The 57,671-nt window shown below is 39.5% G+C and carries 35 protein-coding genes (1 of these 35 running past the window's edge); 20 read left to right on the plus strand and 15 right to left on the minus strand.

Translation table 11 applies throughout. The features are described from left to right. Positions 1–195 precede the first annotated feature (195 nt). The 6 genes from ACTJKC_RS25015 to ACTJKC_RS25040 all read right to left on the minus strand — a co-directional run bounded on the left by ACTJKC_RS25015 (position 196) and on the right by ACTJKC_RS25040 (position 3,580). Complete coding sequence (locus tag ACTJKC_RS25015; RefSeq protein WP_344853579.1) at positions 196–747, minus strand: NifU family protein; 552 nt, start codon at positions 745–747, stop codon at positions 196–198. Between the two features lie 87 nt (positions 748–834). Continuing rightward, positions 835–2,181, minus strand: coding sequence for an adenylosuccinate lyase (purB, locus tag ACTJKC_RS25020; protein WP_440796358.1), 1,347 nt, complete (start codon positions 2,179–2,181; stop codon positions 835–837). Positions 2,182–2,296: 115 nt separating this feature from the next. Continuing rightward, positions 2,297–2,503 (minus strand): hypothetical protein, encoded by a 207-nt coding sequence (locus ACTJKC_RS25025; RefSeq protein ID WP_440796360.1) that lies wholly within the window; start codon positions 2,501–2,503, stop codon positions 2,297–2,299. A 140-nt stretch (positions 2,504–2,643) separates the two neighbouring features. After that, positions 2,644–2,865: a hypothetical protein gene (locus ACTJKC_RS25030; RefSeq protein ID WP_344853576.1), complete on the minus strand. Its 222-nt coding sequence runs from the start codon at positions 2,863–2,865 to the stop codon at positions 2,644–2,646. Between the two features lie 129 nt (positions 2,866–2,994). Then, a complete protein-coding gene (locus ACTJKC_RS25035; RefSeq protein WP_025142864.1) occupies positions 2,995–3,213 on the minus strand; it encodes a hypothetical protein in 219 nt (72 codons plus the stop codon). A gap of 145 nt (positions 3,214–3,358) precedes the next feature. Continuing rightward, entirely contained in the window at positions 3,359–3,580 is a 222-nt protein-coding gene (locus ACTJKC_RS25040; protein WP_055911571.1) for a hypothetical protein, read from the minus strand. 205 nt (positions 3,581–3,785) lie between these two features. On the opposite strand from ACTJKC_RS25040, the gene ACTJKC_RS25045 reads away from it, so the two are divergent. The 4 genes from ACTJKC_RS25045 (at position 3,786) to ACTJKC_RS25060 (ending at position 6,662) form a co-directional block, all read left to right on the plus strand. Beyond that, on the plus strand, positions 3,786–4,352 hold the full coding sequence (locus tag ACTJKC_RS25045; protein ID WP_344853574.1) for an RNA polymerase sigma factor: 567 nt from the start codon (positions 3,786–3,788) through the stop codon (positions 4,350–4,352). A gap of 8 nt (positions 4,353–4,360) precedes the next feature. After that, a complete protein-coding gene (locus ACTJKC_RS25050; protein ID WP_440796363.1) occupies positions 4,361–5,455 on the plus strand; it encodes a trypsin-like peptidase domain-containing protein in 1,095 nt (364 codons plus the stop codon). A 162-nt stretch (positions 5,456–5,617) separates the two neighbouring features. After that, positions 5,618–6,253: a peroxiredoxin gene (locus ACTJKC_RS25055; RefSeq protein WP_440796365.1), complete on the plus strand. Its 636-nt coding sequence runs from the start codon at positions 5,618–5,620 to the stop codon at positions 6,251–6,253. A gap of 211 nt (positions 6,254–6,464) precedes the next feature. Next, on the plus strand, positions 6,465–6,662 hold the full coding sequence (locus tag ACTJKC_RS25060) for a cold-shock protein (protein WP_029276380.1): 198 nt from the start codon (positions 6,465–6,467) through the stop codon (positions 6,660–6,662). Between the two features lie 731 nt (positions 6,663–7,393). Here the strand turns inward: ACTJKC_RS25060 and ACTJKC_RS25065 are convergent. The 4 genes from ACTJKC_RS25065 to ACTJKC_RS25080 all read right to left on the minus strand — a co-directional run bounded on the left by ACTJKC_RS25065 (position 7,394) and on the right by ACTJKC_RS25080 (position 11,141). Continuing rightward, the gene (locus tag ACTJKC_RS25065) at positions 7,394–8,581 is read right to left on the minus strand and encodes a class I SAM-dependent methyltransferase (RefSeq protein ID WP_440796368.1); all 1,188 of its coding nucleotides are present in this window, start codon (positions 8,579–8,581) and stop codon (positions 7,394–7,396) included. Between the two features lie 119 nt (positions 8,582–8,700). Continuing rightward, positions 8,701–9,969, minus strand: coding sequence for an aspartate kinase (locus ACTJKC_RS25070; protein WP_440796370.1), 1,269 nt, complete (start codon positions 9,967–9,969; stop codon positions 8,701–8,703). A 1-nt stretch (position 9,970) separates the two neighbouring features. Next, the gene (locus ACTJKC_RS25075) at positions 9,971–10,438 is read right to left on the minus strand and encodes a GNAT family N-acetyltransferase (RefSeq protein WP_344853568.1); all 468 of its coding nucleotides are present in this window, start codon (positions 10,436–10,438) and stop codon (positions 9,971–9,973) included. A 1-nt stretch (position 10,439) separates the two neighbouring features. Next, on the minus strand, positions 10,440–11,141 hold the full coding sequence (locus ACTJKC_RS25080) for a YggS family pyridoxal phosphate-dependent enzyme (RefSeq protein ID WP_440796372.1): 702 nt from the start codon (positions 11,139–11,141) through the stop codon (positions 10,440–10,442). A 93-nt stretch (positions 11,142–11,234) separates the two neighbouring features. Between ACTJKC_RS25080 and ACTJKC_RS25085 the strand changes: the two genes are divergently transcribed. From ACTJKC_RS25085 to ACTJKC_RS25105, 5 genes are all read left to right on the plus strand, one after another. Then, positions 11,235–11,774: a DUF4296 domain-containing protein gene (locus ACTJKC_RS25085; RefSeq protein ID WP_440796374.1), complete on the plus strand. Its 540-nt coding sequence runs from the start codon at positions 11,235–11,237 to the stop codon at positions 11,772–11,774. Positions 11,775–11,780: 6 nt separating this feature from the next. Further along, positions 11,781–14,159: an endonuclease MutS2 gene (locus tag ACTJKC_RS25090; protein ID WP_440796376.1), complete on the plus strand. Its 2,379-nt coding sequence runs from the start codon at positions 11,781–11,783 to the stop codon at positions 14,157–14,159. 226 nt (positions 14,160–14,385) lie between these two features. Next, positions 14,386–15,474 carry a PQQ-dependent sugar dehydrogenase gene (locus ACTJKC_RS25095; protein WP_440796378.1) on the plus strand — a complete coding sequence of 363 codons (1,089 nt, stop codon included), beginning with the start codon at positions 14,386–14,388 and terminating at the stop codon, positions 15,472–15,474. A 296-nt stretch (positions 15,475–15,770) separates the two neighbouring features. Continuing rightward, positions 15,771–16,475, plus strand: a complete 705-nt coding sequence (locus tag ACTJKC_RS25100) for a CoA transferase subunit A (RefSeq protein ID WP_440796380.1) — start codon at positions 15,771–15,773, stop codon at positions 16,473–16,475. Positions 16,476–16,591: 116 nt separating this feature from the next. After that, complete coding sequence (locus tag ACTJKC_RS25105) at positions 16,592–17,251, plus strand: CoA transferase subunit B (protein ID WP_440796382.1); 660 nt, start codon at positions 16,592–16,594, stop codon at positions 17,249–17,251. A gap of 102 nt (positions 17,252–17,353) precedes the next feature. On the opposite strand, the gene ACTJKC_RS25110 is transcribed toward ACTJKC_RS25105, so the two are convergent. Further along, positions 17,354–18,004 carry a uridine kinase family protein gene (locus tag ACTJKC_RS25110; protein ID WP_025142847.1) on the minus strand — a complete coding sequence of 217 codons (651 nt, stop codon included), beginning with the start codon at positions 18,002–18,004 and terminating at the stop codon, positions 17,354–17,356. Beyond that, positions 18,001–19,530 (minus strand): LysM peptidoglycan-binding domain-containing protein, encoded by a 1,530-nt coding sequence (locus tag ACTJKC_RS25115; RefSeq protein ID WP_440796384.1) that lies wholly within the window; start codon positions 19,528–19,530, stop codon positions 18,001–18,003. The genes ACTJKC_RS25110 and ACTJKC_RS25115 overlap by 4 nt, the downstream gene beginning before the upstream one ends. 285 nt (positions 19,531–19,815) lie before the next feature. Between ACTJKC_RS25115 and ACTJKC_RS25120 the strand changes: the two genes are divergently transcribed. The 3 genes from ACTJKC_RS25120 to ACTJKC_RS25130 all read left to right on the plus strand — a co-directional run bounded on the left by ACTJKC_RS25120 (position 19,816) and on the right by ACTJKC_RS25130 (position 24,746). Next, positions 19,816–20,295 (plus strand): Dps family protein, encoded by a 480-nt coding sequence (locus tag ACTJKC_RS25120; protein WP_344853559.1) that lies wholly within the window; start codon positions 19,816–19,818, stop codon positions 20,293–20,295. Positions 20,296–20,400: 105 nt separating this feature from the next. Continuing rightward, entirely contained in the window at positions 20,401–22,236 is a 1,836-nt protein-coding gene (locus ACTJKC_RS25125) for a UbiD family decarboxylase (RefSeq protein ID WP_440796386.1), read from the plus strand. A gap of 89 nt (positions 22,237–22,325) precedes the next feature. Beyond that, positions 22,326–24,746: a hypothetical protein gene (locus ACTJKC_RS25130; protein WP_440796388.1), complete on the plus strand. Its 2,421-nt coding sequence runs from the start codon at positions 22,326–22,328 to the stop codon at positions 24,744–24,746. Between the two features lie 53 nt (positions 24,747–24,799). On the opposite strand, the gene ACTJKC_RS25135 is transcribed toward ACTJKC_RS25130, so the two are convergent. Both ACTJKC_RS25135 and ACTJKC_RS25140 read right to left on the minus strand, forming a co-directional pair. Beyond that, complete coding sequence (locus tag ACTJKC_RS25135; RefSeq protein ID WP_440796390.1) at positions 24,800–26,335, minus strand: OmpP1/FadL family transporter; 1,536 nt, start codon at positions 26,333–26,335, stop codon at positions 24,800–24,802. Between the two features lie 21 nt (positions 26,336–26,356). Continuing rightward, entirely contained in the window at positions 26,357–27,376 is a 1,020-nt protein-coding gene (locus ACTJKC_RS25140) for a hypothetical protein (protein ID WP_344853555.1), read from the minus strand. A 198-nt stretch (positions 27,377–27,574) separates the two neighbouring features. Between ACTJKC_RS25140 and proS the strand changes: the two genes are divergently transcribed. The 7 genes from proS (at position 27,575) to ACTJKC_RS25175 (ending at position 48,460) form a co-directional block, all read left to right on the plus strand. Then, the gene (gene proS / locus ACTJKC_RS25145) at positions 27,575–29,047 is read left to right on the plus strand and encodes a proline--tRNA ligase (RefSeq protein ID WP_440796393.1); all 1,473 of its coding nucleotides are present in this window, start codon (positions 27,575–27,577) and stop codon (positions 29,045–29,047) included. A 116-nt stretch (positions 29,048–29,163) separates the two neighbouring features. Next, positions 29,164–30,303 (plus strand): cystathionine gamma-synthase, encoded by a 1,140-nt coding sequence (locus ACTJKC_RS25150; protein WP_440796395.1) that lies wholly within the window; start codon positions 29,164–29,166, stop codon positions 30,301–30,303. 216 nt (positions 30,304–30,519) lie between these two features. After that, positions 30,520–31,359, plus strand: coding sequence for a TIGR02757 family protein (locus ACTJKC_RS25155; protein WP_440796397.1), 840 nt, complete (start codon positions 30,520–30,522; stop codon positions 31,357–31,359). Positions 31,360–31,478: 119 nt separating this feature from the next. Then, a complete protein-coding gene (locus ACTJKC_RS25160; RefSeq protein WP_344853551.1) occupies positions 31,479–32,093 on the plus strand; it encodes a Crp/Fnr family transcriptional regulator in 615 nt (204 codons plus the stop codon). Positions 32,094–32,617: 524 nt separating this feature from the next. Next, positions 32,618–46,714, plus strand: a complete 14,097-nt coding sequence (locus tag ACTJKC_RS25165; protein ID WP_440796399.1) for a DUF7507 domain-containing protein — start codon at positions 32,618–32,620, stop codon at positions 46,712–46,714. 11 nt (positions 46,715–46,725) lie between these two features. Then, entirely contained in the window at positions 46,726–47,700 is a 975-nt protein-coding gene (locus ACTJKC_RS25170) for a PorP/SprF family type IX secretion system membrane protein (RefSeq protein WP_440796401.1), read from the plus strand. 112 nt (positions 47,701–47,812) lie between these two features. After that, positions 47,813–48,460: a response regulator gene (locus tag ACTJKC_RS25175; protein WP_025146884.1), complete on the plus strand. Its 648-nt coding sequence runs from the start codon at positions 47,813–47,815 to the stop codon at positions 48,458–48,460. A 28-nt stretch (positions 48,461–48,488) separates the two neighbouring features. On the opposite strand, the gene ACTJKC_RS25180 is transcribed toward ACTJKC_RS25175, so the two are convergent. Next, positions 48,489–48,668, minus strand: coding sequence for a hypothetical protein (locus ACTJKC_RS25180; RefSeq protein WP_440796403.1), 180 nt, complete (start codon positions 48,666–48,668; stop codon positions 48,489–48,491). Between the two features lie 572 nt (positions 48,669–49,240). Between ACTJKC_RS25180 and ACTJKC_RS25185 the strand changes: the two genes are divergently transcribed. Beyond that, positions 49,241–57,671 carry part of the coding region annotated (locus ACTJKC_RS25185; protein WP_440796405.1) for a beta strand repeat-containing protein on the plus strand (this coding region is incomplete at its 3' end). Its footprint extends 11,050 nt past the window's final position, so 8,431 of the 19,481 annotated nt are shown.

The following is a 57,671-nucleotide window of genomic DNA, read 5'->3' on the forward strand; positions in this document are numbered from 1 at the left end:
TTAAAACTAGAGATGACGAAAATTCACCCTGCCTTTTATTTAAACGCTTACTAAGCTTTCTTCTTGTAATAAGATTTGCAACAAAAAAATCAGTTTGATAAACCAAAGGAGATGACGGGAAAGAGGTTCAAATAAAAAAAAGTCCCGGTTTACACCAGGACCTTTTCACTATATATGTACTATGAAAAATGCAATTTAAAGCGCTTCAGAAACCACTTCTGTAACTTCTGGTACCATTCGCTGTAATAAATTCTGGATACCTGATTTAAGCGTAATGGTAGAGGATGGACAGCCACTGCAAGATCCACGCAATTCTACCGTTACCACACCTTCATCAAAAGATTTATAGGTAATTGCACCGCCATCCTGCTCAACAGCCGGACGAACGTAGTCATGTAAAATCTGCTGGATTTTAATTTCAGTTTCCGAACCTTCAAAAGCCGGAGCTTCTTCAGCAGTTGCTTCTTTAATTTTTAATTCAGATTCTACCGCTCCTTTAACAAATTCTTTCAAAATGGCTTCAATATCAGCCCATTCAGCATCATCTGTTTTGGTAACAGTAACAAAGTTACTGGCGAAAAACACACCAGAAACAAAGTTGAACTTAAATAACTCTTTAGCAAACGGAGAATGTTCTGCACTTTCTTTAGTCGCAAAATCTTCACTGCCATTAATTAACAGCTTATTTACCATGAATTTCATGGTAGCTGGGTTTGGAGTCTGTTCTGTATATACGTTAATCGTCATGTCTTAATCAATTTGAATAAACAAAATTAACAATAAGTCATTAATAAAACCTTTAACTGCTGTCTGCTTAACGTCAATTTAATCCGGTTAAAAAACGCCGGTATAATTAAAAGGGCTGATGGTCCTCAATTGTGCTTTTATCTCTTCCGAAATGGCAAGTCCTTCAATAAAATCAGCAATACTGGCTGCGTTGATTTTTGAATTGGTTCTGGTAAGTTCTTTTAAAGCCTCATAGGGATTAGGAAAGTTCTCTCTTCTCAACACCGTTTGGATGGCTTCTGCTACAACTGCCCAGTTATCATCTAAATCAGCATGTAGAGCTGCTTCATTTAATAAAATTTTATTCAGGCCGCGTAAAGTAGAATTAATGGCAATTAAAGTATGACCGAATGGAACCCCAATATTTCTTAAAACAGTAGAATCGGTTAAATCTCTTTGTAAACGCGAAATAGGCAATTTCGCAGCAAAAAACTCGAATAAGGCGTTCGCAATACCTGCATTACCTTCTGCATTTTCAAAATCAATCGGGTTAACTTTATGTGGCATAGCCGACGAACCGATTTCTCCTGCCTTAATTTTCTGTTTGAAATAATTTTTCGAGATATAGGTCCAGATATCCCTGTCCAAATCGATAATGATATTATTGATGCGTTTTAGGGCATCGCATTGTGCCGCAAACTGATCGTAGTGTTCAATTTGTGTAGTATGTTGCGCACGGGTTAAACCCAAAGTGTTGTTTACAAACTCATTTGAAAAGTCAACCCAGTTTACTTGTGGATAGGCAATATGGTGTGCGTTAAAATTTCCGGTTGCGCCACCAAATTTTGCGCTGTTCGGAATGGCTTTTAAACTTTCTACCTGAATACTCAAACGCTCTGCGAAAACCAAAAATTCCTTTCCAAGTTTAGTAGGAGAGGCTGGTTGACCGTGCGTATGTGCCAGCATCGGAATATCTTTCCATTCAGTTGCCAGTGCATTTATTTTTTCGATCAAGGTATCAATCGCCGGATAATAACTTTCATTTAAGGCAAGCTTAATAGAGTATGGTATGGCAGTATTGTTAATATCCTGAGAGGTTAGGCCAAAATGGATAAACTCTTTATAGTTTTGAAGTGCAAGTGCATCGAATTTGCTTTTGATAAAATATTCTACAGCTTTAACGTCATGATTGGTTACTTTTTCAGTCTCTTTTATTTCCAGCGCATCAGCTTCTGAGAAATTTTCGTGTATTTTACGTAATCCGGCGTAAAGATTTTTATCAAAACTTTCCAAGCCAGGCAAGTTGATCTCACAAAGTGCGATAAAATATTCGATTTCTACAAAAACACGATATTTAATCAATGCTTCTTCCGAAAAGTAAGCAGCTAAACTTTCGGTTGTTTTTCTGTAACGACCATCAACAGGTGAAATAGCTTGTAGTGATGTTAAATTCATTATGCGGATTATATTTTTGCCGCAAATTTACTACAATTGATGGATTTTAAGGTCTAGATACCCAAATAAAAAAAAGCCTTAGGTTAACTAAGACTTTTCAAATGCTTTGATAAAACTATTTTTTAACAGCAGTAGTATCAGTTTTAACTGTAGTGTCTTTAACGGTTGTATCTTTTACAGTAGTATCTTTAACGGTAGTATCAACAACTGTAGAGTCAATTGTAGATGAATCGGTTGTGCCATCTTTTTTCTCTGATTTACAAGCTACAACTGATAAAGATAAAGCTAGTGCTAAAAAGCCCATTTTGAATGCATTTTTCATTTTTTTTGATTGGTTTGGTTTTAAAAATTAATTAATTACCAATTAATACCAGAAAAATTAAAAAGTAACCCAGTTTTTCTAAATAAAAAAGGTCGCGATGTAAAAATCGCGACCTTTTTTATAATATTTAGTTAAATTAACTAGTGTTTTACTTCTTCTTTAGTAGTAGTAGCTTTAACAGTAGTGTCTTTTACGGTAGAATCTTTAACTACTGTATCAACTTTAGTGGTATCAGTAACAATTGTAGAAGAATCTGTAACTGTTGTATCAGCGCCATCAGCTTTTTTGTCTGAACCACCACAAGCAGCAACTGTTAAAGATAAAGCCATGGCTAAAAAGCCTAATTTGAATGCATTTTTCATTTTGATATATGTTTTAGGGTTAATATATACTCTTAATACTCAAATACCTGAAAGGTAACCCTCATATGGGGGTTAAAATAAAAAAACCTCCCGATTTGCATCTGGGAGGTTTTTTTTATGTTATTTAAACTAGTGTTTAACTTCAGTTTTTTCAGTAGTAGTTTTTACTGAAGTATCTTTTACTGTAGAATCTTTAACTACTGTATCTTTTTTAGTAGTATCAGTGATAACAGTTGAAGAATCAGTAGCTGTAGTATCAGCACCTTCTGCTTTTTTCTCTGAGTTACAAGCAACAACTGATAAAGATAAAGCTAAAGCTAAGAAGCCTAATTTGAATGCATTTTTCATTTTGAATATTTTTTAAGTAATTAATTAATTTACCTGTTAATACTGATTATTAAAAAAGGTAACCCAAAAAAATAAAAAAAAATGAAATAAAAATAAAAAACGCCTTAAAGCTGGCTTCAAGGCGTTTTCTTATGATAAAGTTAGACTAGTGTTTAACTTCTTCTGTAGTAGTTGTAGTAGCTTTTACAGTAGTATCTTTAACTGTAGAATCTTTAACTGTAGTATCTTTTGCAGTAGTATCAGTAACGATAGTAGAAGAATCAGTTAAAGTAGTATCAGCTCCTTCAGCTTTTTTCTCTGAGTTACAAGCAACAACTGATAAAGATAAAGCTAAAGCTAAAAAGCCTAATTTGAATGCATTTTTCATTTTTGAATTTTTTTAAAGTAATTAATTTCTTATTAATGCCGCAAAGGTAGAAAGGTAACCCGATAAACAGAAAAAAAGTTAAAATATTTTTTATCCGGCCTTTTGGGTTACCGATGGGCTTAAGTTTGTATTAAGCAATTATAGTAGCTATAAATATTTTTTTGTCTAATATTGGGTTACTATTTACCGAAAAATGTATTAACTAGTGAATAACAGTTTAAAAGGTTCAGTTCCAACAGATAGAGAGGTTATTTTAGGTATTCTAAATAACTCCGAAGATGCACTTAACAAGTTATACAAGGCTTATTATGCAATGGTTTTGCAGTTTATCCTGAACAATAATGGTGATGAAGATGATGCAAAAGATGTTTACCAGGAAGCCATTATTATTTTATATAACAAAATTAAGGAAGGCAATTTTGAGCTGAGCAGCAAACTTAAAACCTACATTTATTCGGTTTGTCGGCGTATCTGGTTGAAGAAACTTAACCTGAACAGTAAAAAGGCAGGCAATATTACCGATTATGAAGATGTGTTTGCCGTTGAGGAGGATGTAGAAGAACACGAAGAAAAAGATGCCGCATTTGTAAAAATGCAATCGGCACTCGATCATCTCGGAGAACCTTGTAAAACCATTATTCAGGATTTTTATATCCACAATTTATCCATGCAGGATATTTGCGAAAAGTTTGGTTATACCAATACCGATAATGCAAAAACGCAGAAATATAAATGCCTGCAAAGGTTAAAGAAAATATTTTTTCAACCATAATAATTGAAATGAGAAACGATTTGGAGTTAGATGCAATTATTGAAGATTATCTTTTAGGTAAACTTAATGCACAGGAAACTGAAGCTTTTGAACAGTTACGTCGTAATGATGCCACAGTAGATCATAAAGTAGTTTCGCATAAATTCTTTTTAGAATCTATGGAAACGTTTGCCGGGCAGTTGCGTTTAAAGGAACAATTGAACCAGATCCATGCAGAAATTGATGTAGAAAGCTTGGCCAACGCGCTAAGGCCGCATCCATCGCGTGTGGTGCAGTTATGGCGCAAACATAAATCTGCCATTGCCGTTGCCGCTTCATTTTTAATACTTTCACTGGTTTCTATTTATTCTATCCAGCATAGCAGTAAACAGGAAGAACATTACAGGCAGTTAAGCAATGAGGTAAATAAAGCCATAAAAACGCAAAACAGCCTGATCAGGAAAATCAATAACAATACCACTACATCTGATAAGCCGAGTGTTCAGAATAGTTTTGGCGGTACAGGTTTTGCCATTTCTACCAATGGTTATATTTTAACCAATCTTCACATTATTAATGGAGCCGATTCTTTATATGTACAGAACAGTAAAGGCGAATCGTTTAAAGTAAAATCTGTTTATACCGATCCACAGAATGATATTGCCATCTTAAAAATCAGCGATAAACATTTCAGTAATTTATCATCTATACCTTATACCATTAAAAGAAGCATGAGCAGTATTGGCGAAATGGTTTATACTTTGGGTTATCCAAAAGATGATGCGGTACTTGGAGAAGGTTATGTGAGCTCGAAAAACGGTTTTATTGGCGATACTACTCAATATCAGGTGGCTATTTCGGTTAACCCGGGTAATAGTGGCGGACCGGTTTTAGATAATAACGGAAATTTAGTGGGGATTATCAGTGGTAAACCGGATCAGACTGAAGGTGCTGCATTCGCAATCAAATCAAAATATATTTTAGAAGCCATGAGGGCAATCCCTCAGGATTCTTTAGGAACAAATAAGCTCTCAGCTAATAAAAAGAGCTTGCTTTCAGGATTAAAACGCACCAAGCAGATCGAAAAAATACAGGATTATGTATTTATGATTAAAGCCTACTAGTTAAAACCCCAAACAAATTAATATTCTTAAACCCTGTTGATCTAAAACCTTCAGGGTTTTTTATTGCAATTGTAATTTAGAGGTCTTAAAATAATATAATGCCTATGTATTTACTATACTATTGTTTAGATTTGTTTTAATCAACTTAAAAATTATCATATTATGAGCATAAGACTAGGCGATACCGCACCAAATTTCCAGGCCAATACTTCTATTGGGGAAATCGATTTTTACGAATATTTAGGAGATAGCTGGGGAGTACTGTTTTCTCACCCTGCAGATTATACCCCAGTTTGTACTACAGAATTAGGCAGAACAGCGGCATTAAAAGGTGAATTTGAAAAGAGAAATGTTAAAGTTTTGGCGCTGAGTGTCGATTCTGCCGAATCGCACAAAGGCTGGATCAACGACATTAACGAAACGCAAAATACTTCTGTTGAATTCCCGATTATTGCCGATCCGGATAAAACTGTTGCAAACCTTTATGATATGATCCACCCGAATGCTTCAGAAACATTAACGGTAAGGTCATTGTTCGTCATCAGTCCCGATAAAAAAGTGAAATTGATTATTACTTACCCAGCTTCTACCGGTAGAAACTTTAATGAAGTATTGCGGGTAATCGATTCTTTACAACTTACGGCCAATTATAGCGTAGCTACTCCTGCCGATTGGAAGGATGGAGAAGATGTAATTGTGGTTAACAGCATCAAAACCGAGGATATTCCGGCTAAATTTCCGAAAGGACACCAGGTAATTAAACCTTATTTACGTACAACACCTCAACCGAATAAATAATTTTGCGATTTCCTTTTTTGAAACGCAACATTCTTGTTGAACGGCCAAAAAGGGGTTGCATTATAGGCGTAAATTATTATATTTGATAGTTTTGTTTCAATATTAACGCTCAAACTGATTGTTTATCCCATTTTTAAGAGTCAATTGGTTGAATGAAATGCTGATCAAAGCGTAAAAGGTTTATTTATTTTATACAATTTTTTATTTTTTTATGGCAACCGGAAAAGTTAAGTGGTTTAACACTCAAAAAGGCTTTGGATTTATTGTGCAAGAAGACAATAAAGACTTATTTGTACATTTTAAAGATGTTTTAGGTGGAATCGAAAGCTTGAAAGAAAACGACACAGTAGAATTTGAAGTAGCTGAAGGCAGAAAAGGTTTACAGGCAGTAAACGTTAAGAAAGTTTAAGCAAATCACATAAAGATTATTTCTTCATCCCTGCAAAAGGCCTTTCGAAAGAAGGGCTTTTTGCATTAATAGTATTGTCATTCTGAACCTAGTGATGAATCCCTGACCGATGAAATACGGTATTCCGGACTTTACTTTACATACAGGTCCAGTTCGCATTTAGGTTAGGTTTTCGCTACCTGCAAGTTATTGATTAAGTTCAGGGGCACTTCTAACTAGAGTTATTTAATTTTGTTTTGTTTTTTGAACAGCAGCAGCAGTAGTACTTCGGTTTCGCTAGTCCCGCCATTTGCTTAATCCCTATTGAAATGCGCTAAGGATAAAATATAATACTTAAATCGGGATAACGCTGTCTGTCGGGTTTATTTTACAAACAACAGCTGTAGTAATTAAGCAAGCTAAACCCGATCTTAGCGAGATGCCGATATTTTCATCGGCAGAAGCGGGAGCGGGACTGTGGTATCCCAAAAGCTTCTGAACCTGCTTTCCTAAAAAAGTTAGTTAGCTTAAATTTAATATTTTGTATATTAAAGATTCTTCACAGCGTTCAGAATGACAGTTCAATTAAATGGCCGTCATCTCGACTGGAATGCAATGGAATGCCTGCCCGTACAGGCGGGGAGAGATCTATCTCGGGGTAGATTTAGCTTCGCTGAGCACTTTGTGGTTCTTGGCTGCGTTGCACTCCGCTCGAGATGCGATAATTGAGGTAGTCATACCTAGCATAACAGCTAATAATACTGTATAATCGACGCTTTTAAAATTACATTTTCTCCGTTGGCAACCTTGGTGAAAATCAAAAACTGCTCCTGATCTGCTTTGATTTTATATTTCTTAACCAGCTCTTCGGCTTTTGCAGGGTAATTGCGGACAATCACGTTACCTTTTAAATTCCCTGCTTTTTTGAGTTCAGCGGTGTTCAGTATCGCATCTATTTTAAATATCCTACCCGCAAATACCTTGTTTATCGCATCAGATGTAAATAGCTGCGTTTGAGGATGCAGTTTTAAGAGATTATAAGTTGATCCAATTAAATTAAAAGCGCCTGATTTTAACAGCGCCGCATCTGGCTCGTATAGAAAATCGCCAATATTTAATTTTTCTGCAAACTGAACAGCTCCGTTGGCTGCTGACCGGTAGAAAGAGAAATCTTTTTCAATTCCGTTATTTAAAGTTGCTGCAATAATTTTAGTGTCTTGATCAAAGCCCCTATCAATTACCCATAAAAGCTCTTTACATTCATTTTTCACACTTAAAATGTGGATTTCACTTACTTGCCTTAATTCTGCTAATCCGGCAGAAATATCAAGTAAAGGAGCCGTTTTAATAATAATCCTAGATGATTTTTTTAACAATGCATCCAAATTACCCACTACATCCGGAGTACAGTCTTTCAGCATAAAAACCTTACCTTTTTCGGCTCTACGAGCCGGATCTACATAAATAGTATCGAATGCTTCGTCAATATTTTGAATATAAGCAATGCCATCATCTGCCCTGAATTTGATGTTTTTTGCTTCTAATGCGTCTGCATTATGCTGCGCTATTTCAGATAATTCAGGATTGATTTCGCAATGGATAATTTCTTGTACTTTTTTAGAAAAGTAATAACTATCTATACCAAAACCTCCTGTAATATCGATTAAAGTATTTCCTTTGACCAGCTTTGATTTGTAATTCGCTGTAACTTCGGAAGATGTTTGCTCTATAGAAAGTACGGGCGGGTAGTAAATATTTTCGGTATTGAACCAGGTGGGTAATTTCTTCTCCGATTTCTTTTTTGCGGTAATTTGTGTAGCTAATTCGGCTGAAGTTACGCCTTCGAACGGACTTTTGGCTAAAGCAATCTGATTTACATCTGCACTTAAGTTTGCGTTGATATAATTTTGTACAGATTTAGCTAAAAGTTTGTTGTTCATTTATATTATTAAAAAGGGTCGTCATTTCGACTGAAGCGCAGCGAAATGGAGAAATCTGTTTAGGTAGGTTTCTCCACAGCGGTTGAAATGACGTACGCGTTTAATGTTATTCAATAACGTTATGTTGTTTTATTCTTCATCACCATCTGGCAGGTGTGGCGGCTTTTAACTTCGAGTAAAATATCTTTTTCTACGGTTACACGATCAATCGTTTGCTGATTGTAATAACGGATGGTTACCAGTTCCAGGCCCTTATTGTATTTTACGGTAAATTCATCTGATAGGTCATTGATCAGTTTTTCTATCTGAACCGGATGATCATCAATACTTACCGAGAAACTGATTGCAGAATTGAGCATGGTATTGATTTTAATTTTATGCTTATGAAAAAGTTCAAAAATATTGCTCAGGTTTTCTTCAATAATAAAGGAATAATCTTTCGGGAAAATAGAAATTAGCGCCTGATTCACCTTAAAAATGAAAGAGGGGATTGGCAAGGGATTATTTTCTTTGGTAATGGCTGTTCCTGAACCTTCCGGCTGTATAAACGACCTTACAAAAAGCGGAATGCCTTTGTTTTGAAGCGGTTTTATCGTCTTTGGATGGATTACCGTTGCACCATAATAAGTAAGTTCTATGGCATCGTGGTAAGAGAGCTGGGCAATTTTTTCGGTCTCATCAAACCACTTTGGATCGGCATTCAATACACCTGGAACATCTTTCCATATGGTTAAAGCAGCGGCATCTAAACAGGAAGCAAATATAGCTGCTGAATAATCAGAGCCCTCGCGACCTAAAGTTGTGGTGTAATTTTCACTTGTTCCGCCGATAAATCCTTGTGTTACAATAATATTGTCACTTAAGAGTGGTACTAAATCTTTTTGTATAATCTGATTGGTTTTTGTCCAGTCAACTTTTCCTTCACGATAAGTATTATCAGTCTGGATATAGTTGCGCGCATCTGCCCATAGCGTCTTACTACCCGTTTCATTTAACCAGGCTGCTACAATTTTGGTCGAAACCACTTCTCCGATAGAAACAATCTGGTCGTAAATATAATCCGGATTGTTGTCCGGTTCATCTTCAATCAACCAATCGATTTCTACAAAAGTATTGGCTACATCATCGTAAACCGGATGGTGTTTTCCTTGAAAAAGTTCGTCTATGATGTTGAAATGAAAATGTTTAATTTCTTCAAAAATGGCATGCGCCTCATCATTTTGTGCTAAAAATGCCTGGGTGAGTTTTTCTAATTTATCGGTGATTTTGCCCATCGCCGAGATTACGACCAGCAAGTTTCCTTTTTTGTAATCGCGCACAATATTTGCAAGGTTTTTTACTCCTGCCGCATCTTTTACCGAGGCACCACCAAACTTAAAAATATCCATATTAAAATGCCTTGATTTGTTCTGTAGATAAAGCTGCGTTTAACCAGCCGCTTTCTAAATGTGCTTTGTATTTATTGTAAAAATTAATGGCGGGTTCATTCCAGTCGAGCACCTGCCAAACCATTCCGCTATAATTGCCGTTTTTGGCTTCTGCTATTACTTTTTCAAATAATATTTTGCCCAGGCCTTTTCCACGGAATTCTTCGGTTACGATAAAATCTTCGAGGTATAATCTGCAGCCTTTCCAGGTAGAATAGCGGGTGTAATAAAGGGCAAAGCCGACAATAGTATTATCTACTTCGGCCACGAAAGCCTTCCAAACCGGGTTTTTACCAAAGCCTGCATCAATAAAATGATCTAAAGTAACGGTTACTTCTTCAGGAGCCTTCTCGTAAACGGCTAACTCGTTAATCAGCTCCAGTATTCTTGGGCAATCTTCTGCCGTAGCAAATCTGATATTGAAATCCATATTAATTTGCAGAAATATCGTTTTTGAAATGTTTAATGACCCTTTTGCCGAAAATGCTGCTGCCAATGCGTACCATGGTACTGCCTTCTTCAATCGCGATTTTATAATCGGCGCTCATTCCTGTTGATATTTCTTTAAAAGAATCCTCTTTACGGAAAAAGCTTACTTTTATACCATCAAAAAATACTTTTAATTCGTTAAACTCAACAGTAATCTGTTTTTCGTTTTTTGTATTGGTAGCGATGCCCATTAAACCTACAATACGGATGTTTTTTAATTCGGCGAATGCTTCGTCGCGTAGTAATTCAATCACTTCATCAAAACCAAGTCCGAATTTGGTATCTTCATCGGCAATATAAACCTGTAACAAACAGTCGATTACGCGTTTGTTTTTTGCGGCTTGTTTATCAATTTCCTGCAGCAGTTTTAAACTATCAACTCCATGTATGAGTTTAACAAAAGGGGCAATGTATTTTACTTTGTTGGTTTGCAGGTGGCCGATGAGGTGCCATTCGATATCTTTAGGGAGCTGCGCTTCCTTTTCAACCATTTCCTGTACATGGTTTTCTCCAAAAATGCGCTGTCCGGTGTTATATGCTTCTAAAATTGATTCTATTGGTTGTGTTTTTGAAACTGCAATCAGTTTTACCCCGTCCGATTCAACTTCGCTTTTATATTTTTTAAGATTATCAGCTATGCTCATTTATAACTATTTTTGGTAAAATTAATAACCTTGCTGCAATTTGGGCAAAAAATAATATTTTAATTAAGCATGAAGAGATTAATATGGGTTTTAATGACAGCTATATTATGGTTTGGTTGCAAGCCGGGCATACCTGATGACATTATTAAACCTGATAAGATGGAAAAAATTTTATATGATATGCATATTGTTGATGGCTACATAGCTAACATCTATGTGGCAGACTCTGCTAAAAAGGTGGCAGCAGCATATTATAAAGGTATTTATAAAAAATTCGGAATAGATTCTGCGGCGTATAATAAAAGCCTGGTGTGGTATAATACCAATCCGAAGGAGCTGGAAGTGATGTACAAAAACATACAGAAATCTTTAACCCGGCAGAAAAAAGCGGTAGAAATAGCAGATAAAATGATTCAGAAAAAGAAATTTAAAGCCGATTCGCTGGTGATTGCGAAGAAGTTTAAGGCCGATTCTCTCGCGATCAGAAAAAAAATGAAACCCGATTCTTTATCGAAGGTAAAAGCTGCCGCTGAGATTGCGAAAAAGAAAAAACAGGCCGATTCACTCATTAATATAAAGAAAACCGGAGCAATGCAGGTGGTTTCGGCCACCACTCCGGCCCTGGTACAATAAAATAATATGTTATATCCCGATAATTGTTTAGAACGTTTAGGTTTTGTAGAGATCAGGCAGCTGATCAGCAAGCATTGTTTGAGCCCCATGGGACAAACGATGGTGGGCAAGATGCAGGTGATGAACCGTTTTGATCAGATTGATAAATTTTTACGACAAACAAACGAATTCAAGAGCATCCTGCAAAACCAGGAGCCCTTACAGATTAATACTTTTTTTGATATTAAATCACTGGTTGAAAAAATCAGGGTTGAAGGGACTTATCTTTTAGAAGATGAGTGGTTTCAGGTATATACATCCCTGCAAACTGTTTTTTCGGTATTGCGATTTTTTGAAGAGCGGGCCGAAGTTTACCCCACGCTCGAAGCTTTATTTGAGCATTTACCCATCGAAAAAACAATTCTCCGTAAAATTGAAACGGTAATTGATGCCAAAGGGAAGATTAAACCCAATGCTTCAAAAGAATTGCAGGAGATTACAGGTGCGATTGCAAAAACGGAGCAGGACGTGCGTAAACGGATGGATTCGATTTACAAACAGGCCATTGCCAATAACTGGGTTGCCGATGGTAGCTTAACCATTCGTGATGGCCGGATGTGTATCCCGGTTTTGGCCGAGAATAAGCGTAAGCTTAAAGGTTTTGTGCACGACGAATCGGCCACAGGACAAACTGTTTACATTGAACCGGAAGAGGTTTTTACTTTAAATAATAAACTGCGTGATTTAGAATTTGATAAACGCCGAGAAATCATTAAGATTTTAATCGCATTAACGGATGATCTTCGTCCGTATTCACCATTATTGCTTTCTTATCATGGTTTCCTTACCAAACTCGATTTTGTGCGTGCCAAGGCGCTATTTGCTTTAGATATTGAAGCAGAGATGCCCGGTTTATTAAAAGAGCCTAAAACCAAACTGATCAATGCAAGACATCCTTTGTTATCGATTTCTTTTGCAGCAGAAAAGAAAACCGTTACGCCCTTAAACATTCATATAGATGCCGAAACGCGTGTGGTTTTGGTATCAGGGCCGAATGCCGGAGGTAAATCTGTTTGTATGAAAACCGTTGGTTTACTGCAAATTATGCTGCAAACAGGTTTATTAATTCCTGTTGATGCCAATAGTGAGGTGGGTATTTTTGAGAATATTTTTGCCGATATTGGTGATGATCAATCAATAGAAAGTGATTTGAGTACCTACAGTGCACACCTGAAAAAGATGCGTTATTTTGTAGAACATGCCTCGCCAAAAACAATGGTGCTGATTGATGAGTTTGGTACAGGTACCGATCCGCAATTTGGCGGACCAATGGCAGAAGCTGTTTTAGAAGTATTGAACAATAAAAAAGTAAGAGGAGTAATCACTACACACTATTCTAATTTGAAGCTATTTGCAGGGAATACGCCGGGATTGGAAAATGCATCAATGCTTTTTGATAATGCAAAGATGAAACCACTTTACATTTTAGAAATGGGAAAACCAGGTAGTTCTTACGCTTTCGAAATTGCGCAGAATATTGGTTTGCCAAAAGAGGTAATTCAATTGGCCAGAGAGAAAACAGGTTCCAACCAGAACCGGGTAGACACTATGCTGGTTGATCTGGAACGTGAGAAGAAAAACGTTTATGATGCAAAAGTGAGCCTGGCCAATCAGCAAAATAAAGCTAAAAACCTGGTTGCTGAAAATGAAAAGTTAAAAGCGTTTTTAGAGGAGAACAAAAAGGTACTCATTAAAGAAGCGAAGCAGGAAGCGCAGAATATCATTAAAAATGCCAATAAGCTGGTAGAAAATACCATTGCAGTGATTAAAGAAAAACAGGCCGATAAGGAAGTAACTAAAGAACTGCGCCAGAACCTGCAACGGGAACTGGTTAAAAATACGGTGCCAAAAGAACGTCCAAAGCCGGTGCCTGTGGTGGTTACAGGCGAAATTGAAGTGGGCGATCTGGTAAAATTTACGGATAGTGAAACCATTGGTCAGGTTTTGGAAATTAACCGGAATGAACTGGTTCTGGCTATTGGCGATTTACGGTCGACAGTTAAAAAGAACCGTGTGCAAAAGGTAAGCAACCGCGAAGCAAAAAAAGTGATACAAAGCAGTGCAAATTCATTTGCCGGGCGTATGAACGATGCTGTTTCGGGCTTTAGGGCAGAATTAGACCTCCGAGGAAAACGTACGGAAGATGCCTTGCATGAAGTAGAAAAATATTTGGATAAAGCCATTATGCTTGGCTTCCCGTCTATTAAACTGATTCATGGTAAAGGAGATGGGATATTGAGGAAAATGATTAGGGAGTATCTGCGTAAATATAGTCAGGTAAACAGAATGGAGGATGAACATGCGGATAGAGGGGGAGATGGAATTACTTATGTTTATTTGAATTAGAGGGGTTTTAGACACAGGATTCGAGACGCGAGATGTGAGATAAGCTGTTCAAGAAAGCATTGTCTTCTCGACTGAAGCGTAGCGGAATGGAGAGATCTATCTAAGCAGATTTCAACAAAAAGAGTTGTTATTGCTTCGTCGGCTGAAAAAGCCTTCTCGCCATGACGGTAACACCAAAACTAAAACTTTATAGCCGTAACTGTGTTATTTCTAAAACGTTACGGCTATGAAAAAAATCTTACTCTGCTTTTTTGTGGTATTGGTTGCCACAACTTGCAAAAAGACTGACAATGGTAATGAAGATCCGGAAACACTACCTGATGTAGAATTAAAAGCAAAAGTTGTTGTTTCCGGGTTAAGTCTTCCCTGGGAAATGGTGTACGGACCTGATAATTTCATCTGGTTTACCGAAAAAGCAGGTAAAATCAGCCGTTTAAATCTTTCTACAGGTCAAATTACGCCATTATTAACCATTTCTGAGGTGCGCACCAACGGCGAAGGTGGTTTATTAGGTATGGCATTGCATCCTGATTTCACTGCTAATCCTTATGTTTATGTTATTTACGGCTATGGAAATACCTATAAAGCAAAAGTGGTGCGTTATACTTATGGTGGAGGTAATTTAACCAGTCCACTCATATTGTTAGATCAGATTCCTGCTGCTTCCATTCATAACGGCTCACGTCTGTTAATCAGTGGTGGCAAATTATTCATTAGTACGGGTGACGCTTCCGATACGGCAAATCCTCAGAATATAAATTCATTAGCTGGAAAGATTTTAAGGATCAATCTTGATGGCTCTATTCCTTCAGATAATCCTTATCCGAATAATCCGGTTTGGAGTTTAGGACATCGTAATGCGCAGGGTTTGGTGCAGGTTGGAAATAAAATATTTTCTTCAGAACATGGTCCGGATTCAGATGATGAAATCAATATTATTGAAAAAGGCCGGAATTATGGCTGGCCAAATATTAAAGGTTTTTGTAATGAAAGTGGCGAGCAATCTTTCTGCAGCGCTAATAATGTGGTAGAGCCTTTAATCAACTGGACGCCAACCATTGCGCCAAGTGGCCTGGCTTATTACAATAACAATTATATTCCGCAGTTTAAAAATTCGCTGTTATTGGCGGTATTAAAAGGAACTAAACTAATGCAGCTAAAATTAGATGATGCGCAGACTAAAATTACCGGAACAAAAGATTTTTATGTAAATACTTATGGCCGGATCAGGGCTGTTTGCCAATCGCCTGAAGGTAAAATTTATATCTGTACCAGTAACGGAAGTGATGATAAGATTGTAGAAATAGCGAAATAAGCTTATTTCTTTTTATTGCCGGGGCATTTTTTGCAGCGTTTACCTTTTTTAAATTTCTCACAGCATTTTTTGTGTTCGGCTGTACAGCTGAAAATAAAACCCATTCCTTTCTGAAATTCCGGATCGGTGGGTAATATGAATTGGTTTTCTTCTCTCTCGTAAATCATTGCAGTACAAAGGTAATGGTTATTTAGATTAATTCCAATCGATAAATATTCCCTGTATATTTAAAATTTATAATTGCTGCATTTTTGATGGCAATTTGTAATTTAGCGGACTAACCAAAATTTCATAAAATGATAAATAAAGTGGTATCTGGCGCTGAAGAGGCCATTAAAGATATATCAGATGGGGCAACCATTATGCTTGGCGGTTTCGGTCTTTGTGGTATTCCGGAAAATTGTATTAATGCTTTAGTAAATAAACAGGTCAAAAATTTAACCTGTATCTCCAATAATGCCGGCGTTGATGATTTTGGTATCGGATTGATGCTAAAACAGCGTCAGGTTAAGAAAATGATTTCTTCTTACGTAGGCGAAAATGCAGAATTTGAAAGGCAGTTATTAAGTGGTGAACTGGAAGTAGACCTGATTCCTCAAGGTACTTTAGCCACTCGTTGTCTCGCCGCAGGATATGGTATGCCGGCAATTTTTACCCCCGCAGGTGTAGGTACCGAAGTGGCAGAAGGTAAAGAGGTACGTAATTTTGATGGTAAGGATTATTTGATGGAATATGCTTTTGATGCTGATTTTGCTATTGTAAAAGCCTGGAAGGGTGATACGGCAGGGAATTTAATCTTCAGGTCAACAAGCCGCAACTTTAATCCCGTTATGGCCATGGCAGGTAAAATAACCATTGCAGAGGTAGAAGAACTGCTAGAGGCTGGCGAACTTGATCCTGATTATATTCATACCCCGGGGATTTATGTGCACCGGGTTTTTCAGGGGAAAGATTATGAAAAAAGAATTGAGCAGAGAACGGTGAGAAAGTCTGGAGTCTGAAGTCGATAGTCTGAAGTCGAATAGCAGATTAGAACATTCAATCATTCACCCATTCAATCATTCACTCATTTAATTATCCATTCAATCAATCATTCAAAATTCATTAATTCAATTTTATGTTTTCAAAAGAAGAGATCGCGCAGCGTATCGCTAAAGAAATAAAAGACGGATACTATGTTAACCTTGGCATAGGCATACCTACATTGGTGGCCAACTATATCCCCAAGGGAATTAATGTAGTATTACAATCAGAAAACGGTCTGTTAGGCATGGGGCCATTTCCGTTTGAAGGAGAAGAGGATGCCGATTTAATTAATGCCGGAAAACAAACCATTACAACCTTACCCGGATCATCTATTTTTGATTCTGCCATGAGTTTTGGGATGATTCGTGCACAAAAAGTAGATCTAACCATTCTGGGTGCCATGGAGGTTTCCGAAAACGGGGACATTGCCAACTGGAAAATTCCGGGTAAAATGGTAAAGGGAATGGGCGGGGCAATGGATTTAGTAGCCTCAGCCAAAAATATTATTGTAGCTATGCAGCACATCAATAAGGCAGGCGAAAGTAAATTATTACCAAAATGCACCTTGCCATTAACCGGGGTGAAATGCATAAAAAAAATTGTAACCGAACTGGCAGTTTTAGATATTTTACCTGAAGGTGGTTTTAAACTTTTAGAACGTGCACCGGGTGTGAGTATCGAATTTATTAAGCAATCTACAGCCGGAAGGTTGATTGTGGAAGGAGATATTCCGGAAATGAGATTGGATTAGTGAGTAATGTGGTTTGTGAGGACATAAACCACATCGGTAAAGCGTTACGATTTACTATAAATAAGAAGTCAAGTTTTTTAAAACTTGACTTCTTTGGTGGTTTTATTGTATATCTACTAAAATACTATTTCTTAAATCATTTGAAATATCTTCTGTAATGGCGATAATTTCATCAGGTTCGTTGGTGTTGTTCATCACTACCTTATTACATTGTTCGCGGTAGGGCAGCAGGTATTCTTTATAAGCGGGCACTACGTGGTTGTGCCATTTGTATAATACATCTTCTTCAGGATAACCACGTTCTAAACCATCGCGTTTTATACGACGGTCTAAAGCAACCTGTTCATCTGCATCCACAAAAATGGTATGATCCAACAATGCAGCAATTTCTTTAAAGTGAAGGATAAAAAGGCCCTCTACAATAATAATAGGTGCCGATTTAATTTCCAATATTTTAACCACAGCCAGTGGATTATTAAAGTTGTATTCTTTTTTGTAAACCACTTCTCCACTCATCAATTGCTTAATGTCTCTTAAAAACTGTTCACTATCAATGGTAGATGGAAGATCAAAGTTATACAACTTGTTTTCTTCCTGTGTCATATCACCGGCAGGAATATAATAATCATCCTGCGATACCAGGGTAACTTCATCTTGTTTAAAATGATGAAGAAAGCAGTTTAGGAAAAATGTTTTGCCCGATCCGCTACCGCCGGCAATACCAATTATAAAAGGCTTTTTGTTTGAACTCATTGAGCACTGTATGTTAAATTGCAGAAAAAACGTTTGTCTAAAGCACCTAATGAATCGGCTACAGCTTTAGTCATTACAATGATAACATCTTTTGTAGATTCGTTCTCTGTAAATTTACCAACAACTTTGGCAAAGGTGGTGCGGTTAGTCATCGGGTTGGTAATTTTAATAACCCTGCCCACAGGTGCTGTGCGGTGTAAAACCAGCATTTTTGTACCATCAAGGTCCTGATCTGCAATCCAAACGGCTGTACCTTTTTCTTCAATCTGACTTAAGCCGTAAACACTTGGGTCGCGGCGCAGTTTAGGATCTTTAACCATTGTACTATCAGGCTCATTTCCCTGATCTTCTTTTGAAGCTTCGTTTACCGATTTTGGTTGCGGTGGCTTAGGGATAATCAGTTTCTGGTCTACCTTAATATTGTTGTCGTCCAGTTTATTTGCAGTCCGGATCTGATAAGCAGTTAAATTGTATTTTTTTGCAATTGAAAAAATGTTTTCGCCAGTAGCTACGGTATGGATAAAACTCTCTTCTTTTGCTTCTGCAGGAGTTTCTTTTGTTTTTGTTTCGGCCTGTTTTTCTTTTGGTACCTGTACATCAGCAACAATGCCACCCGGAACTTTTAAAACCTGTCCGATGGTAATCGCATTATCAGGCAGATTGTTCATTGTTCTGATCTGATATGCCGTAACCCCATATTGTTTGGCAATAGTAAAAATCGTTTCGTTTCTCAAAACCGTATGCGTACCCGCTGTATCATTAGATTTATTCTCCTGTGTCGGTTTTTCTTCAACGGCAGCAGTAGAAACTACTTTATTTTCGTCGATATTTTTGGTTGCCGGAATTTTCAGTTTCTGACCGATCCGCAGGTTATTGCCCGAAAGGTTATTGGCTTTTTTCACTTCCTCAACCGTGGTTCCGTATTTCTCAGCAATTTTCCCTAAAAACTCTTTAGGCGCAACGGTGTGCTCAATCATGGTTTGATCTGAGGGTTGCGTATTGGCTGCAGGTACTTCGCTGTTATTTTTTGCTGGTGGAGCATATGGAGTAGCTGTGGCAGTTTGTTCTCCGTTTTTTGCAGGGATTTTTATAACCTGGCCAATGCTAAGGTTGCTGCCCGTTAAATTGTTTAAGGCTTTAAGTTCATTTATGGTAGTGCCATATTTTTCGGCCAGCATGTTTAAGTTTTCCTTTGGCTTAATGGTATGTTCTATCACATTGCCCGCTGATGATGAAGAAACTTCCGTACTTGATGATCCACTGCCTGTAAAAGGAACATTGGTAGGAACTTTAATGATTACGCCAACCTGCAGGTATTTGTTCTCGTTAAAAGCCATAATATCCTTTGGAGAAACATTATACCTTCTCCCAATGGAATAATAAGTGTCTTTTGCTACAGTTTGATGGATGATCAGTTTTTTGCCTTTATTATTTTCTACACCGATAGAGTCTCTTGCTGTGTTGGCTTTGGCATTTGCAATATTTAAGGCAAATAACACTACAGCAGATAAATATATTTTATGCATTTATTTTTATGTAAATTTCTAAGTCAAAGGGAGCAATTATACGAATAATATTGTTAACCATCTTATGTTCTGTAGCTCGTTTTTACGTAAAAATAAGATGACTTTGATCTCGTATTACAGATATAATATTCATTAACAAATGTTTATAAAATTGCTGTCCCCTACAATATTGAATATTAAACGGTCTATTAAATAAGGTATTGTATAAAAGCAATATTTGAGCAAAACTTTTCTAAATTTGGTTTGTTAGGTACACATTAAAAATACATCATAAATTATAATAAAATGGACGCTAAAGAAATAAGCTTAAACGAAAAAGAAGTTAAACCGGTTGTAGATCTGTTAAACGATTATCTGGCTAACTATCATATCCATTATCAAAAATTAAGAGGCTGCCACTGGAATATTAAAGGACAGAACTTTTTTACCCTTCATGTTAAATTTGAAGAACTTTATACCAACGCACAGTTAACCATTGATGAGATTGCTGAGCGTGTTTTAACTTTGGGCAAACCACCGCACAGCCGTTTTGCAGATTATATTAAAGAATCGAAAATTAAAGAAATTGATACCATCGGACTGAAAGACCTTGACATGGTTGATGCCATTTTAGATGATATGGCTACTTTAATCGAATTAGAAAGAGAACTTTTAGAAGCCACTGCTGATGCCGGCGACGATGGTTCTAACGATATGGTGAACCGTTTTATGCAGTTTAAAGAGAAAAATACCTGGATGTTACGCTCTTTTGCCGGTAAAAAATAACAGGTTATTAGTAGGTTAATAGCCCTGTATAAGTAGCTTTATTGTAAAATCTGCTTATATAGGGCTTTTTTGTTTCGTAGAAAATCTAAATATTTATCTTTGGGCATGGCGTACAAAAGTTTAGCAGAATGCGTATCCGATCTCGAAAAGCATGGTCATTTAATCAGGATTAAGGAGGAGGTAGATCCCTATTTAGAAATGGCAGCCATCCATTTGAGGGTGTACGAAAACCAGGGACCAGCGTTATTGTTCGAAAAAGTTAAAGGAAGTCCTTTTCTGGCTGTTTCCAATCTGTTTGGAACGTTGGAACGATCAAAATTCATTTTCAGGGATACTTTGCCAAAAGTACAGCAGCTGGTATCGTTAAGAAACGATCCGATAAAAGCATTAAAAAATCCTTTCAAATATGCGGGTTCTGCCATGTCGGCCTTGTCTGCTTTGCCGCTGAAAACGCCCTCTGCAAAAAATAAATTTTTAAAAACGAGCATCAGCCAGCTGCCGCAGATTGTAAACTGGCCGATGGATGGCGGTCCTTTTGTGACCATGCCGCAGGTGTACACTGAGGACGTTGACAAACCCGGTGTGTTGAACGCCAATCTGGGCATGTATCGTATTCAGTTAGGCGGAAACGATTATATTCAGGATAAAGAAATTGGTTTGCATTACCAGATCCACAGGGGGATAGGCGTGCATCAATCGAAAGCCAACGCTTTAGGACAGCCTTTAAAAGTGAGTATTTTTGTTGGTGGTCCGCCGTCGCATCCTTTAGCTGCTGTAATGCCATTGCCCGAAGGTTTGTCGGAAATGACTTTTGCCGGAGCACTTGGCGACAGGCGCTTCCGTTATTTTTACGATGATGAAGGTTTCTGTATTTCTGCAGATGCTGATTTCATCATTACCGGTACTGTTTACCCCAACGAAAATAAATCCGAAGGGCCTTTTGGCGACCATTTGGGCTATTATAGTTTAACGCATCCCTTTCCTTTAATGAAGGTGCACAATGTGTACCATAAAAAAGATGCAATATGGTCGTTTACTGTGGTTGGTCGTCCGCCGCAGGAAGACACCAGTTTTGGTGCCCTGATACACGAAATTACAGGCTCCGCCATACCGCAGGAAATACATGGCTTAAAAGAAGTTCATGCCGTTGATGCTGCGGGTGTGCACCCTTTACTTTTTGCCATCGGTAGCGAACGTTATACGCCATATTTAAAGGAAAGAAGGCCACAGGAAATTTTGACCATTGCCAATCATATTCTAGGTAAAAACCAGTTGAGCCTGGCGAAATACCTTTTTATAGCCGCTAAAGAAGATGACCAGCAACTCAGTACCCATCATATTGAAGATTTTATCAAACACATATTAGAGCGGATTGATTTAACGAGGGATATCCATTTTTATACCAATACTACCATAGATACGCTGGATTATAGCGGAGACGGCTTAAATAGTGGTTCAAAAGTGGTAATTGCAGCAGCGGGAGATAAAAAACGTAAATTGTGGAATGAAATTCCTGAAGGATTAAAATTGAGTGATGGCTTTTACCAGCCAAAAATTGCTATGCCGGGTGTTTTAGTTTTAGAAGGCAATAAATACCTTAACCCAGAGAAAACAGCTGCCGAAATTGCGATGTTGAATATGTCGCTTATTGATCAGGATTTAGCTGGCTTGCCCTTAATTATATTGGCCGATGATGCAGCGTTTACTGCCGAAACGATTGATAACCTGGTTTGGGTAGCTTTTACAAGAAGTAATCCGGCAGCCGATGTTTATGGTATTAACGATTTTACGATCAATAAACACTGGGGGTGTAAAGGTTCGATGATTATAGATGCCAGAAAAAAGCCTCATCACGCACCCGAATTAATCAGAGATGAAGCGGTAGAGGCTAAAATTAATGAAATGGGTAAAAAAGGGAGAGCGTTATTCGGCGTAATATAATTGATTTTATACCCTATAATTAGTCACTATTTGGCGATAATTTGATAATTCAGGTTAAAATGTAGATTTTTAGGTATATCATTCTAAATATGCCTTCAAAATTTCTCATTATCCTTACCCTGATCTTACTTTTTTTAATAAAGGCGAGGGCACAGGATCCAAAACTGGATAGTATTGCCTTAAATCTCAATCGTTATGGCTTAAAAAGCACTCAATCTAATTTGTTCGTCCATTTTGACAAAACTGTCTACACTAATAACGATCAGGTTTGGTTTAGCGGATACCTGCTAAAAACAATAGCCAACTTAGATGATTACCATACACTTTATTTATCGCTGATCAACAACATAGATAGTAGTGTCGTCATCCAGGATAAATTTCTCATTGATAAAGGATTTGCCTTCGGATCGCTTACATTACCTGATTCGCTGCCGGGAGGTTCGTATCGTTTTGTTGCGAATACCAATATCAAAAAAGGTAACCAGCCAGATGGTGAATTTGTTCAGCCTGTTACCATCAGATCTACAACAATAAATCCTTTAACGGCCAATATTTCTATTTTTAAGGCTTATGATGAGCAGAGCAAAAATGGGACAGCGCTTTTGAAAATTTTATCAGGTGACAACCATTTTGTTGAAAATGCAGAGATCAAATATCAAATTGGTAAGGATAAGCAAAAATTAATTTCAGGTATAGCTAAAAGTAGTGTAATCGGTGAACTGATGATCAACTTTCCTGCGGATAAAATTACCCCCCACAATAACCTGCTACGTATTTCTGTTAAAAAAGGTAAAGATGTCAGGTATGTAACGTTTAACCTTCCGGTTAGAAACCTTTCAAATTATAAAATTCAATTTTACCCGGAAGGAGGCTACCTGGTTGACCGTTTACTATCAAAAGTGGGGTTTGAAATCAAAGACCTGGAAGGGAATGTCGTAAAAGCCAAAGGTATCTTGTATGAAAATGATATCCCAATTGACACCCTTCAAAGCAATTCTACCGGACTTGGCTCATTTTCAATCCGTCCTCAATCATCAAAAAAGTATAATGTTAAACTTTTTGGGCATAAGGAGGAAGATACCAGCTATAATTTACCGGCAATATTAAAAAATGGTGTGGTTTTATCGGCAGGTACTGCAATTGCTGAAAATGATTTCAGAATGCATCTGGAAGCAAACAACAATCAAAAAGTACATGTTTTGGTGCATAATTTCTCTGATATTTTTTTACATACCCGTTTGATGTTAGCGGCTAACAAAAGCCAGAGCATAAGGTTAAAATTAGACTCTGTTCCCATTGGATTAAATGCAGTTACCATCCTGGATAGCAATTACCGGCCCATGGCCGAAAGGATTTTCTTTGCGCATTACGATCAGCTAAATCAAACTGAATTATCGGCAGATAAAAAAGAATATGGAACAAGGGATCAGGTGAACTTAAAACTGAATGTAACCGGTAAAAATAACAGCTCAGTTGTAGCTCTGGTATCCGTATCCTGTACACAAGCCAATAGAATTTCGGTTGGTAATCATCAGAACATTATTGATTACTTTTATTTACAACAATACTTAAAACCACTTCCTAAGCACCCAATAGGGTTAAAATATATTGATCAGGATTATCTGAATGATGTACTATTGGTGAAAGCCTGGAGCAGGTATAAATGGCCTGAAACGTTAGTGGATAATGATAAAACAAAACTTACGAACTTTGAATACCGGGGTGAAATAACCAGAAGAAATAAGCCGTTAGATAAACCGATAGAGTTAACAACCATCGCCGGAGAAAACCTGAATTTTCTGAATACCGATAGCGTAGGGAAATTTAATTTGCCCTTTGCCAATCTAGTTATTAAAGAGCCGAAGTTGCCTGTTTGGTTAGGAATGACAACAGCTAAATACGACCTGTATAAAGTTAAAATCAACAATCCTGAGGATGAGATAAAGAAATATTTAGTAAAGCAAAATTTAGAGCAATTAAACGTAAAAGGTAGTGTGTTGATTGAAGATAACCAAAGCTTAAGTTCAATTACTGGCACCAGGCTAAAAGAAGTAACCATTACGAAAAAAAGGGATGAAAGAATCGAATTTGTTAAAAATTCTTATGTCAACAGATGTGGGGATTATGTTTGTATGAATAATATTTTAAACTGTCCCAATCATATGTCCGATAGTGGAAATAAGATTCCTGTAAAGGGTGAGGTTTATGTTAATGAAATCGGACTTGCAGTGATGTACCATGGATGTGTGGAGCCTGAGTCTAAACCCAATGTGATTCTTTTGAAAGGAATTAATCTCCCGAAAGAATTTTATGTATCTGATATCACCAATAAAAATGAGCCTATCAATTTTTCAACCGTTTATTGGAACTATCAGGTAAAGGTTAATGGGGAAACGCCTATTAGTTTTAATACCGGAGATTTAACGGGTAATTTTAAAATTGTTGTTCAGGGCGTATCTGATGGGGGAGTGGTTTATGGGGAGAAGGAGATTGTGGTGAGGGGTAAATAGAAAACGGCCTCAATTATTAGATTGAAGCCGTTTTTGTATGACGTTTCTAAATTTTAGAATCTTACTCCAAAAGTTAAAAATACATTGTTTCTGTTACTTTTTACATCGGCAACAGGCTCAGTATAATTATCTAATAAATAAGGACTTGAACTGAAATTCGTTTGATAGTTTTGATAAGCTACGTCGAAATAATAGTTGTCGATGCGATAGCCAAGTCCACCAGTATAATACTGGCCCTGGTAAAATTTATTATCGCCGCCTTTAACACCGTTTCCGTTTACACCATAACCGGCACGTAAGCTAAATTCGTTAGTTACTTTAACCTCAGCGCCTACTCTATAGTTAACCGCTTCTTTATATGATGCTTTAATAAAGGCATTATTATCGTTAATAGTTGCACGGTCAGATCCGTTAGAATCAGAAAAACGCATCGAAGAGTAATCTACATAATCCACATCAGCAGATATTAACGCTGTACCAGCAATTACATAACTGATACCAGCAGAAGCTTTTAAAGGTGTACGTAAATTGTAGGTGAATGAATAATATTGAGTAGGGTTATTTGATTTAGTTGGAGAAGTATTCGCATTGCCGGCAGTAGTGGCTTGTAAGGTTTCACTCGTATTATCTTCAATGTTCATCCAGGTTGGTGTCTGGAAATTTAATCCGATCCTTAATTCGCTTACCGGCCTGAAAATAGCACCTAATTTTAAATTGAAACCACCGCCTTTAGTTTCCTGATTTCTGAAATGGGTAAGGTTATAATTTTCATTCCCGTTGTATTTTGGAACATTTGGTAAAGTCGCGTCGTCATCATAAGAATTGAGGATACCTGATTCGGTAAATGTAGCATCACTGGTATATTTTACATTTACAAAACTTGCTGTTGCACCAATATATACTTTGTTTCCAAAATTCAGGGCTCCTGCCACATTAAACTCTGAGGTAGAACCTAAACGTGCCTCATCCCAATTTTGATTAAAGTTGGTGCCTGATGGCTCTGCAGAATACTGATTAGGAAAAGTAGGAGTATTTCTGTTTATTAAATAACTGTTATAAGCATCACCAGCTATACTATTGGAAGTGCCGTAATTGTTGGCTTGCTCGGCGTAAGAATTTCTTATTGAGTTGTTCTTATTAATCCCGCCATAGTTAATGTTATTTAAGAAATCATTGTTGCGCGTATAACTTAAACCGAATACGCTACTTACTAATCCTTTATCTACATCAGCACCTTTCATTTTAGCAGCCGGACTATAAAATACAACACCAATATTGTTCAGATTGAGCTGGCTTTTATTTGCTGAGGTATTATTTCCTAAATATGCACTACCGTTAGATACTGAGTTAAATTCGGGTGTAATACTGAATTCCGATTTGGTAAATAAACCTAACCCGGCAGGGTTGGCATTAATCGAACCGATATCGCCACCAACACCAATTTGGGCACCGCCCATTCCTTTAAACCTTGCCGAGCTGCCATAATTGGTTTGCGAGAAACGGAAGGCATCAGGCGCATAACTTTGGGCGTATGTTGTTCCCATAGCAGCTACTGTAGCTACTAGAGAAGCCAAGATGATTTTTTTCATTTGTGTGTTTAGATTTTAAAATTAACCTCTTCCTGCTCTTGATGGACGTGAACCGCCACCACCGCCGCCGCCTCCAATTGAACCACCGCCGCCGCCATTTGATGGTGGAGGTGAATAACTTGGCCTGCTTTCGGTTCTGGTTGGCTGTTGAGGAGTGTAGTTTTCGTTTCTTGTAGGTCTGCTGCCTTGGGCGCCTTGTGGTGCATAACCATCATTTCTTGTAGGTCTTCCGCTTTGATTACCTTGATTTTGAGTATATCCTCCCTGGTTTCTTGTTGGTCTGCCTGCGTTATTGTTTGGTGCATAAGAAACACCGTTTGGATTACTTATACCGGATCTGCTTGGTCTGCCAACATTTCCTCCATTAGAATTTCCATATCTTGGCACACCTCTGTCGTTACTTCCCGGTCTTGGTCTGTAGCTGCCTCTGTTGGTATAAACGCCACCACCATAGTATCCGCCGCCGATACCCCAGCCACCGCCGTAATATCCGCCTCCGCCCCAACCATAACGGTCGTAGTAAGAGTTAGGTCCCCATGAATTCCAGCCGTATGGATTGTTCCATCCGTAACCGTAATTGCCATAGTAAAAAGGGTTGTTCCAGATGCTTCCATATCCGTAACCATATCCAAAGCCTCCGCCCCAGCCACCTAAGCCGTAACCGTTGCCCCAACCTAATCCAATACCTAAATAGTTGGATGGTCCGTAGCTGCTGCCGTAATAATAATTGTCGAAATATGGATCATAGTAGCCCTGGAAACTGTAACCATTGTAAAAACGGTTAATCCTTGACGAATAATCCATATCGTAATAAGGATTACTGGTACCATAATATTCATCGTATTCTTCCTGACCCTGGGCCTGATATTGCTGGCCTTGTCGGTTTTGAGGTTGAGGTGCAATTTCCACCTCCCTGGCTTTCGCCACAGAATTATAAACATCATCAGCCGGCTTGGTTTGAGCCAGTTTTGATGTAGAGCATGAAGCCACCAACCCAGCAGCAGCAATCATAACAATGGGTAAAAATTTAATTGGTTTCATTGTGTTTATATTAGTTGTGTGTGTTCACGAATATTGATAAACAGGTTTCAAAAGTAATTAATTCTTAACTATTTAGTTAGTCTAAAAACGTTAAATTATAATTGATTTCAATTCTTAATCGTTTGTAGGCATAAATTTATAAATTTGCTATCGAATTTTACACTTTTTAACGTACAAATTACGTTCCAAATACATAACATGAGCAAAGAAATTACAAGTAGAGAAGCAGATTATTCCCAGTGGTATAATGACATCGTGATTAAAGCAGATTTAGCAGAGCATTCTGCAGTGCGTGGTTGTATGGTTATTAAGCCCAATGGCTATGCTATTTGGGAAAAAATGCAGGCTGTTTTAGATAAAATGTTTAAGGATACAGGCCATCAGAATGCCTATTTTCCATTATTCATCCCAAAGTCATTTTTCTCTAAGGAAGCTTCTCACGTTGAGGGCTTTGCAACAGAATGTGCCGTTGTAACACACTATCGTTTAAAAAATGACGGTAATGGTAATATTGTAGTTGATGAAACTGCCAAACTGGAAGAGGAGTTAATTGTTCGTCCGACTTCCGAAACCATTATCTGGAACACTTACAAAGGCTGGATTCAATCATATCGCGACCTGCCAATATTGATTAACCAATGGGCCAATGTGGTGAGGTGGGAAATGCGTACCAGGTTGTTTTTGCGTACTGCAGAATTTTTATGGCAGGAAGGTCATACCGCACATGCTACTGCACAAGAGGCAATTGAAGAAACAGAACGTATGTTGCATATTTATGCCGATTTTGCCGAAAACTGGTTGGCTGTTCCTGTAGTAAGGGGACGCAAATCGCCTAATGAAAGGTTCGCCGGAGCTTTGGATACTTATTGTATTGAAGCTCTGATGCAGGATGGAAAGGCTTTACAGGCGGGTACTTCGCACTTTTTAGGGCAAAATTTTGCTAAAGCTTTTGATGTTAAATTTACAGGTAAAGATGGAAAACTGGATTACGTTTGGGCCAGCTCATGGGGTGTTTCTACCCGCTTAATGGGCGCCTTAATTATGGCACATAGTGATGATTCGGGATTGGTTATTCCGCCAAAACTGGCACCAATCCAGGTTGTTATTGTTCCGATTTATAAAAGCGACGAAGATCTGGCAAAAATTTCTACTTATGTAAACGAATTAACCATGCGTTTAAAAGGTTTAGGTGTTTCTATAAAATATGATGACAGGGATACACAGCGCCCGGGATTTAAATTTGCCGATTACGAATTAAAAGGTGTGCCGATCCGTATTGCCATTGGCGGACGTGATCTTGAAAATAAAACTGTTGAGGTTGCCCGCAGGGATACCAAACTAAAGCAGACTGTACCACAGGAAGGTTTGGATATTTACATTGTAAAACTACTGGAAGATATTCAGCAAAGCATGTTTAACAAAGCATTGGCTTACCGTGATGAGCATATTACAGAAGCAAATTCTTACGAAGAGTTTAAAGAACTGTTGGATACTAAAGCCGGTTTTATAGCTGCACACTGGGATGGAACACCAGAAACAGAACAAAAAATTAAAGAGGAAACTAAAGCAACTATCCGTTGTATTCCTTTAGATAATAAACTGGAAGATGGTGTTTGTATTTATTCTGGCAAACCATCTATTCAGAGAGTACTGTTCGCAAGAGCGTATTAGGTAGATATGAGAAGGGAGATTTGAGATTTGAGACGAGATGTAATCTCTTGTCTCATATCTCGTTTCTCAAATATAATGTCTCAAATCTAGTGTCTAACATCTCAAATCTAAAAAAAATGAAATTCGCAACAAAAGCCATACATGCAGGCCAGGAGCCTGATCCAACAACAGGTGCCGTAATGACACCGATTTATCAAACCTCAACTTATTGGCAAAAATCTCCCGGAGACAATAAGGGATATGAATATTCTAGGGGAACCAACCCAACGCGTAAAGCTTTGGAAGATTGTTTAGCTGCTTTAGAAAATGCCAGATACGGTCTGGCTTTTTCGAGTGGGATGGGTGCTACAGATGCAGTATTGAAGTTATTGCAACCGGGCGATGAAGTAATTACCGGAAATGATCTTTATGGTGGTTCTTACCGCATTTTCACTAAAATTTATACCAAATATGGCATCAAATTCCATTTTCTGGATCTTTCTAAACCAGAAAATATGTTGCCGTACATCAACGATAAAACAAAACTGGTATGGATTGAAACACCCACCAACCCAACCATGCAGATTATCGACATTGAAGGGGTAGCTAAAATTACTAAAGAGAAAAATTTAATCCTTACGGTTGATAATACTTTTGCTTCACCATATTTACAAAACCCGATCGATTTAGGCGCTGATATTGTAATGCATTCGGTAACCAAGTATATTGGCGGTCACTCTGATGTGGTAATGGGTGCTTTGGTAACTAATGATGAGCAATTGTATAAAGACCTTTGGTTTATTTACAATGCCTGTGGTGCAACTCCGGGTCCGCAAGATGCCTTTTTAGTGTTAAGGGGAATTAAAACGCTTCACCTGAGGATGAAAGCCCATTGCGAAAACGGCGAACGTATTGCACATTATTTAAAAACTCATCCTAAGGTTGATAAAATTTATTGGCCGGGTTTTGAAGATCATCCTAACCATGATGTGGCTAAAAAGCAGATGCGTGGTTTTGGGGGTATGATTTCGATTACTTTGAAAGGTGCAGACCTGGAAGAAACCTTTAGAATCTCCTCTAATTTTAAAGTATTTACCCTTGCCGAATCTTTAGGTGGGGTAGAATCACTGATCAATCACCCGGCTACCATGACACACGGCTCTATTCCGAAAGAGGAGAGGGAAAAAGTTGGTGTGACGGATAATTTATTGCGTTTAAGCGTAGGGGTAGAGGATATTGACGATCTTTTGGAAGATCTCGAAAGGGCATTGGCATAAAATTTCAATCGGGCATTATGAATAGCATTTGCCCGGTTTTTTATTTTTTTTGTAAAGCCAGTTCTATTCCAGGGTTAATGTTTGTCCGGCTTTACACTAAATCTTTTTTGTTGAAGTACCTGCTTCATTAAAATCTGCAAACAAAAAAGGATACCGTTTCAATCCGGTTTAGGTGGCTACTGTTGTGCTGCTATTTTCGTTTAAATAATTACTTATATGCAATTTCTGGAGCTGAAAAATTTTCTTGATGGTAAAGTTGAACAATATAATCAGCCTAATTTTATAGCAAACGATCCGGTTTGCATTCCACATCTTTTTGAAAAAAAGCAGGATATAGAAATAGCTGGTTTTTTTGCTGCGGTTTTGGCCTGGGGCCAGCGGAAAACGATTATCAATAAATGCAGGGAATTGCTTAACCGGATGGATAATGCACCTCACGATTTTGTGCTTAACCATACCGATGATGATTTACGGCGTTTGCTGAATTTTAAGCACCGTACTTTTAATGATACCGATCTGCTTTATTTTATTTCATTCTTTAAGCAACATTATCAGAATTTTAAGAGCCTGGAAGATGCTTTTATTCCCCGGCAGGATACTTTCAGAACTGAATATCCGGAGGTTTCGGCAATGGGAAATAACATAGCGGTTTCTTCTGTTGCTGATCTTGATTTTTCGATAGAGCAGGCACTGAACCATTTCAGGGCTTATTTTTTCTCGCTGGAAGATTTTCCGCACCGTACAAAAAAGCATATCTCTTCGCCAAAGCAGAAATCAACCTGTAAGCGTTTAAATATGTTTTTAAGGTGGATGGTAAGGAATGATAACCATGGGGTTGATTTCGGAATCTGGAATACCCTTAAACCGGAAGGACTGATTTGTCCGTGTGATGTACATGTAGATCGGGTAGGGCGTTTATTAGGCTTAATTAGCCGGAAACAAACTGATTGGTTAACTGCAGTTGAGCTAACTGAAAATTTAAGGCAATTTGATCCCAAAGACCCTGTAAGATACGATTTTGCGTTGTTTGGGCTAGGCGTAGAAAAAGTGTTTTAATCATGTTAAAAATTTTATAAATTGAAAAAAAATTCTTTTTTCAGTTCTAATCTTCTTATAATTACCATGTGATTGTACTTTCTACAGTGTAATTGCAGTCTATCCCAATCGTTATCTCTATGCTCACAGTTAATTTATCTGATGAAGATAGGTGGAAAAAATACAATAACTTTTCTCCTCTAGTCTCGATTTTTAAAAAATTTCATCCCCTTAATGCTGAGATTGAAAAACGCATCAATCAGCATACATTTCCGGTTAGTTATAAAAAAAATAAATACCTGGTTTCTCCGGTCGACCGTAATAAATTCCTTTTTTTAATTGTAAAGGGGGTTGTCAGAGGCTTTATTAAGGATGGAAGTAACGAAATTACCACATGGATAGCCAAGGAGAACGAAGTAATCGGCACAATACGCAATTTGTGGATAGAAGGCGATTCGGAAGAGTATCTTCAGGCTTTAGAGGATGTAGATTTAATTGCTATACCACATGTTTTATCAGAGTTCTTATACGAAAATTTTCCGGAGGCAAATATAGTGGGCCGAAAGATGATGGAACTGTATTACCGATCTGCAGAGGAGCGGGCTTACTTGTGCCGGATCTCGTCTGCAGAAAAAAGATATAAACGTTTTCTTGTTTCCTTTCCGGGTTTAATTAACAGGGTTTCACTAAAACATATCGCGTCCTTTTTAGCAATCAGGTTAGAAACGCTGAGCAGGATCAGGGCAAAAATTTAGCCATCCGAATAACAATTATTTTCCTGTTTTCTTCAATTAAGAGGGTTAAAATGTAAAGACATTTTAACCCTCTTTTTTCTTCTTTTAAATTTTCATTTTTCTATTTTGTTTGTAGTATAAATAAGTCAATTTGTTATATAGTTGTTGATTATTGTCAAAAAATCATACCGGCGACCGACAGTCAAAGGTGTGAGTTAGGCAGGTCGATTTCTATTTTTGTTTGCTTTGTAGTATTGCAAAGACAGTTTTTTACAATTGAAGTACATAAAATACTGCTCAAACCGGCACTTTTTGGCACTTGTATGAATGTTAAAAATAATATACTTTTGCCGCCCTCAAAAACGAAGTTTTTTTATAGTGTCTATCTCTTCAAAAGTGTTTTATAATCAGTGTATATACGCTGTTTTTACCGCATTTCTTAAAGGGAAATTTTTTATAAGCAAACTCCTTTTTCAGGAAGATTTTGTGCTCATCGTATGAGGCCAATTTTAAGCAGTAAAAACCCGGTTATCCCAATGGGAAGAATGAATAAAATTATACAACATTTTTTTTATAAAACTAATTTACCTAACAGGATATTATGTTTTGTTTTGCTTCTTTTTGTATTAGGAATTAGTCGGGTATCTGCTCAGTATAGCGTTACAGGTTTATTTACAGATTATAAGGGTTACTGGACTTCAAAACAAGGGGCAATTAATCCTGTTTGGCCTGATAATAAAAACAACCTGCTTGCATTTACATTTAATAATATAAATTATTCTACCGGTGTAAATGATTTATTGCTTACATCGAAACTTGTTTCTTTTACACCTGGTATTTATCAGGCTTTTCCTGTTAAAAACATTCCACTACCCGGAACAGCTTCAAATTTTGTAGGCCTTGGTCAAATGGAAGATGGTGTTGATAACGGTGGAATATATCCTTATTCGGTACCTGTTACCGTTGCACAGATTCTTACCAGAGGTGTCAGGGGCTTAGATATGGGATCCTGTATCACCAATATTCCGTCAACAGCCGCCCCGTTAAGTTTTAATTTTGGCGCAATTACTAATGATACTCAAATTGGTGATGGTATTCCTGATATTTTGATTACACAGGTTGCTCAGGCTACAGGTGCATTAGATCAGGTATATTTTGAAGATGGAAACGGAAATCTGGTCGGGAATAAGATCAGCATCGATCAATCTGTTATTCCGGTGATAGGTACATGGCTGCCTGATTTCTATGATCCCAATACAGGGGTAATACAACCAGGTTTTATCAAAACAGACCGACCTATCCGGATCTGGGCAGCAGATGCGAGTGCCTTTGGTATTAACAGTTCAAATTATTCGCAGCCCCTCGTTTTAAGATATAAACTCGGTGGGAGCAGTGATCCTGCTTTTATCGCTTTCAATACCAAATTTATCAGTCTGGTAACAGCAAATGACGATCAGGCGGCAACTACGTTAAATGCTCCGGTAAACATCAACATACTTGCAAATGATCAGCCTAACAATCAGGCAGCGCTATCTTCTTATACCGTTCCGGCTTCATCTGCACATGGTACAATTGTTAAAAATGCAAATGGCACTGTTACCTATACACCAAACAGCGGTTATTATGGCCAGGATACATTTACCTACACCATTTGTACAAACATTAACGGAACGGTTACCTGTGATGATGCTATTGTGACCATAAACATATCTCCTGATGTTATTGCGCCAACATTTAGTTCAGGTGTTAATTTGAGGTGCCAGGGTACAGGAAATACTTCATATACGGCAAGTTCAGGTTTTGCAACTTCAATGGCATTTGCCATCAGTCCGAACAATGCTGGTACAGTTAGCACTTCAGCCATGACGGTTAGTGCCAATGTTGGTACAGCTTCGGCAACGGTAACATGGGCTGCAGATTATTACGGACCAGCAACGATAACTGCAATTGCTTATGGCTCAAACGGACCAAAATCAACCGCATATAATATTACCGTTAATCAGGCCCCAACCTTAGTTGCAGGTGGTAATGCTACTCAGACCGTATGCGCCGGATCGCCTATTGCATCTACAACATTTACCTGGGGAGGCAGTGCTACGGATGTAACGGTGACTGATCTTCCGGCAGGTTTAACTACTTCTAAAAGTGGAAAAGTACTGACTATTAGTGGCACGCCAACTGTTTCAGGACAATATACGGTTACAACAATTGGACAAACATCACCATGTGGTGCGCTAAGTGCGACAGGAACAATCACTGTAAACCCTGCAGGAACATTGATAACCGGGGGTGGAAATATTGACCAAAGTACTTGTACCGGCGGCGCAATAACACCGATAACTTATACCTGGGGTGGTGCTGCTACCGATGTTAGTTATACTTCACTTCCAGCCGGTTTAACAGCTGGTAAAAATGTAGCCACAAAGGTTTTAACTATCAGCGGAACACCTACTTCGGGTGGCACATATACGGTAAGCACAATAGGTCAGCTTAGTCCTTGCACTCCGGCTGCTGTTACAAGCAACATAACTGTTAACTCTTCAGCCGGATTAGTAGCTGGAGGCGGGGCAAATAACCAAACTGTATGTGTAGGTAGTCCGATTATTCCGATCACTTATTCATGGTCCGGCGCTGCAACGGATGTAACTGTGAATAATTTGCCTGCCGGACTTACGGCTTCAAAGAGTGGCAATACTTTAACCATTAGTGGGGCACCAACTTCAGCAGGAAATTTTAGCGTGAGTACGGTTGGGCAAACTGCTCCTTGTACAGCAGTTTCTTTAAGTGGTACAATAGGAATTACAACAACGCCTGCACCCACAGCCAGCAACCAGACTTTCTGTGAAATTTCTAACGCAACGGTTGCAAACCTTACTGCCACAGGAACAGCTGTTAAATGGTATAGCCAGTTAACCGGTGGAACAGCTTTAGCTTCGACTGCTGCCTTGGCGAACGGAACTTATTATGCCAGTCAGACCATTAATGGTTGTGAGAGTCCGGCCCGGGCTTCGGTTACCGTAACGATTTATCAAAGTCCGAGAGGATTTAATGATACCAAAACTTTGGATTGTACCGGAGCTTTTAATTATAATATCCAAACGCAAAATATCAATAGTTCAGCAAATGGAGGTAATTCAGTTCCTTCGTCGTTTATCTGGACGGTAAATCCGAACGCTAATGTAGCTGGTGCAGCTAACGGATCGGGTAATACTATCAATCAAACTTTAGTTAATACCAGGAACACTGCGCAAACCATAATTTATACCGTAACACCAAAAGCAACGGTTGCGGGTGCCTGCGATGGCAATCCTTTTACCATCACTGTAAATGTGCCTGTTTGTTCGTCAATATCGATTACAAAATCTGCAAATGTAAGTTCGGTTAACCAGGCAGGAAACGTAATTAACTATTCGGTTACCGTAGCGAACACGGGTAATACGAATCAGAACAATGTTGTGGTGAGCGATCCGTTATTGGGTGGAAACTTAAACAATCCTGTAAAAATTGGAAATACCGATAATATTTTAGAAAAAGGGGAGAGCTGGACTTATACCGGAACTTATACCGTACTTCAGGCTGACTTAAACAATAACGGTAATCCAACCAATAATTTAGGAAAGATCAGTAATACTGCGAGTGTTAAAACCACAGAACTTCCTGCGGGAAAAACAGCAACGGCTGATGTAAATATTATTTTAAATCCTGCTGTTACTTTGGTGAAAACAGGTACGTTAAACCTCAGTGGAAATACCATCAGTTATTTATTTACGGTTAAAAACACTGGTAATGTTACGCTGAATAATCTTGTTTTAACAGATAGTAAAATTACCGGTGCAATTACTTTGGATGCTACAACTTTAGCGCCTGGTGCGAGTACAACGGCAACGGCCTCTTATACGATAGCTGCGGCAGAAAAAGCAGCTGGATCGGTGAGTAACTCGGCTACGGTGACGGGTAACGGTAATGTATCTGATATTTCGGGTACAGCAGAGGGCAATGATAATCCAACTGTAACTAATACCGGTGTTTATGCGGTTGATGATGAAGGAACTTTAAGCGCGGTAACCGGTGGTGTGGCAGTTAATAATGTTTTGATTAACGATAAAGTTAACGGTAATCAGGCTACACTGGTGAATGTAACGATCAGTCAGGTATCAACTACAAACCCAAATATCACTATTGATCCTGCTACCGGAAAGGTTAATGTATTACCCGGCACCCCGGTTGGTGATTACACCCTGGTTTATCAAATTGAAAATAAAGCTAACCCGGGGAATGTGAAACAGGCAACGGTTAAGGTTCATTTAATCACGGGAGCTTTGCTCGCTAAAGATGATACTGGTTCAGCCAACTCGGTAAGCGGTGGCAATGCGGTTGCAAATGTTTTGGCGAACGATACTTATAATGGAATCGCTACTGCGCCGACTTTAAATGATGTAACCATTACCGCTGGTGCAAATGACAGCAATGGCAAAGTAACTTTAGATCCATTAACCGGGAAAGTGGATGTTGCTGCAAATACCCCGGCAGGCATTTATACTTTAACTTATACCATTACCGATAAACTTGATGCTTCAAAAACATCAACTGCAACCATTAAGGTAACAGTTGCTTCGGGAGCTTTGCTAGCTAAAGACGATACAGGAAATGCAAATGGTTTAATAGGAGGGGTAGCAGTAGTCAACGTACTTACCAATGACAGCTATAATGGAACTACTATTGCGCCAACTTTAAATGAAGTAAATCTTTCACAAATTTCTACTTCAAATCCTAATGTATCATTAAATACTGCAACTGGACAGGTAGATGTGGCATCAAATACACCAGCTGGCATTTATACTGTTGTTTATGAAATTTCAGATAAATTAGATTTAAACCAGAAAACAACTGCAACCGTAACCATTACTGTTTCTGCACCAGCGCTGGTTGCCACAGCCGATTCAGGAAATGCAAACGGCTACACCGGCGGAACTGCAGTTGAAAATGTATTGGTTAATGATACCTATAACGGTAATCCGGCTACCTTAAACGAAGTAAAACTGAGCCAGGTTTCAACTACTAATCCTAATGTTACTTTAGATGCAAGCACAGGAAAAGTGAACGTTGCACCGAATACTCCGGCAGGAACTTACGAAGTGGTTTACCAGATCGAGGATAAACTAAACCCGGGTCAAACAAAACAAGCTACTGTAACCGTAACGATTAGTGCACCAGCGCCGGTTGCCACAGCCGATTCAGGAAATGCAAACGGCTACACCGGCGGAACTGCAGTTGAAAATGTATTGGTTAATGATACCTATAACGGTAATCCGGCTACTTTGAATGAAGTAAAACTAAGCCAGGTTTCAACTACTAATCCTAACGTAACATTAGATGTAACCACCGGAAAAGTAAACGTTGCACCAAATACCCCGGCAGGTACTTACGAACTCATTTACCAGATTGAAGATAAACTGAACCCTGGTCAGAAAACGACCGTAACCGTAACCGTAACTGTTGGTGCCCCAGCGATGGTTGCCATAGCCGATTCAGGAAATGCAAACGGCACTGGCGGAACCGCAGTTGAAAATGTTTTGTTGAACGATACCTACAACGGCAATCCGGCTACTTTAAATGAAGTTAAACTAAGCCAGGTTTCAAGCACTAATCCTAATATTACTTTAGATATCACTACCGGAAAAGTAAACGTTGCACCAAATACCCCGGCAGGGACTTACGAGGTTGTTTACCAGATTGAAGATAAATTGAACCCTGGTCAGAAAACAACTGCTACTGTAACCATAACTGTTTCTGCACCAATGATGGTTGCCACAGCCGATTCTGGAAATGCAAACGGCTACACTGGCGGAACTGCAGTTGAAAATGTATTGGTTAATGATACCTATAACGGTAATCCGGCTACTTTGAATGAAGTAAAACTAAGCCAGGTTTCAACTACTAATCCTAACGTAACATTAGATGTAACCACCGGGAAAGTGAATGTTGCGCCGAACACCCCTGCAGGAACATACGAAGTTGTTTACCAGATTGAAGATAAACTGAACCCTGGACAGAAAACAACGGCTACTGTAACCGTAACTGTTGGTGCTCCTGCACTGGTTGCCACAAACGATTCAGGGAATGCAAACGGCTATACTGGCGGAACAGCAGTTGAAAATGTATTGGTTAACGATACTTACAACGGTAATCCGGCTACTTTAAATGAAGTTAAACTAAGCCAGGTTTCAAGCACTAATCATAATATTACTTTAGATGTAAATACCGGAAAAGTGAACGTTGCACCAAATACTCCCGCAGGAACTTACGAATTGGTTTACCAAATCGAAGATAAACTGAACCCTGGTCAGGTTAAAATGGCTACCGTAACCATTACTGTTTCTGCACCGTCGCTGGTTGCCACAGCCGATTCAGGAAATACAAATGGCTATACCGGCGGAACAGCAGTTGAAAATGTATTGGTTAACGATTCCTACAATGGTAATCCGGCTACCTTAAACGAAGTGAAATTAAGCCAGGTTTCAACTACCAACCCTAACGTTACTTTGGATATAACCATTGGAAAAGTGAATGTTTCGCCAAACACTCCGGCAGGGACTTACGAAGTTGTTTACCAGATCGAAGATAAACTGAACCCTGGTCAGGTTAAAATGGCTACCGTAACCATTACTGTTTCTGCACCAGCACTGGTTGCCACAGCCGATTCAGGAAATGCAAACGGCTATCCCGGCGGAACCGCAGTTGAAAATGTATTGTTGAATGATACCTACAACGGTAATCCGGCTACTTTGAATGAAGTAAAACTGAGCCAGGTTTCTAGCACAAGCCCTAACGTTACTCTAGATGTAACCACCGGAAAAGTGAACGTTGCGACGAATACTCCGGCAGGGACTTACGAGGTTGTTTACCAGATCGAAGATAAGCTGAATCCTGGTCAGAAAACCACAGCTACCGTAACTGTAACTGTTGGTGCCCCTGCCCTGGTTGCCACAAATGATTCAGGAAATGTAAACGGCTATACCGGCGGAACCGCAGTTGAAAATGTATTGGCTAACGATACCTATAATGGTAACCCTGCAACATTAACAGAAGTTAAATTAAGCCAGGTTTCAAGCACAAATCCTAATATTACTTTAGATGTAAATACCGGAAAAGTGAACGTTGCACCAAATACTCCGGCAGGAACTTACGAAGTGGTTTACCAAATCGAAGATAAGCTGAACCTTGGACAGAAAATAACGGCTACCGTAACCGTAACTGTTAGTGCCCCTGCACTAGTTGCCACAGCCGATTCAGGAAATGCAAACGGCTATACCGGCGGAACCGCAGTTGAAAATGTTTTGTTGAACGATACCTACAACGGTAATCCGGCTACTTTAAACGAAGTAAAACTAAGCCAGGTTTCAACTACTAATCCTAACATTACATTAGATGCAACCACAGGAAAAGTAAACGTTGCACCAAATACTCCGGCAGGAACTTACGAAGTGGTTTACCAAATCGAAGATAAGCTGAACCTTGGACAGAAAATAACGGCTACCGTAACCGTAACTGTTAGTGCCCCTGCACTAGTTGCCACAGCCGATTCAGGAAATGCAAACGGCTATACCGGCGGAACCGCAGTTGAAAATGTTTTGTTGAACGATACCTACAACGGCAATCCGGCTACCTTAAACGAAGTAAAACTGAGCCAGATTTCAACTACTAATCCTAACGTAACATTAGATGTAACCACCGGAAAAGTAAACGTTGCGCCGAATACTCCTGCAGGAATTTACGAAGTAGTTTACCAGATCGAAGATAAGCTGAACCTTGGACAGAAAACAACGGCTACCGTAACCGTAACTGTTAGTGCCCCTGCACTATTTGCCACAGCCGATTCTGGAAATGCAAACGGCTATACCGGCGGAACAGCAGTTGAAAATGTATTGGTTAACGATACTTACAACGGTAATCCGGCTACTTTAAATGAAGTTAAATTAAGCCAAGTTTCAAACACTAACCCTAACGTTACCTTAGATGTAACCACCGGAAAAGTGAATGTTGCGCCGAACACCCCTGCAGGAACATACGAAGTTGTTTACCAGATTGAAGATAAACTGAACCCTGGACAGAAAACAACGGCTACTGTAACCGTAACGGTTGGTGCGCCTGTACTGGTTGCCACAGCCGATTCAGGAAATGCAAACGGCTACACTGGCGGAACCGCAGTTGAAAATGTTTTGTTGAACGATACCTACAACGGCAATCCGGCTACCTTAAACGAAGTAAAACTGAGCCAGATTTCAACTACTAATCCTAACGTAACATTAGATGTAACCACCGGAAAAGTAAACGTTGCGCCGAATACTCCTGCAGGAATTTACGAAGTAGTTTACCAGATCGAAGATAAGCTGAACCTTGGACAGAAAACAACGGCTACCGTAACCGTAACTGTTAGTGCCCCTGCACTATTTGCCACAGCCGATTCTGGAAATGCAAACGGCTATACCGGCGGAACAGCAGTTGAAAATGTATTGGTTAACGATACTTACAACGGTAATCCGGCTACTTTAAATGAAGTTAAATTAAGCCAAGTTTCAAACACTAACCCTAACGTTACCTTAGATGTAACCACCGGAAAAGTGAATGTTGCGCCGAACACCCCTGCAGGAACATACGAAGTTGTTTACCAGATTGAAGATAAACTGAACCCTGGACAGAAAACAACGGCTACTGTAACCGTAACGGTTGGTGCGCCTGTACTGGTTGCCACAGCCGATTCAGGAAATGCAAACGGCTACACTGGCGGAACAGCAGTTGAAAATGTATTGGTTAACGATATCTACAACGGCAATCTTGCGACACTAACAGAAGTTAAATTAAGCCAGATTTCAACTACTAATCCTAACGTTACCTTAGATGTAACTACCGGAAAAGTGAACGTTGCACCAAATACTCCGGCAGGAACTTACGAAGTAGTTTACCAGATTGAAGATAAGCTGAACCCTGGACAGAAAACAACAGCTACCGTAACAATAACTGTTGGTGCACCAACGATGGTTGCCACAGCCGATTCAGGAAATGCAAACGGCTATACCGGCGGAACCGCAGTTGAAAACGTATTGGCTAACGATACCTACAACGGCAACCCGGCTACTTTAAACGAAGTAAAATTGAGCCAGGTTTCTAGCACTAATCCTAACATTACCTTAGATGTAACCACCGGAAAAGTAAACGTTGCGCCGAAGACTCCGGCTGGAATTTACGAAGTTGTTTACCAGATTGAAGATAAACTAAACCCTGGCCAAACAAAACGAGCTACCGTAACCGTAACTGTTGGTGCTCCTGTACTGGTTGCCACAGCCGATTCAGGAAATGCAAACGGCTATACAGGCGGAACCGCATTTGAAAATGTTTTGTTGAACGATACCTACAACGGCAACCCGGCTACTTTGAATGAAGTAAAATTGAGCCAGGTTTCTAGCACAAACCCTAACGTTACTTTAGATGTAACCACCGGAAAAGTTAATGTTGCGCCGAACACTCCGGCTGGAATTTACGAAGTTGTTTACCTCATCGAGGATAAACTAAACCCGGGTCAAACAAAACAAGCTACTGTAACCGTAACGATTAGTGCCCCAGCAATGGTTGCCACAGCCGATTCAGGAAATGCAAACGGCTATGCTGGCGGAACCGCAGTTGAAAATGTATTGGTTAACGATACTTACAATGGCAACCTGGCTACTTTAAACGAAGTAAAATTAAGCCAGGTTTCAACTAACAACCCTAACATTACTATAGATGTAACTACCGGAAAAGTAAACGTTGCACCGAATACTCCGGCTGGAATTTACGAGGTGGTTTACCAGATCGAAGATAAACTGAACCCTGGTCAGGTTAAAATGGCTACCGTAACCGTAACGGTTGGTGCGCCTGTACTGGTTGCCACAGCCGATTCTGGAAATGCAAACGGCTACACCGGTGGAACAGCTGTAGAAAATGTATTGTTAAACGATACCTACAACGGCAATCCGGCTACCTTAAACGAAGTAAAACTGAGCCAGGTTTCAACTAGTAATCCTAACGTAACATTAGATGTAAGCACCGGAAAAGTAAACATTGCGCCAAATACTCCTGCAGGAACTTACGAAGTAGTTTACCAGATTGAAGATAAACTGAACCCGGGCCAGACGAAAACTGCTACTGTAACGATTACTGTTTTTGCACCAGCAATGGTTGCTACAGCCGATTCAGGGAATGCAAACGGCTATACTGGCGGAACAGCAGTTGAAAATGTATTGTTGAACGATACATACAACGGTAATCCGGCAACCTTAAACGAAGTTAAATTAAGCCAGGTTTCAACTACTAATCCGAATGTTACTTTAGATATCACTACCGGAAAAGTAAACGTTGCACCAAATACCCCGGCAGGAACTTACGAAGTGGTTTACCAGATCGAAGATAAACTAAATCCGGGTCAAACAAAACAAGCTACCGTAACCGTAACTGTTGGTGCCCCTGCACTAGTTGCTACAAACGATTCAGGAAATGCAAACGGCTACACTGGCGGAACAGCGGTAGAAAATGTATTGTTAAACGATACCTACAACGGTAATCCGGCTACTTTATACGAAGTAAAATTAAGCCAGGTTTCAAACACTAATCCTAATATTACTTTAGATGTAAATACCGGAAAAGTGAACGTTGCACCAAATACTCCGGCAGGAACTTACGAACTCATTTACCAGATTGAAGATAAACTGAACCCGGGTCAAACAAAACAAGCTACTGTAACCGTAACAGTAGGAACGAGTGCCATCCTCGCTAAAGATGATTCCGGAACGGTAAACGGTTTCAGTGGGGGAGTTGCGGTCGAAAATATATTGATTAACGATACCTATAACAACATAAATACTGCAACCCTTGCAAATGTTACCCTCAGCCAGATTTCAACTTCAAATCCAAAAATAACTATTGATGTTGCAACCGGAAAAGTAAATGTTGCTGCGGGAACGCTTCCGGGGATTTATAATTTAAACTATCAAATAACCGATAAATTAGACGCAACAAAATCTTCTGCGGCAGTAGTAACAATAACCATTCCTAACTGGATCACTGATCTTCAGATCAGTAAAACAGCTAATGTTACTGGTGTAGAAAGCAATGGAAATATTGGTTATACCATTAATATTAAGAATAACGGACCAGCTACTGTTTTAAGTGGAGAATCGATTGGTCTGATCGAAAATCTTCCGGCAGGACTGGAAAATATAACCTATAGTGCTATTGGAGGAACGTACAGTTCAACTGGAAACAGCTTTACTTTGACAGCCGATTTAGTCGCCGGACAACAGGTTAGTTTAGCTGTTAATGGACGAGTTCCAGCAGGTTTTACAGGGACAAATTTAGTTAACAGTGTTTCCTTAACACCAACGTCTAAAACAAATGATCCCGAAAGTGTAAATAACCTGGCAACCGTTACCACGCCATTATTGAAAGGGAAAATAGCCTTAATTAAAACAGGTGTTTTAAGCGCAGATGGCAATAATATTACTTATTCTTTCAAGGTGACGAACGTTGGAGATGTAGAATTAAACAGCATCACATTAACAGATGCCAAGCTGGGTTTGAAAAAAACTTTTCCGAACGTATTGGCAGCAGGGGCAAGCTTCACCTACAGTCAGGTTTATATTTTAAATCAGAATGATAAAGATGTGGCTTTGGTAACCAATTCGGCTTCTGTTAGTGCTCAAACACCTGCGGGAAATATCATTACAGATGTTTCGGGAACAGATTATTCGAATGATAACCCGACCGAAACGCCGGTTTCAGGCGCTTCAAAATTCACTTTTACGAAAGTTGCAACTGCTGTTGGAACAAAAGTTGGCGAATCAATTGATTATACTTTCAATATAACCAATACAGGAACGGTTACACTGAGCAATTTAAATTTAACTGATGCAGCAGCTGATGCGGGTTCGATCAATCCTGCAAATATTTCAACATTAGCACCTGGCGCCAGTGTAACGGTTACAGCAAAACATACTTTAACCCAGATTGATGTTAACCAGGGATCATTTACCAACCAGGCCTCGGTAAAAGTGACTGATAATAAAGGCAATGTCATCAATCAGGTATCCGACGATCCTTCTACTCCGGCGCCGAATGATCCGACTGTAACCAAATTAATACCTGCACCAGGTTTTACATTAACCAAATCGGCTACCAATGGCGCAACTAAAGCCGGTGACGTAATTAATTACAACATTGTATTCAAAAATACGGGTAATGTTACCCTAAGCGATATCACTTTAGTAGATGCCAATGCAGATGCGGGCAGTTTAACCCCAGCCAGTATTACTTCGGTATTGCCGGGTGCTACCGTGAATATCACGGCTAAACATACTGTAAAACAAAGTGATGTAAATACAGGAGGTTTCAGTAACCAGGTTAGCGCAACGGTGAAAGATCCTAAAGGAAATACAATTGCAAAAGTATCTGATGATCCGGCAACACCTGCTGCAGATGATGCAACCTTTACTGCAATTGTGCCTGATCCATCCGTAAGGTTTACCAAAATGGTTGCCAATAGCGCAGGTATCGTAAAAACCATTGAGTACAGCATCCAGGTTACCAATACCGGTAATATTACCTTAACCGATATTGTTGTTACGGATCCGGGAGCAGATGCGGGAAGTATCACTCCATCAGTAATCAGTAAATTAGAACCGGCCGAAACGGCTATGATCCTGGCCAGACATACACTTATACAGTCGGAAATTGATTATGGTAAGTTTATAAATCAGGCCGGTTTAACGGCAAAATTTGCCAGTGTTGGTAAATTGAGCAAACTGTCGGATGATCCGAAAACTTTGGCACCTGATGATCCTACTGTGTTCCTGATCAAAGAAGCACCAGGTTTAGCCCTGATTAAGACAGGCGTTTTAAGTGCCGATGGAAATTCGGTAACCTATACTTTTACTGCTAAAAATACCGGTAATGTAACATTGACGAATTTCAGTTTGGTTGATCCAAAAATCTCATCAAACATTACCTTCAGCCCGGCCAGTATTGCACCTGATGAAATCGCAACGGCTACGGCAGTTTACACCATTAGTCAGGCTGAGAAAAATGCAAGTTCGGTAAGAAATACCGCTACATTAACAGCAACTTCACCAGCAGGAACCTCAATTTCTGATGTTTCGGGAACGGAAGAAGACAACGATTATCCTACCATTTTGGAATTGCCAAAAATTGTGAGTGCTAAAACCGTTACCGATGCCAATAACAATGGTAAAGCAGAAGCCAATGAAATTTTAACTTATACCATTACGGTTAAAAACAATGGTAACACCGCAAGGACAGGGGTTAAAATTGTAGATCCGATTCCTGCAAATACTACTTATGTAAATGCCAGCGCTGATCATGGTGGTATCTTAACTGGTAACACCATCAATTGGAGTAATTTAATTATTCCGGCCAACGGACAAGTGGTGGTTAACTTTAAAGTTAGTGTAAATGCGGCTCTTCCTTCAGGTACTTTGGCCATCAACAATACCGCCTCAGTAACTGATCCGGCAAATGCTTCAACGCCTTTAAATCCCGCTGTTTCAATTCCTACCGAAGGCATGTTGGAAGGAAGTAAAGCCGTAACTGATATCAAAGGGAATAAAGATGGCAGGGCACAGGCTAACGAAATCTTAACCTATTCGTTAACCGTTAAAAATACAGGCGGATCTGCATTGAACGGCGTAACCATTATTGACGAACTTCCGGCAGGATTAACCTATGTTCCGGGGTCGGTTTCTGGCTATGGCACTGTAATGGGTAATACTTTAAAATGGACCATCAACATGCAGGCTAACTCGAGCACAGTGTTAAATTTAGATGCCAGGGTGGCTCCGGATGTGAACAGTTACAATATCATTAAAAATGTGGCTGTAATGACTGCTCCAAATGGAAAAACTTTAAGTCCGGAAGCTGCAATAGAGGTGGATAAATCGGCTGATTTAATGGTTACCAAAGAGTTGTTGACTAAAGGCGAGATCAAAACGGGATCGGATGTAATGTATAAGATTACCGTTACTAATAAAGGACCGAACAGGGCAACGGGTGTTACCATTACCGATCGTCTTTCTACCATGATCGATGCACCGAAAGAGATCACCGTTACCATCGGTACCACCACTTACTCTGCTACAACAAGAGATTTTGTCTGGTTGGCGGGAAGTCTGGATTTTAATCAAACTGCAACCTTAACCTTTAAATCGAGAACGCTGGCGGCGGGTGCATTAAACAATTCTGCAATGGTAAAAGCAGATCAGCCAGATCCGGTAAATAATAATAACCTGGTACTTGCAGATGCGGCTACCATTTCGGGTGATGATTTATTGATCCCGAACCTGTTTACGCCAAATGGTGATGGTATAAACGATACTTTCGAAATAAACGGACTTGCTGAGTTTGCAGAAAACGAACTAACCATTGTAAACCGTTGGGGCAATGAAGTTTTCCGCGCCAAAGGCTATAAAAACAACTGGACAGGCGAGGGCTTGAACGAAGGTACTTACTATTACCTGCTGCGTGCTAAAAAAGGTGGAAATAACGAATGGAAGGTATTTAAAGGCTATATCACCCTGATCAGGGCGTTTAAAAATTAATGAGCGGAGATATGATGAAGAAAATATTAGGCTTAATAGCAGGAGCGTTGCTATTGCTTTCGCGACCGGTATCTGCACAACAGGATGCCCAGTACAGTCAGTACATGTTTAACGGAATCTATATTAATCCTGCTTATGCAGGCTATAAAGAAGTACTCAATGTGCATAGCTTTTACCGTAGCCAGTGGACGGGCATTACGGGGGCGCCTAGGAGCATGTCGCTTGCAGTAGATGCCATTGCCAATAGCGGTAACGTGGGGCTTGCCCTCCAGGTGGCCAGCGATAAACTGGGTGCGCAGAACAACCTAAGCATTTATGGCAACTATGCCTACCGCATCAGGATGAACGATGATGGCAGCTCGAGGTTAGCTTTAGGTCTTGGAGTAGGGATGGTGCAGCTGGGTATTGATGGCTCTATGCTGAACCCAAATAATCCGGAACCTAACCAGCCTGTAGGCATGCAAAGTACCATTGTACCCGATGCCAGGGCAGGGGTGTACTTCGCCAACGATAAATATTATGCCGGTTTCTCGGTTGATAACCTGATTGCCACTTACATCAATATCGACCGCTATGCCTTTATTCCACAGCCCAAACCGCATTATTATCTAACCGCCGGGGCATTGTTCCCGCTGAACGAAGATTTTCAGGTCAAACCTTCTTTCCTGTTAAAAGACGACCGTGGCGGCCCGACGAGTTTAGACGTAAATGCATTCTTAATGATTAAAGATTTTTTATGGGTTGGCGGCTCTTACCGTACAGGTGTAAAGTTGTACGATAAAAGCTATCTTCAAAAAGACCTTACCCCGCGAAATTCAGCGGTAGCAGCAATCCAGATTTTTCCATCAGAGAAAATCAGGATCGGTTATGGCTACGATTTCTCAGTTGGTCCGTTGCAAGGTTACAGCGGCGGGACGCATGAGATCTCTCTGTCTTATTCATTCATTAAACCAAACATCAGATTGGCAACCCCAAGAGTGTTTTAAACAAAAATTTTTAATTGTGTATAATAATATTTACACATTTAAGCGAAAATTTTACTACAATTGCGTACAAAAAAATAACTTTTTACTAACTTGCAGAATATTCTTATAAATAATGAAAACAAAAAATGCAGTAAGTACTTTTACAGTACTCATCGCTGATGATCATGAAATCATCCGCCGTGGTTTAAAAGGTTTAATATCAGACTTTTGGCCTGGTGTTGAAATCATCCATGCATCCACATTGGAACAGGCGCTTATCGAAACGGAAAAATCGCCAAGCTTAATTATTATTGACGTTAACTTACCGGGGGGTAATAACCTGAAAGTAATTGATCAGTTAAAGTTAGTTCAGCCGAATGCTAAAATCCTTGTATTTTCATCTTTAAATGAGAATATTTATGCGGTTCCTTATTTAAAATCTGGTGCATCAGGTTACCTGACCAAAAATGCAGAAGAATCAGAAATTGTAACTGCAATCACAACTATTTTAGCCGGAAGTCGCTATTCAAGCAGAAACGTGAAAGAAAATATGTTCAATAGCATATTGGGTAACGATGCTGATAATCCTTTCACCAAACTTTCGGGCAGGGAATTAGAAGTGGCAGAATTACTTACAAAAGGTATTGGCGTATTGGAAATTTCTAATCAGCTGAATCTTCAGATGGGTACCGTAAGTACATATAAACTTAGGCTTTTTCAAAAACTGAAAATAAAAAGTATTATAGAACTTGCTGAAAAGATGAGTATCTACGAAAGATAAAAAGAGTATTTTACTCTTTTTATCTTTTCTATGCCTTTTTATCCTTATTAACGGTACCGGCTCCTGCCGTTCCTGATTCGTTCGGGGTTGATCCGGCCTGTCCAAATTTATCTGAAGCGCCTTTTCCGTTCTGGTCAAATGATGCTTTTTCTTTTGAACTTCCTTTGGTTTTAGTTCCGTTTTCTTTTTCTTTATTATCCGTTTTCATATCATTCAATTTAATTCCTGATATAACAAGCTAAAACACCTAAAGTTTTATGTTTAATGGTATATCCTTAATCCTACCTGAAATTATCGTCTTTACAGATTATCCTGATATAACTAATTATTAATGCTGTTAGCATGATTTCAATTGATTTTCTCAGGCGTAACTGCTGAAATTTAAGCACCAGAATGTAGTCGTCTATTATGACAAAAATATTATATAGCTATTAGTTGTGCTTAATTAATTGATCTAAATCAAATGCGCTTGGATTCCAGGCTTTTAAAAAAGCGGCCATATTTAGCCTATGACCATATTTTTTATGACAAATATCAAATTTTGTATTTTTTGTAGTTTTTATACTACGTATATTACCACTTAAGTAAAAAGAAACATACTGAATAATATATCTTTGTGACCAGAAATGAACAGAATGAACATTTAGCGATAAATATTAAGTTACGTTCATTTTTTTTAAAACCATAGGTTTTGAAATTACGTAAGTGGTTCTAAAACCGACAAATAGCTTATAATGGTTACATTATCCCCAATGAGGTAGCCGCTCTATCATCCCGTGTATGAATAAAATTTTACTCTCTTCGTGTATCCCTGCGCGAAATTTTTCGAGGACTGACAATTATTTAACGAATGGTTTCGGTAAATATTTTTCGTTCACACTGTTTTTAGCCGTTATACTTTTTTTTACCAATGTAAATTCAGCTTTTGCAGATGGAAGTAAGGATTTGTATCAAGGCACTACAGTAGGTAGAAGGGCATATTTGTATAGTAATAGTAACACTAATAGTGCAACGGATCCAAATTTGACGTTAAATTCTTGGCCATTTAAAACGCTAGGTGCACATTATGTATATGCTAATGCGGGCGAAACCTTGGCTTTAGCATTTAGCTCTGCGGGAGTAGGGGCTGCAAGTATAAGAATAACTTCTCCATCGGGAGGAGTTCCAGTAACTGTAGCAACTTCTAGTACAGTTGGAAAAATTACAGCTAGGGTAAATGAAGTTGCTGGTCCTAAGTTGACAGCATCTGATGGAACACCAAATAGATATTTACCGGCATATTATCCAGTAACAGCTTCAGGTATTTATAAAGTAGAGTTTCTGCCTGTTGGCGCAGAAAATACAACAACCACAAGTAGTACAGAATTTGGTACTACGGACAGGTTATCGAATGTAGATTGGACTGCACCTACCACTGCTAATAGTGTAAGTTTAATTGCAGCCTGGGATGTTTCTGTTATTAATGCGGCCGGAACGTTGACTTTACCAGGAAGGGTTTATGTAAACGTTTTGAATTTATTCGTTTACAATTCAAATTTTTCTACGGGTTATTACGGAACAAATTATGTTTTAACTAAAAACGGTAGGGCTTATCGGGTACAGACTAATGGAAATCATGGTGCTGGTTTTGCTTTTTTCGCTAATAATAAAGGCTTTCTGGATGCTAATAAGAATGCAACATTCAAAAGTTTAGATTTTTCAGATCGCGCAAATATTTTATCTGTTGTAAATGATCCTACAGCCCAAGATGTTAGTAGTCCAAGTGTATTAATTACCCATAAGATTTTTTATGCCAAACCAGCGCCTGATTTACCTACTTCTGATCAGCCTGTTACAATTTCGGGAACGAGTGCTACAACAACATGGTTAAAGAAAACAGCCACTGTTCCAACTATTTCAAGTGTAAATTTAACGGGAACAGAAGGAACAGTAGGACAAGCTGGACAAAAAGGTGGTTATATTACTTTTACAGCATCAGAAAATGGAACTTATCAGATCACGATTCCTACAGCTGTGCCCAGGATATTAAGAGGTGACGCCAATGCTGGATCAAATAGTGTATTTTGGGATGGTAAAGGAGGGGACGGGGCCATAATGCCTGCCGGAACAGCAATCAGTAGCATTACTGTTAAACTGTTAACTGCCGAAGTGCACTTCCCTTACATCGATATGGAAATTAATCCTAATGGGATGATCGTCGAGTTAGCGGATAATACAACCAATTATAATATACAGACAACAAGCACAGATCCTGTTGTTTATAATGATAAAGTTTACTGGAATGATTCTGATGTCAATGGCGCGGGTACTTATCCAAGGAGTTCGTCACCATCGGTTCAAACCGCGGGTTCATCCTCTACAACTAATAATGGAGGACATAAATGGGGATCATATTTCAATGGTTCAGGTACTAACGTTACACCGTCTAACAGTGGTAATGCATTATATGATTTCGGTAACGAGAGATCAATGGATACATATACCTATATTTCTGGTGCGGAGGTTACCAAATCAGTTAATATCAATGTTACCGTAGCAGATCTAAAAACCACCAGTGTGACCACTTCGTCTCCAAGTCCGGTTTTAGTAGGAAGTACAGTAACCTATACTGTTGTTGTAGAAAATTTAAATGATGCCGGTACTGGTAGTGTAAGTAATGTAACCGGAGCAGGCTTCAGATTTCTTCCTCCTGTCGGATTTACCATCAACAGTGCAACTTTAACCGCTACATCTGGTGGAGTGGTTACAGAAACCAGCTCTACCAATAGTGGTACTGTATTCAATTCTAAACTGAATATGGTAAGTGGTTCTACGGCTACTTATACTATTGTAGGTACAGTGGGTTCAGCTCTAGCTGGAAATACCATCAATGTTGAAGCGAGTATGTTACGTCCGGCTGATACAACTGACCCTGATGCAACCGACCCGGCAACAACCACAACGCCAAGTAATCCCAATACCGAATGTGCAAACAATGGAAAAGGTGGGACTTGTAATAATATTTTAACAAATAATACTATTGCAGTAGTTGCTCAGGTAAGCAATAATACCATTGCTGCTGATCAAACTATCTGTTCTGGTTCCACACCGGCAGCATTAACTGCTACAACACCAACTGGTGGCAGTGGTACATATAGTTATTTATGGCAACAAAGTATTAATGGTGGAACAACCTGGGTTTCTGCAGTTGGGACAAATAATACTCCGGGTTATGTACCTCCTGCCTTAACGCAAACTACTCAATACAGAAGAGTGGTAACAGCATCTGTAGCAGGATCGAATACGAGTAATGTTGTTATAATTACCGTAAATGCTTTGCCAACAGCACCAGTTGTTGGAACAATTACTCAACCCACCTGTGCCACTGCAACGGCAAGTGTTGCACTTAGTGGCCTTCCTTCGGGTAACTGGACGGTTACCAGATCACCAGGCAATATAACCACAACGGGTAATACGACTACAACAACGATAAGCGGCATCCCAGCTGGTGCGACATATACTTTTACAGTAACTAATTCAAATGGCTGTACCTCTGTTGCATCTAACAATGCGGTTGTAAATGCACAGCCGGTAACACCAACGGCTCCGACAGCGAGTACAACTGTACAGCCAACCTGTTCAGTAGCAACGGGAACCATTGTAGTGAGTAGCCCTGCACAAGGTGCTGGTATCACATATTCATTAGATGGCGGGGCTTTCCAGTCTTCTTCAACGTTTACCGGTGTTGCTCCGGGTACACACAATGTTACCACCAGTAATGGAAGCTGTACTTCAGCGGCAACGAGTGTGGTTGTAAATGCACAGCCTGTAACACCAGCGGCTCCTACAGCGAGTACAACTGTACAGCCAACCTGTTCAGTAGCGACCGGAACCATTGTAGTGAGCAGTCCTGCACAAGGTGCTGGTATCACTTATTCATTAGATGGCGGTGCTTTCCAGTCTTCTTCAACGTTTACCGGTGTTGCTCCGGGTACACACAATGTTACCACCAGTAATGGAAGCTGTACTTCAGCGGCAACGAGTGTGGTTGTAAATGCACAGCCGGTAACACCAGCCGCTCCTACAGCGAGTACAACTGTACAGCCAACCTGTTCTGTAGCGACCGGAACCATTGTGGTAAGCAGCCCTGCGCAAGGTGCTGGTATCACTTATTCATTAGATGGCGGGGCTTTTCAGTCTTCTTCAACTTTTACCGGTGTTGCTCCTGGTACGCATAATATTACTACCAGTAACGGAAGCTGTACTTCAGCAGCAACAAGTGTTGTAGTAAATGCACAGCCTGTAACACCAGCGGCTCCGACAGCGAGTACAACTGTACAGCCAACCTGTTCAGTAGCAACGGGAACTATTGTAGTGAGCAGCCCTGCACAAGGTGCTGGTATCACTTATTCACTGGATGGCGGGGCTTTCCAGTCTTCTTCAACTTTTACCGGTGTTGCTCCTGGTACGCATAATATTACTACCAGTAACGGAAGCTGTACTTCAGCGGCAACAAGTGTTGTAGTAAATGCACAGCCTGTAACACCAGCGGCTCCGACAGCGAGTACAACTGTACAGCCAACTTGTTCAGTAGCAACGGGAACCATTGTGGTGAGCAGTCCTGCACAAGGTGCTGGTATTACTTATTCATTAGATGGCGGGGCTTTTCAGTCTTCTTCAACTTTTACCGGTGTTGCTCCTGGTACGCATAATATTACTACCAGTAACGGAAGCTGTACTTCAGCGGCAACAAGTGTTGTAGTAAATGCACAGCCTGTAACACCAGCGGCTCCGACAGCGAGTACAACTGTACAGCCAACCTGTTCAGTAGCAACGGGAACTATTGTAGTGAGCAGCCCTGCACAAGGTGCTGGTATCACTTATTCATTGGATGGCGGGGCTTTCCAGTCTTCTTCAACTTTTACCGGTGTTGCTCCGGGTACGCATAATGTTACCACAAGTAACGGAAGCTGTACTTCAGCGGCAACGAGTGTTGTTGTAAATGCACAGCCTGTAACACCAGCGGCGCCTGTAATTACCCCCGGGCCTTCAACTGCTATATGTAGCGGTGGAAGCGTAGTATTAACCTCATCCGCAGCAAGTGGGAACCAATGGTATTTAGGAGGCATAGCAATAAATGGTGCTACCAACAAAACATATACGGCCAATGCTGCTGGTATTTATACTGTAACCACAAATAATGGCAGTTGTACCAGTGCTGCTTCAGCAGGTACAACCGTAACAGTTAACCCATTACCAAACGCCACAATTGCCGGAACTACTACTGTAAATATTGGTGCTACCAATCCGAATATAACTTTTACAGCTACTGCAGGAACGGCTCCATTCGTATTTACTTATAATATCAATGGCGGTACAAATGCTACCTTAAATAGTGCAACAGCAACTGCAACGGTAGCGCAATCGACTGCCGCCCCGGGCATCTTTACTTATAACTTAGTAAGTGTTTCTGATGCAAATGGCTGTTCAAGAGCAATTGGCCAGAGTGCAACCATTACGGTGAAACCTACAGGTGTAAATGATAATTTCAGTACATCTATTAACACTTTAAAAAATCTGGACGTAAAAGCCAATGATGGTGCAGCGGTATCAGGTGCAACTGTAAATATAGTAACTGCACCGGCTAACGGTACGGCTGTTGTTCAGGCAAACGGAACGGTAAATTACACGCCTGCAAATGGATTTAAAGGAACCAATACCTTTACTTACACGTTAACTATAAATGGAGTAACTTCTGATCCGGTTACGGTAACTATCACTGTTGCAAATGGTGCTATTTTGGCTCAAAATGATACGGGCAACCAAAACGGAACCGCAGGTGGAACGGCAATTACTTCTGTATTAACCAACGATACCTATAATGGTATCGCAAATTCAGCAACTGCAGCCAATGTAACCATTACCCAAAATACAAATAACAGTGCGGGCAAGGTTACACTTAACACAACTACTGGTGAGGTAACGGTAGCTGCTGGTACACCGGTTGGTACTTATACCATCAATTACACCATTACCGATAAACTCGATGCTACACTAACATCATCTGCAAATGCAGTGGTAACGGTAACCAATGGAACCATCGCCGCTTTCGATGATGCTGGTACACAAAATGGAACAACAGGTGGAACAGCAATTGCTTCTGTTTTAAGTAACGATACCTACAATGGTACGCCAAACTCAGGTGTAGCCTCTGCCGCAAATATTACCATTACCCAAAATACCAATAACAGCAACGGTAAAGTAAGCCTAAATACAACAACTGGCGAGGTAACCGTAGCTCCAAACACCCCTGTTGGTACTTATACCATTAATTACACCATTACCGATAAGCTTGACGGCACGAAATCATCATCTGCCAATGCCGTGGTAACGGTAACCAATGGTACAATCTTAGCGCAAAACGACTCTGGCACTCAAAATGCAACCATAGGCGGAACAGCAATTGCCAATATTTTAGCAAATGATACCTATAATGGTGTTGCAAATGCTGCTACTACTTCAAACGTTGCCATTACAGAAAACACTAATAACAGCAATGGTAAAGTAACCTTAAATGTTGCTACAGGAGTAGTGAGTGTTGCTGCCGGAACCCCTGTTGGTACTTATACCATCAATTACACCATTACCGATAAGCTTGATGGCACAAAATCATCGTCCGCCAATGCCGTGGTAACGGTAACCAATGGTACAATCTTGGCGCAAAACGATTCTGGTACACAAAATGGAACAACAGGTGGAACAGCAATTGCTTCTGTTTTAAGTAACGATACCTACAATGGTACGCCAAACTCAGGTGTAGCCTCTGCCGCAAATATTACCATTACCCAAAATACCAATAACAGCAACGGTAAAGTAAGCCTAAATACAACAACTGGCGAGGTAACCGTAGCTCCAAATACCCCGGTTGGTACTTATACTATAAACTACACCATTACCGATAAGCTTGATGGCACGAAATCATCATCTGCCAATGCCGTGGTAACGGTAACCAATGGTACAATATTAGCGCAAAACGATTCTGGCACTCAAAATGCAACCACAGGCGGAACAGCAATTGCCAATATTTTAGCAAATGATACCTATAATGGTGTTGCAAATGTTGCTACAACTTCAAATGTTACCATTACAGAAAACACCAATAACAGCAATGGTAAAGTAACCTTAAATATTGCTACCGGAGTAGTGAGTGTTGCTGCCGGAACCCCTGTTGGCACTTATACGATCAATTACACCATTACCGATAAGCTTGATGGCACAAAATCATCATCTGCCAATTCCGTGGTAGCGGTAACCAATGGTACAATACTGGCGCAAAACGATTCTGGCACTCAAAATGCAACCACAGGCGGAACAGCAATTGCCAATATTTTAGCAAATGATACCTATAATGGTGTTGCAAATGCTGCTACTACTTCAAATGTTACCATTACAGAAAATACTAATAACAGCAATGGTAAGGTAACCTTAGATCCCTCAACAGGAATCGTAAGTGTTGCTGCCGGAACCCCGGTTGGTACTTATACTATAAACTATACCATTACCGATAAACTTGACGGAACAAAGTCATCATCTGCCAATGCAGTAGTAACTGTTACCAACGGAACTTTGCTGGCTAAAGATGATACAGGTACTTCCGGAACTTCTGGTGGAAATGCAGTTGCCAATATCTTAATCAACGATACTTATAATGGCGTAGATAATGCCGCAACCACTTCTTCTGTTACCATTAAGGAAATCACCAATAACAGCTCAGGAAAAGTTACCCTTAATTTAGCCTCCGGTTCGGTTGATGTGGCGGCAAATACACCAGCCGGCGTTTATGTGATTGAATATCAGATTATTGATAAATTAGATATCACCAAAACTTCAAATGCTAAAATTACCGTTACGATAAGCTCGGCGAATATCCTGGCTAAAAACGACAGTGGAAGCATTGGTGGTTTATTAGGTGGTGCGGCAATCAATAATGTATTGGTTAATGATGAAGTAAACGGAGGTCAGCAGGCTACCTTAAGCAACGTAAAACTAGAGCAGGTATCAACAGATAACATTAAGGTTAACCTCGATGTAACCACAGGTAAAATAAATGTAGATCCGAAAACCCCTGCCGGTACCTATACCATTAATTATAAAATTACCGATTTGCTCGATGCTTCTAAAGTATCGCAAGCGGTAGCTACCGTGCTGGTAAATGCACCTGTTATGGTTGCAAATGCAGATAATGGCAGCGTTAACGGATTTACAGGTGGTGTTGCATTAACAAATGTGCTGGCAAATGATACCTACGATGGTAATCCGGCCACTTTAAACGACGTTACTTTAGATTTTGTTTCTTCATCAGATCCGAAAATTAAATTAAATACCACCAATGGTAATGTAACTGTTGATCCAAATACCCCGGCAGGAACCTATACCTTAACTTATAAGATTACCGATAAACTTAACCCGGCTTTAAGTAAAACGACTGTGGTAACCATTATTATTGGTTTGCCAGCCCTGGTTGCAGTTGATGATTCAGGTACAATAAACGGTTTAACCGGCGGAACAGGCATTGCGAACGTATTATTGAACGATACCTACAATGGAAATACTGCTACGCTGAACGAGGTTTCGTTAGCACAGATTTCAACATCGAATGCAAATGTTCATTTAGATCCTGCAACCGGAAAAGTAATTGTAGATGCCAAAACACCTGCGGGAACTTATACTGTAGTTTATGAAATCACAGATCTTTTAAATCCTGCGCAGAAGAAAAGAGCAAATGCGGTGATAACGGTTGAAGCACCGGAAATGATTGCCAATGCCGATAATGGTACTGTAAACAGTTATACCGGAGGTGCCGCTGTAAACAATGTTTTAGCAAACGATAAATACAACGGAAATACAGCTACTTTAACAGATGTTACCTTAGCGCAGATTTCGACCTCAAATCCAAATGTTACTTTAGATATAACTACCGGAAAAGTAAATGTAGCACCTAATACACTTGCCGGAACTTATACGGTGGTATATCAGATTACTGATAAATTAAATCCAGCATTAACCAAACAGGCAACTGTAACCGTAACTGTTGAGCCTGCACCGATGATTGCCAATGATGATAACGGATCGGCTAACGGTTTAACTGGTGGGGTAGCAGTGGCCAATGTTTTAGCAAACGATACTTATAACGGAAGCACTGCAAATCTGAGCGAAGTTAATTTAACCCAGG

It is taken from the genome of Pedobacter sp. 22226 (assembly GCF_052045455.1).
In the GTDB taxonomy this organism is placed as follows: Bacteria; Bacteroidota; Bacteroidia; order Sphingobacteriales; family Sphingobacteriaceae; genus Pedobacter; species Pedobacter jeongneungensis.

Coding starts and splice junctions, on each gene's coding strand:
- ACTJKC_RS25025 (WP_440796360.1), bottom strand. CDS start 2,503: ATGAAAAATGCATTCAAAATGGGCTTTTTAGCACTAGCTTTATCTTTA.
- ACTJKC_RS25035 (WP_025142864.1), bottom strand. CDS start 3,213: ATGAAAAATGCATTCAAATTAGGCTTCTTAGCTTTAGCTTTATCTTTA.
- ACTJKC_RS25160 (WP_344853551.1), top strand. CDS start 31,479: ATGCTCACAGTTAATTTATCTGATGAAGATAGGTGGAAAAAATACAAT.
- ACTJKC_RS25170 (WP_440796401.1), top strand. CDS start 46,726: ATGATGAAGAAAATATTAGGCTTAATAGCAGGAGCGTTGCTATTGCTT.
- ACTJKC_RS25105 (WP_440796382.1), top strand. CDS start 16,592: ATGTTTTCAAAAGAAGAGATCGCGCAGCGTATCGCTAAAGAAATAAAA.
- ACTJKC_RS25065 (WP_440796368.1), bottom strand. CDS start 8,581: ATGAACAACAAACTTTTAGCTAAATCTGTACAAAATTATATCAACGCA.
- ACTJKC_RS25040 (WP_055911571.1), bottom strand. CDS start 3,580: ATGAAAAATGCATTCAAATTAGGCTTTTTAGCTTTAGCTTTATCTTTA.
- ACTJKC_RS25135 (WP_440796390.1), bottom strand. CDS start 26,335: ATGAAAAAAATCATCTTGGCTTCTCTAGTAGCTACAGTAGCTGCTATG.
- ACTJKC_RS25110 (WP_025142847.1), bottom strand. CDS start 18,004: ATGAGTTCAAACAAAAAGCCTTTTATAATTGGTATTGCCGGCGGTAGC.
- ACTJKC_RS25100 (WP_440796380.1), top strand. CDS start 15,771: ATGATAAATAAAGTGGTATCTGGCGCTGAAGAGGCCATTAAAGATATA.
- ACTJKC_RS25130 (WP_440796388.1), top strand. CDS start 22,326: ATGCCTTCAAAATTTCTCATTATCCTTACCCTGATCTTACTTTTTTTA.
- ACTJKC_RS25060 (WP_029276380.1), top strand. CDS start 6,465: ATGGCAACCGGAAAAGTTAAGTGGTTTAACACTCAAAAAGGCTTTGGA.
- ACTJKC_RS25080 (WP_440796372.1), bottom strand. CDS start 11,141: ATGAGCATAGCTGATAATCTTAAAAAATATAAAAGCGAAGTTGAATCG.
- ACTJKC_RS25180 (WP_440796403.1), bottom strand. CDS start 48,668: ATGAAAACGGATAATAAAGAAAAAGAAAACGGAACTAAAACCAAAGGA.
- purB (WP_440796358.1), bottom strand. CDS start 2,181: ATGAATTTAACATCACTACAAGCTATTTCACCTGTTGATGGTCGTTAC.
- ACTJKC_RS25015 (WP_344853579.1), bottom strand. CDS start 747: ATGACGATTAACGTATATACAGAACAGACTCCAAACCCAGCTACCATG.
- ACTJKC_RS25085 (WP_440796374.1), top strand. CDS start 11,235: ATGACAGCTATATTATGGTTTGGTTGCAAGCCGGGCATACCTGATGAC.
- ACTJKC_RS25165 (WP_440796399.1), top strand. CDS start 32,618: ATGAATAAAATTATACAACATTTTTTTTATAAAACTAATTTACCTAAC.
- ACTJKC_RS25175 (WP_025146884.1), top strand. CDS start 47,813: ATGAAAACAAAAAATGCAGTAAGTACTTTTACAGTACTCATCGCTGAT.
- ACTJKC_RS25150 (WP_440796395.1), top strand. CDS start 29,164: ATGAAATTCGCAACAAAAGCCATACATGCAGGCCAGGAGCCTGATCCA.
- proS (WP_440796393.1), top strand. CDS start 27,575: ATGAGCAAAGAAATTACAAGTAGAGAAGCAGATTATTCCCAGTGGTAT.
- ACTJKC_RS25115 (WP_440796384.1), bottom strand. CDS start 19,530: ATGCATAAAATATATTTATCTGCTGTAGTGTTATTTGCCTTAAATATT.
- ACTJKC_RS25055 (WP_440796365.1), top strand. CDS start 5,618: ATGAGCATAAGACTAGGCGATACCGCACCAAATTTCCAGGCCAATACT.
- ACTJKC_RS25120 (WP_344853559.1), top strand. CDS start 19,816: ATGGACGCTAAAGAAATAAGCTTAAACGAAAAAGAAGTTAAACCGGTT.
- ACTJKC_RS25125 (WP_440796386.1), top strand. CDS start 20,401: ATGGCGTACAAAAGTTTAGCAGAATGCGTATCCGATCTCGAAAAGCAT.
- ACTJKC_RS25070 (WP_440796370.1), bottom strand. CDS start 9,969: ATGGATATTTTTAAGTTTGGTGGTGCCTCGGTAAAAGATGCGGCAGGA.
- ACTJKC_RS25090 (WP_440796376.1), top strand. CDS start 11,781: ATGTTATATCCCGATAATTGTTTAGAACGTTTAGGTTTTGTAGAGATC.
- ACTJKC_RS25155 (WP_440796397.1), top strand. CDS start 30,520: ATGCAATTTCTGGAGCTGAAAAATTTTCTTGATGGTAAAGTTGAACAA.
- ACTJKC_RS25030 (WP_344853576.1), bottom strand. CDS start 2,865: ATGAAAAATGCATTCAAATTAGGCTTTTTAGCCATGGCTTTATCTTTA.
- ACTJKC_RS25140 (WP_344853555.1), bottom strand. CDS start 27,376: ATGAAACCAATTAAATTTTTACCCATTGTTATGATTGCTGCTGCTGGG.
- ACTJKC_RS25075 (WP_344853568.1), bottom strand. CDS start 10,438: ATGGATTTCAATATCAGATTTGCTACGGCAGAAGATTGCCCAAGAATA.
- ACTJKC_RS25095 (WP_440796378.1), top strand. CDS start 14,386: ATGAAAAAAATCTTACTCTGCTTTTTTGTGGTATTGGTTGCCACAACT.
- ACTJKC_RS25050 (WP_440796363.1), top strand. CDS start 4,361: ATGAGAAACGATTTGGAGTTAGATGCAATTATTGAAGATTATCTTTTA.